Consider the following 53,745-nt stretch of genomic DNA (forward strand, 5'->3'; position numbering starts at 1 on the left):
AGCAGGGATTGAGAAATTCCCGGAGACATGGGAAGAATTCTGGGACTGCTGTGACCGGCTGCAGGCAAACGGAATCACACCGCTTGGACTTCACACTGAAGGAACCGGCTGGGCGCCGATGCTGATTGCAACAGCAGAGGCAGCACACACGGAAGAAGGCTATGCATTTATGAAAGAGCTTCTCCCAGAAAGCTATTCCAATGATACCGGTCTTGAAATTGCAGAAACCTTGCAGAAATTGTTTCGGTATACAACAGAAGATGCAATTCATGCTGACTACGATGTGGCATACAATAATTTTGTCACAGGAAAGGTGGCAATGATTCCGAACGGATACTGGATGATCGACCAGTTGCCGGAAGAATGGAAAGAAAAGGTAAGATTTTCCGCATTTCCGGGAAATAAACTGATCGCCTCACCGGAAACCTTTGGCTGGGCGGTGGTTTCCACTTACAGCGAGGAGGTCAAAGAAGGAGCGGTTGAATTTTTGAAATTTCGCACGAAATTCAATCTGGAAGAGAAGAAAGAGCTGATGGACAAGAACGGACGCACTGAAATCAGCCAGCTCCTTCAGGATTATGTAAATGCCTACAATAACAATCCGCAGATCGTTCCGAACTATCAGGTGAAATGGAACTCCATCCTTCAGGAAGAGACGATCGGGGAGTGCCTGCCACAGCTTGCCGCCGGGAAAATGACGCTTGCGCAGATGGTGGAGACTGCCGATGAAAGTATCCGGGAGTATGAGAAAGAGAGATGATGGGAGGAGAAGGCTGTTGGTGTCATTTTATCAATAACAAATTTTTTACATTTCGAAAAGTATATTTTTTGTTAAAGGAGGTTTGCGATTTGTTACAGCCTTTGATTGGATTCTTGCTATTATTTAAGCATAGAAAAGAAATCCAGACGAGGAGGAACGGAAATTATGAAAAACAAAAAAAGATGGCTGGCACTGGGGCTGGTAGGAATCATGACACTTGGATGCTTTGCAGGATGTGGAAGCAAGAGCGATGGCAAGAGTGCAGACGGTAAAGGGGACAGCAGCAAAGGATCTGTATATTATCTGAACTTCAAACCGGAGCAGGATGAACAGTGGCAGCAGCTGGCAAAGGATTACACAAAAGAGACAGGTGTAGATGTAACGGTTGTTACAGCAGCTTCCGGAAACTATGAAACCACTCTGATGAGTGAAATGGGAAAGAGCGGAGCACCAACATTATTCCAGGTAAACGGACCTGTAGGACTTGCAAACTGGAAAGATTACTGCTACGACTTATCAGATTCTGATATTTACAAAGAACTCACAAGTGATGATTATGCACTGAAAGACGGAGATTCTGTAGCAGGTATCGGATATGTTATTGAAACATACGGAATTATCACAAATAAGACATTATTAAAAGAAGCAGGATATACACCGGATGACATCAAATCTTTTGCAGATCTGAAAAAAGTAGCAGAAGACATTACAAATAGAACTTCTGAACTTGGATTTTCTGCATTTACTTCAGCAGGTATGGACGGATCTTCTGACTGGAGATTCAAGACACACCTTGCAAACCTTCCGATCTACTTTGAATATCAGGATGAAGGAATTAACACAACAGATGCAATCAAAGGCACATATCTTGATAACTACCGCGATATGTGGGATCTGTACATCAACAACAGCACATGCGATCCAAAGGATCTTGCTGCAAAGACAGGTGACGATGCAAGAAATGAATTCCTGAATAAAAAAGCTGTATTCTATCAAAATGGTACATGGGAATATACACAGCTGATCGATGGCGGCCTGACAGATGATGACATGACCATGCTTCCGATTTACTTTGGTGTAGGCGATGAAGCAAACCAGGGACTCTGCACAGGTACAGAAAATTACTGGTGCGTAAATAAAGACGCAGACGAAGCTGATATTCAGGCTACATTAGATTTTATGGACTGGTGTGTAACTTCAGATGAAGGAACAAAATGTATGGCAGACGATATGGGATTCAACATTCCGTTTAAGAAAGCTCAGGAATCTCAGAATCTCTTTATCAAAGAAGACAAACAGATGACCGAAGACGGAAAGACTCCGGTAGCATGGAACTTCTCAACAATGCCTTCAGAAGAGTGGAAAAATGGTGTTGGATCTGCACTGACAGCTTATGCAGCAGATCAGACAGATGCTAACTGGGATGCAGTAGTAAGTGCATTCGTAGATGGATGGGCATCTGAATACAAGCTTGCAAATGAATAAATAAGTTGCATAAAAAGAACTGACCTAGGGGCAGGCGGCTTGCCTGCCCCTTTTAAGTGAGAGGAGAGCCTGTACGAAGCGGGTTTTCTGGATATGGGAAACTACGTTTTTCCATATAAAAATAAAAAGTGAAATGAGAGCCACCTGGTAGGAAGATCCTTCCGGGCAAAAGGAAAAGAGGAGGATTTCTATGGAAAAGGCACTGAAAAAACATGCACCAATATTTGTTCTCCCAACATTTCTTGCATTTGTGATCGGATTTATCATTCCGTTTGCACAGGGATTTTATCTTTCTTTCTGTAAATTTACAACAGTAGGAAATGCAACATTTGTTGGAATATCAAATTATACAGCAGCGATCAAGGATACATCCTTTACGAGTTCATTTAAATTTACAGTATTATTTGCGATTGTATCGATCTTACTGATTAACGTACTGGCATTTGGCCTGGCACTGCTTCTGACACAGAAGTTAAAGGGCACCAATATTTTCAGAACTGTTTTCTTTATGCCGAACCTGATCGGTGGAATCGTACTTGGATATATCTGGCAGATTCTGATCAACTGTCTGCTTACGATCATCGGTCAGCCGCTCCTGGCACTGAATTCTTCAGCCGGTTACTGGGGACTTATCATTTTGATGTGCTGGCAGCAGATCGGATATATGATGATCATTTATATCGCAGGTCTTCAGAATGTACCGGATGATCTGATCGAAGCAGCAGAGATTGATGGAGCAGCAAAGTGGGATATCCTCTGGAAGATCAGAGTTCCGATGGTAATGTCTTCCATCACGATTTGTGTATTCCTGACACTTACCAATTCATTTAAACTGTTTGACCAGAACCTGGCTCTTACAGGTGGAGATCCGAACCATGCGACAGAAATGCTGGCACTGAATATTTACCAGACATTCTACGCACGTGCCGGAATGCAGTGGAAAGGTTATGGGCAGGCAAAAGCAGTGATCTTCTGTGCTCTGGTTATCATTATTTCACTGGTACAGCTGAAAGCAACAAGATCTAAGGAGGTGCAGCAGTAATGAAAAAGAAGAAAAGTATTGCAAATACAATATGGACAGTCATTTTAACAATTGCGGCGCTCGCCTGGGTTTATCCGATCATCATGATCCTGATGAACTCTTTGAAAAAAGAATCAGCGATCAGTACAGGAACTGCATTTAAACTTCCGACTGCAGATGCATTTGCAGGAATCGCAAACTATGTAGATGCCGTTGCTTCAAAAGGATTTTTAAGCAGTCTTGGATACAGTACATTTATTACGATTACTTCTGTAGTTGCTATTCTTGTATGTTGCTCCATGTGTGCATGGTATATAACCCGTGTAAATAGTCCGATTTCAAAGATTTTATATTATCTGTTTGTATTTTCCATGGTTGTTCCTTTCCAGATGGTTATGTTCACCTTGTCACAGACAGCAGATACCTTACATCTGAATATGCCATGGAATATCTGGGTGATCTATCTCGGATTTGGCGCAGGTCTTGCGGTATTTATGTTCTGCGGATTTGTAAAATCGATTCCTGTAGAAATCGAAGAAGCTGCCATGATCGACGGATGTAATCCGCTGCAGACTTTCTTTTTGATCGATATCCATATCCTGAAGCCTACCATGATATCCGTAGGTATTCTGGAAGCAATGTGGGTATGGAATGATTACCTGCTTCCAACTCTTGTACTTGATATTAAGAAGTATAAAACAATCCCAATGCTGATCCAGTATTTCCGCGGAAGTTACGGAAGAGTTGAAATGGGACCGATGATGGCAAGCATTATGCTTACAGTAATCCCGATCATCATTGTATATCTGGCAGGACAGAAGTACATCATCAAGGGTGTTGCTGCCGGAGCTGTAAAGGGTTAGAAAAATATAGTATAAATTTGGCGGACAGGTGTTGCTTGTCCGCTTTTTTCAGGTTTGAAATTTTGATTGAAAAAAGTAATATTTTTACAAAGTGATTGGGGACGAAATGACAGGAAATAAATAGAAAAAGCTTGCAAATTTTGAGAGTTTCCGTTAAGATATTGCGAAAATGGTAGAAAACATTGAGAAAGGAAAGAAGGTATGTTTCAGACAATTATTGGGGCGGTCAGCTCATTTATGTACAGCAAACTTCTGGTGATTATGCTGATCGGAGCAGGTTTATATTTTACAATCCGGACAAGATTTCCACAGGGGCGTTTATTTAAGAGAGCCTGTGAGTCCGTGATGGAGAAGCCGGACGATAAAGAGGCAATCTCATCATTCCAGGCATTGATGGTTTCAACGGCATCGAGAGTAGGAACAGGAAATATTGTCGGGGTGTCATCAGCAATCTGTATTGGGGGATTTGGTTCTGTATTCTGGATGTGGGTGATTGCGATCATCGGAAGTGCGTCAGCACTGATTGAAAGTACGCTGGCACAGATTTATAAGAAAAAGGGAGAGGATGGGAAATGCTATGGTGGTCCGGCTTATTATATCGAGGCGGCGCTGCATTGCAGACCACTGGCAATCGTGTTCTGTATTGCCATGATCATGACTTATGCATTTGGATTCAATATGCTGGCATCCTATAATCTGCAGTCTACATTTTCCGGATTTTCTTTTTATGATCCGAAGGTAAGCCCATGGATCATTGGCGGGATTCTGGCAGTTCTGACCGGATGGTGTCTGCTTGGCGGCGGTAGCCGTATTGTAAAGGTGACATCGATGGTTGTGCCGGTGATGGGACTTGCATATATCGGGATTGCGCTGATTGTGGTTATCATCAATATCCGCAATGTACCGGAAATGTTCCTCCGCATTTTTGAGGAAGCGTTTGATTTCAAAGCAATTTTCGGAGCATTTGCAAGCTCCGCAATGATGCAGGGAATCCGCCGGGGACTGTATTCTAACGAAGCCGGAATCGGTTCGGCGCCGAATGCATCCGCTTCTGCAAACGTCAGCCATCCGGTCAAACAGGGACTGGTTCAGATGTTGTCTGTCTTTATCGACACGCTTTTACTGTGCACGGCAACGGCGATGATGTGTATGTCATCCGGCATTGATCCGACAAAAGAAATGCAGGGCGCGCCATGGGTTCAGGCTTCCCTTCAGGAGTCACTGGGAACATTTGGACCGGTATTTATCACGGTGGCGATGGTATTTTTTGCGTTTACAACGTTGCTTGGAAATTGCTTCTATTGCGACAACCTTCTGACCTATATTCATAAAAAGGAACCAGACAGAAACTTTATGCGAGGGTTCCGTCTGGTATCGGCATTTGTTGTATTTTTAGGGGCAGGAATGGAAATGTCACTTTTGTGGGATCTTTCGGATGTGCTGATGGGCGTGATGGCTCTGATCAATATTCCGGTGATCCTGATCCTGTCCGGGACGGCATTTAAGGCATTCCGGGATTATGAAGATCAGTTGAAGCGGGAAGTAAATCCGGTGTTTAAAAGTGCGGATATCGGGCTTGCGCAGAAGACGGATTTCTGGAATTAGGAAATCTGAGAGACTGAACAGGATAATAATGGAAGTATGTGAACTGGATTTTACAAAATCTGTCTTATGAAAATTTAGTGTGAAATCCGGCTTGACAAATTCTGACGGATACGGTAGTATGACAAAAGAAGAGAAAATTACAGGCTATGAAGAGAACAAGTAGCAGATGACAAGGCTCAGACAGAAAGTAACCGGTTGATGAGAGGTGCACGAAGAGTCAGATGCGAATACATCTCGGAGCTTCACGCCGAACACGCGTAAGTGTAAGTAAGTTGTGACGGAGTGGCGGACGTTATACCTGCTGCGGTAATGTTAGTTACTGACTGAGGCATTCGGTGTGAGCCGGGTGTGAATTAAGGTGGTACCACGAGAGAATATACCTCGTCCTTAAAGGCTGATTGGCCGGAGGACGAGGTTTTTTGTCGGAAATTTTTGAAGGGTGGTTTAAGGGGGACGCCATCCGGAATCTATTTCTATTTGTCTGCGGGTTCGGCGACTGATACTTCTAAGATTTTGAAAATTTGTTAAGGGCATGATTGAAAATCCATAACTCGCTGCGCTCAGACAGATGGATTTTCAATCATAACACAAATTTCCAAAACCTAAGAAGTATGAGCATTCGCCTGCACATGCAGTCAAATAGAAATGGATTCCGGATGGCTGACATCCTTGAAAAACTTCGAAGAGTTCCGGACAGGGACGCATCCTTCTTCCGGCGGAGAAGATTGGCTGTGAATAAGATAAAAAGATTGGTAAGAGAAAGGAAATTAGGAAAATGGGTATTTATGAAGAGCTGCAGGCCAGAGGATTGATTGCGCAGGTTACGGATGAGCCGTTAATTAGGGATCTGGTGAATAATGGGAAGGCTACGTTTTATATTGGGTTTGATCCGACGGCAGACAGTCTGCATGTTGGACATTTTATGGCACTGTGCCTGATGAAGAGACTGCAGGAGGCTGGTAATAAGCCGATCGCTTTGATCGGGGGCGGTACTGCTATGATCGGGGATCCGTCCGGCAGAACGGATATGCGTCAGATGATGACACCGGAGACAATCCAGCACAACTGTGACTGCTTTAAGAAGCAGATGAGCCGTTTTATTGATTTTTCAGACGGGAAAGCACTGATGGTTAATAATGCGGACTGGCTGATGGATCTGAATTATGTGGAAGTACTTCGTGAAGTTGGAGCACACTTCTCCGTAAACCGTATGCTGACAGCAGAATGCTACAAGCAGCGTATGGAAAAGGGACTGAGCTTCCTTGAGTTTAACTACATGATCATGCAGAGCTATGACTTCTATATGTTATACCAGAAATACGGCTGTAATCTTCAGTTTGGTGGAGATGATCAGTGGAGTAACATGCTTGGTGGTACAGAGCTGATCCGTCGTAAGCTTGGTAAGGATGCAAGTGCGATGACAATTACACTGCTTCTGAATTCAGAAGGAAAGAAGATGGGTAAGACACAGTCTGGAGCTGTATGGCTTGATCCGGAAAAAACTTCTCCGTTTGAATTCTACCAGTATTGGAGAAATGTGGCAGATGCAGATGTTCTTAAATGTTTACGTATGCTGACATTCCTTCCGCTTGAGCAGATTGATGAGATGGACAAATGGGAAGGCGCACAGCTTAACACAGCAAAAGAAATCCTTGCGTTCGAACTGACAAAACTGGTTCACGGCGAAGAAGAAGCTACAAAGGCACAGGAAGGCGCACGTGCACTGTTCAGTTCAGGAAATGCAGCAGATATGCCGACAGCAGAGCTTTCTGATGAAGATTTTGCAGACGGGTCTGTCGATATCCTGACACTGCTTCACAAGAGTGGACTGGTTGCTTCCAAGTCAGAAGCACGCCGTGCCGTACAGCAGGGTGGAGTTGCCGTTGACGGAGAAAAGGTTTCCGATATTGCGACAACATTTGCAAAAGCAGACTTTGAAGGTGAAGGAAAAGTTGTAAGAAAAGGAAAGAAGAATTTCCGTAAAGTAATCGCAAAATAAGAGGACAAAAAAATGAGTTTTACAGAAATAAAAGCAGAAGAATTAAAGGATAATCCATTTGACCTGATCGGAAAACAGTGGATGCTGATCACAGCAGGAAATGAAGAAAAATGTAACACCATGACAGCAAGCTGGGGTGGTGTTGGAATTATGTGGGGCAAGCCGACTGCGACAGCTTATATCCGTGATTCCCGTTATACCAAAGAATTTGTGGACAGAGAAGATTATTTTACACTGGCATTCTTTGGAGAAGAGCATAGAGAAGCGTTAAATCTCTGTGGAAGAGTTTCCGGAAGGGACGAAGATAAGATCAAAGAAGCCGGTCTGACACCATATTATGTAGATGGAACAGTTGCGTTTGAAGAAGCAAAAATGATCTTTGTATGTAAGAAGGTTTATGTACAGCGCATGGGAGAAGAAAATTTTGTTGAGAAAGCAAATCTTGACAAATGGTATGCTGACAAAGATATGCATAACATGTATATGGGAGAAATTAAGAAGATTCTTGTGAAAGAGGATTAGGCTATGTGTAGTAGAATACAGAGGTTGACTGTAGTTCTGGCCTCTGCATCACCGCGCAGGACAGAACTGCTGGAACAGGGAAATATAAAGCATGTAGTCATGCCGTCACACAGTGAGGAAGTAATTACATCCCAGGTTCCAAGCCAGGTTGTGGAAGAACTTTCTGCGCAGAAAGCAGAAGATGTCTACCAGCAGTATGAAAAGAAAAATGCAGGGGATTTTCTGGTGATCGGTTCGGATACGGTGGTTGCAGCAGATGGAAAGATTCTCGGAAAGCCAAAGGATAAAGAGGAGGCATATCAGATGATTTCCATGCTTCAGGGAAAAGCGCATCAGGTTTACACCGGTGTTACGCTTCTGATAAAGAAGGATGGGAAAAAGATCCGGAAGACATTTCATGAATGCAGTGATGTGCATGTATATCCGATGTGCAAGGAAGAAATCCGGGAATATATTGCAACAGGAGAGCCGATGGACAAGGCAGGAGCCTACGGGATCCAGGGTGCATTTGGCATGTATATCCGTGGGATTGAAGGCGATTATAATACGATCGTGGGTCTTCCTCTTGCGAGAGTTTATCAGGAAATGAAGGAATATATTTATTAAAAAAGAAACTGGGAGAGATGACTTGTTGGAAAAGTCATCTCTCCCAGTTTTTTAGGAAGAAAAAGTTTTATTTCAGATACTGCACACTGTATGGTGGCATTTCGAGCTGGCCGTTCATCTGGATTTCATTTCCGGTGAGCAGATCAGTCATAGTTCCCCCGAGTTCGCCGTTGTGTGCGGTAAATGGTGTATCCGATGCGTTAATTGCAACCAGCATCCGTTCATCATCTGTTTTGCGCTCAAAGATGAGCTGATGATTAGTAAGGACAACATTGCGATAACTTCCATGGCAAAGAGCATTGCTTCCGGTTCTGACATGGATCATTTTTTTGATCTGTTCAGTCAGTGCATTCGGTTTTGGCGCATCGAAGCATGGGCGGAGAGCATAGTCATTGTCCGGAGCTTTTACTCCTTCCTCACCCCATTCACTTCCATAATAAATGCAAGGAACACCCGGCATACCAAGAAGAAGACCGTAAGTCAGCGGCAGGTGGTTCTTGTTGGTCAGGATACTTGCAATTCGGGTCACATCGTGGTTGTCAACAAAAGACATCAGATGTTTTCCACGGTAAATGCACCACTGTTCCGGTCCGTACTGACGGTTCAGAGAGTGCGCGATCTCAAACATGTTCATGCTGTTGAAGCTGGAATAAATGCCTTTATAGCATTCATAGTTGGTGCAGCTGTGCAACATTTCGTCATTGACGATCTGATTGTAATCCCCGAAGAGAACCTCTCCGATCAGTGCAAAGTCAGGTTTTAATTCCTGACAGAAACTGCGCAGACGTTTCATGAAATTGCGGTCCAGGCAGTATGCAACATCAAGCCGGAGACCGTCGATGTCAAATTCATCGATCCAACCCTTTACACATTCCAGAAGATAATCTACAACAGCAGGATTGGCAAGATTCAGTTTGACCAGTTCAAAATGTCCTTCCCATCCTTCATACCAGAAACCGTCATTGTAGCAGGAATTACCGTCAAAATTGATGCAGAACCAGTCTTTGTATGGAGAATCCCATTTCTTTTCCAGTACATCTTTAAATGCCCAGAAGCCACGTCCTACGTGATTAAACACACCGTCAAGAACGATTTTTACATTGTGTGCATGGAGATCTTTGCATACTTCTTCGAAATCTTCATTGGTTCCGAGACGGCAGTCGATTTTTTTATAATCCCTGGTGTCATAACCATGATTGTCTGATTCGAAAATTGGATTTAATAATATAGAAGAGATACCTAAGGATTCCAAATAACTGCTCCAGTCCTTTAATTTTAAAATCCGGGATACGGTTTTGCCGTCATTTGCGGTCGGAGCGCCACAGAATCCAATTGGATAGATCTGATAAAAAATTCCTTCATAAGCCCACATATTCTAGTACCTGCCTTTTAGTCAAAATTTGGATAAAAATCCCATATATCTATTGTATCAGATAGAGTCAAATGATGGTATACTATTTAAAGCAAAAGTGGAATTTGTAAAAATGTAATGATATGGTAATGTTTTTGAAAAAAGGAGAAAGGGAAGCTATTTTTTTTGTTGCAATTTATAGTTGCTTTTATTATAATTTATAGTGCGTGAAAAGGTATTTGTGCATAATAATGCACAAATCATGGAGAGAAAAATGTGGCAGTTTATACTAGGAAGTACAGGATTTATTCTGTATTTTATTTATGATATTAACAGTGTTCGTATGAAGAATGCCGTATTACAAAAATTTTTTGCAGTTGGGAGTATTCTCGTTGTAGTATCGCTGATTGCAGAGCTTTATGCAGCATGGGGGAGCTGCCATCGGAAGATCGGAACAATGACCGGATTACTGAACCGGAAATATTTTTATGAAGTGCTGAATGAAGAGCTTGAGAAAAACAGGGAGGCATCGCTGGCACTTGCGATCATCAATGTAGATGATTTTAAATTGTATAATCAGTTGTATGGGGTGAAAGAAGGAGATCTGTGTCTGCAGCGGATTGCAGATATTATCAGAAGCAGTGTCGGAGAAAGTGGATACACGGCCCGCTATGGAGGAAAGGAATTTGCGGTTCTTTTACCGGGATATGATCTTTTTTCCGCCAGAAATATGGTGGAATCTATTGCAAAACAGATTTATGTTATGAATAACCGCAGAACGGATATGAAGCTGAAAGCGGTAACTGTGAGTGCCGGTATCAGTGCGGCTCCTTATGCGGCAAGGAACGTGAAAGAGCTGATGGAAAATGTAGATCTGGCAGTTTATCATGTGAAACATAATGGAAAAAATGGGATCCAGGTCTTTGATATGATGTTTCGGAACAACAGTGAGGGGAACAATACAAGGAATCACACCCATATTTATCAGGAGTATGAGTCTACGATTTATGCGCTGACGGCGGCAATTGATGCGAAGGATCACTATACATTCAGCCATTCCAACAACGTAGCTTATTATGCAACGTCACTGGCGACGACCCTTGGAATGAACGAAGATATGATAGAGATTATCCGGCAGGCAGCACTTCTGCATGATGTCGGTAAAATCGGTATTCCGGAGTATATACTCAATAAAGAGGGAAAACTGACAGATGAAGAATATGAGATCATCAAAGGGCATGTAGAGGCATCGATTGATATTATCCGTCACCTTCCATCGCTGGATTATGTAATTCCGGCAGTCATCGGTCATCATGAGCGGTATGATGGAAAAGGATATCCACGCCGGATCGCAGGAGAAGATATTCCACTGACTGCGCGGATTTTGTGCGTGGCAGATTCTTTTGATGCCATGACATCCAAACGATGTTATAAAAAAGCATTTCCTATTGAAGTGGCACGGGAGAAGCTTCTTCAGGATGCAGGCAGACAGTTTGATCCTGACCTGGTATATAAGTTTGTTGAATGCCTGGATAATGGCAGTATTACACTGGTGAAGGCAGAAGAAACTGTGGACAATCTGAAAGAAATGCTGTAGAATATTCCCACAAAAAAGTGACGAAAATCAGCAAGAAACAGTTGACAAAAGCCTGTTGGTATAATATAATATGCAAGTATGACGTGAGAAGAAACAGTTTGCACCAAAGCCCCGGAGTGAACTTGTTTTCTATAGAATCTACAATGAAAATAATTAGTAAACTGAAATTCATAGGAGGTCAACCAATGAAAACTTACATGGCTAATCCAGATAAGATTGAAAGAAAATGGTATGTAGTTGACGCTGAAGGACAGACACTTGGACGTCTTGCAGCAGAAGTCGCTAAAGTTTTAAGAGGAAAAAATAAACCGGAATTTACACCGCACATTGATACAGGTGACAACGTAATTGTTATCAACGCTGAAAAGATCAAAGTTACAGGAAAGAAATTAGATCAGAAAGTATACTATCATCACTCAGATTATGTAGGAGGAATGAAAGAAACTACATTAAGAGAAATGATGGCAAAGAAACCGGAACAGGTTATCGAACTTGCTGTTAAAGGTATGCTTCCAAAAGGACCTTTGGGAAGAACAATGATCAAGAAGCTTCACGTATATGCTGGAGCAGAACATGCTCATCAGGCACAGAAACCAGAAGTTTTAACATTTTAGTCAGAGGTTTGAAAGGAGGAAATAAAAGTGGCAACAGCTAAATTCTACGGAACAGGAAGAAGAAAAAAATCTATCGCAAGAGTATACCTTGTACCAGGTACAGGTAAGATCACAATCAATAAAAGAGATATCGACGAATATTTAGGACTTGAAACTCTTAAAGTTGTAGTTCGTCAGCCATTAGTTGCAACTGAAACAGTTGATAAATTTGACGTTCTCGTTAACGTACGTGGTGGTGGATACACAGGACAGGCAGGAGCAATCCGTCACGGAATCGCAAGAGCACTTCTTGAAGCAGATTCTGATTACAGACCGGTACTTAAGAAAGCCGGATACCTTACACGTGACCCACGTATGAAAGAACGTAAGAAGTACGGTCTCAAAGCAGCTCGTAGAGCACCACAGTTCAGCAAACGTTAATTTCTGTTCACAAAGCGATAATCGTTTGGAACGAGAAAATGCATACAAAACCTCAGAAACCTTGGCTTAACAGTGATAAGGAACTAATTTACTTATCAACTGTTAGCTGACGGTTTCCGGGGTGCATACGGACGAATCCCGTCTGATTTCTAACAGGAAGTCAGACGGGATTTTCGCTTTATATTACGAATTATGGAAGACATACCATGAAAACCTTAATATCTTGTGCCTACAATATGGATAACTGCTGTGTAGAACTAAAATTCGCCGATGGCATCATGAATGCGATTGATACCATTTCAGTGGAGAACGAGGTTGCCGACAATATGTATCAACGGTACAATGACCCAATTGGATATGCAGACCTTATCTTGAACGGCGATCCCGAAATCTATTTGAAAACTGTAACAGAATACAATCCTTTGGATAGCTGACAACATGCTGCCCGCAGGAGAAAATCCTGCGGGCGTTTTTATGTTTATATTATTTTCCACCGTTGGATCCCAGTTTTGGAAAGAAAACGACTATCTTAAAGCCCTTTCCCCACTGGGAAGTAGCTTCCAGACGAAGGTTTAGATCGTCAGCCATCTTCTTAACCAGGTAAAGCCCTATACCAGTAGCTTTCTTTCGGCTGTCAGTAGAATCCCCGGTAAAGCCCTTTTGAAAAATATACGGCAGATCATATTTTTTTACACCAATGCCGTTATCCTCAACAGAAAGGACATCTGCGGTCTCCGAATGTATCATGGAAATCGTTAGCATGGGACTATCGCTGCTATATTTGATGGAATTGCTCACGATTTGTCCCAACATAAACTGAAGCCCTCTACGGTCTGTATAAACTGTTTCAGATTGCAGTTTGTTGAGAATTACAAACTGCTTTTCTTCCAGAAGTGGGGCATAGTCCTCCAGAACTTCCCCCAAGCAGTCATTCAAATTGACATCTTCAAACCGATAATCCTTTGTACTGCTCTTTAACCGGGCATAGTAAAGCATCTGCGTGACATTCTCCTGAAGTTGACTACGGACATAATCCAACTTAGCTTGCAGGGAAGGCGATATTTCGTCGATTCGGTTATCCAAAAGCATGGTCAGCAACGACAGGGGCGTTTTCGCTTCATGTGCCCAGCCTTCCACATATTCTTCATAGTCCCGTAGGGCATCTGCCATACTGCTGCTCTCATTTTTGTGTTCCTGTAAAACTGAGGCCAGAAACCGGATAGATTCTCCTTCTTCCCGGCTGATGACACTGAGCAGCCTTTCCTCGTTGCAGATGGTAGGATCACTGAGAAAATCCCGGAACAGCTCCCGGCGGGTGGTCTCCCGCTTGTTTAGTACAAACAGGATCACTGAAAACAGAAGGATGCTTGTCAGAACCACTAACCCAATCAAGGTCTGAAATGCCTGAATGTCAGAAATCCAAAGAATGATAGAACAAAAGCAATCCACACCCAGCAGCAACAGCAGCCAAGGGTAGTACCGTTCTATTATGCGCCAAAACTGCTTCATGGAGATACCTCCGCTTCCAAACGATAGCCCATCCCACGAACCGCAACGATTCGTTGCTTCATCGCCAGACCGGACATCGTCTTTTTCAACCGGGTCAGGTTAACCTGCAAGGCATTTTCGTCTATGTATTCTGTGGTTCCCCATAGTGCTAAGCAAAGCTGCTCCGTCGTGACCAGAGCATCACCACTGGCCAAAAGAGCAACCAACAGTTTTCCCTGATTTTTGGGAAGCACCACAGAGGTGTTATGAATATAAAGTGTGTAAGTCTGCTGGTCCAACAAGAAATCCAATCCCTCTATGAGGTTGGTACGGCCTTCATACCTTTTGAGAATATTGGATACCCTGGCAAGAAGCCGGTCTTTTCTGCACGGCTTCGTCAAATATTCATCTGCACCCAACTGGAACGCTTGCAGTTCATCCTTTACCTGGTCTCTGGAAGTCAGCACCAGGACGGGGATAGCGGTTTTATTCTTTAGCTCCTGGCAGATTTGAAAGCCACTAATCTCCGGCAAATTCAGGTCTAAGATCACAAGGTCAGGACGGAGGGCTGCCAAGAGCCGAGCGGCATCTTCAAACTCAGTGATTGCCTCCACAAGATACCCGTCCTTTTGGAGCATATTGCAGAGTTCTTCCCGCATATAGACTTCATCTTCCACAACAGCAATTCTTTTCACGACAGCACCTCCTTCCCAATTATTCTTCTCTCTGCGGCTGCATCAGTGTCAGCAAATACCGATCACTGGAGTGCTTGACCACTCTCATATAAATATATTCTATCACGCAAAGCAGCAAAATCATAGCAGCAGATACAAGCAGCATTTCAGACACTGTCCCACGGGTTCGGGACGAGAGTATTCCTGTAAACAACGCTCTGACTCCAAACAGACTGCTGACAGCTGCAACCAATACAGGAAGTCCCATAAACCACGCAATCTGCTTTCCGGCAGACTGGCAAAGGCTTTCGTAAGTGGCTCCCAGGCGGATCAGGGTCTGGTATCTACGCCCGGCTTTCTGCTGGCTCATCAGGAACTGAACACCCACAATGGTGTTGGCAACCACCAGGAACACAATCGCCAGATAGAGGGTAATATAGCTGGATGCTACGGTGTAGAAAAGTTGGCGTCCCATGTTCTGAAGATAGCTTTCATATTCGATACCTATTTCGTCCAGCTCCTCGTTCAGACCAGAATAGGCAGTCATAAGGCTATTTCCTTCCATAGCCTGCTCACTGAGTACCGCATTCACATACGTATCATACATTCCTTGGGTATGATAGAGGAAGGCTTCATCCGGAAGAATCAATGCAAAGGACAAAGTAATAGAACGATCCGTAATCAAATTTACAGACTGAACCTCTCCAGTAAGATAAATCGGACTGCCAACCAGTTCCGTTTCAGGCTGTTCAGTAAGTATGCCGTTCAGCATTGCGGTACGATTTACAGTAGTATAGTCGGAACCTATATAAACAGCGGCTTCATCTTCACTTAATTTAATGACAGGCCTGCCAGACAATTCCAGTAAACGATTATAGTCCGACAGACAAATCAAATACGGGTATGTGGCATAACCAAGATTGTTCAGAAGGACATCCCGATCTTCCGATTGGGGCAGGCTCCGAAGAGAGTCCATAACAGCGTCCATGCTGTAGGCATTCTCATAATCTTCTGTGGTGCGAATATGCCCAACCTTCATTTCAAAAAGCTCTGAAAATTGATTTTCCAAACCGTTTTCTTTCAGTGCTGCCTGTATATTTGGAAGAACCTGCGCCGAATCTTCAACGGTATAATCTTCAAAGGTATAGTCGATTACATGACCAGTGGATAGATTGTTTGTTCCTGCGATTCCCACGCCTGCACCAAAGCAACACAGTGCTGCCAGAATCAGCAGAGAGCTGATTGCCATGGAGCTTGACTGATGAATGACATCCTCCTGAATTTGACGGAAGGTAAATACATGAAGCTGCTTATTTCCCTTGCCTTTTTTAACAATCAGTGCAATCAGTGCCCGCATTCCGTAGAACAGCAGCATCGTACCAGCCGAACCCAACAGTAAAGTCAGCCCCATCATAATTACCTTCGTCCATGCAATTCCCTGAATCGCCATGTAGTAAGTCGCTGCCAACATCACACTTCCGCATACAGCAGCCAGCCCATAGATAGCAGAGGGCATTTGCTTTTTTGAGCGGTTCGTCGGCTGGGATAATAAAGTTCCAATCTCCTGTCGGCTAATCTTTCCGCTCAAAATCAGAAGTGCCAGCAGTTTAATACCCAAGAATCCTGCCAGTGTCCATTTCATTGCAGACCAAGATAAAGAAAAATGATGGTCGATGATCCCCATACCCACAAGCTTAGCGGTGACAAGGCTAACGATTTCCGAAAGCACTATAGCCGTAGGTAAACCAATGAGCAGTGCCAGGATACTGCTTAACAAATCCTCCGCCAAAAGCATACCGAACAGTTTGCTTCTGTGCATTCCCAGCATCAAGTAGACACCAAACTCATGACGTCTGCGTTCAAACTGATACTTGCAGGCGAAGTAAATCAAAAAGAAAAGAATACCCAGGGTCATTCCGTAAAACACAGGAATCAGAAGCAAGAGCCTGTTCACTGCATCGCTCTCCATCTTCTGCAAAAAGATCATAACATCTTGAGTAGAGATGGAAAGAATCATATAAAAAGCAATAATAGAAATCACCAAGGAACTGAAAAACAGACCGTTTTCCTTTCGGCTGCGGCGGCTGTTTCGAAAAACCAGATTAGAGAACATTGGAACTCCCCCCTCCCAGTTGTGCCATCACCTTCAGGATGCGTCCGTAGAACTCCTGCCGGCTTTCATCTCCACGGCGAAGCTCATGGAAGATTACACCGTCCTGGATGAACAGAATACGCTTGCAAAAGCTGGCGGCATTGGAATCATGGGTCACCATCAAGATCGTTGCCTGTTCGTCACGGTTCAAGCCGGACAGTTTTTCCATGATGTTCCTTGCGTTCTTGGAATCTAAAGCACCGGTAGGCTCATCGGCAAGAATCATTCTGGGGTTCAGGATTAGCGCTCTTGCTGCCGCTACACGCTGGCGCTGCCCTCCAGACATCTTGGAGGGAAATTTGTCCAGAACATCGTTGATTTCCAGATACTTCGCCAACTGGCTTAGACGCTGGCTGCTCTCCTTTTCGGGTATACCATGCAGAGAAGTTGGAAGCAGTATATTTTCACGTCCGGTCAGATTATCCAGCAGCTCAAAATTCTGAAATAGATAACCAACTTTTTTTCCACGGTAATCTGCAAGAGCCCTTCCCTTGAGTGCTTGCAGATTAACGCCCTCCACCTGAATGCTTCCACCTGTGGGTTGAATCACAGTCGCAATACAATTGAGCAGTGTGGATTTACCAGAACCGCTGCTTCCCATAATGCCAAGAAACTCTCCCGGCATCACCTGGAAGGTGATCCCATTCAGTGCCTTTGTTTGACTTGGCACATTGCCATAGATTTTTGTTAAATTTTCAATATTCAAAATGGGTTTCATGTGAATACCTCCTATCATTTGTAATAAAATGATAGCATGAGAACACAGCAAATACCACTTACAGTTGTTGTAAGGATTCAAGATATAAGTGGTGGCTCAAGGGGGACGAGCATATATTTTGTGAGAGCATTAGGCGACAATGATAAAATATACCGGATCGCCTCATTGGCAAACCAGTTCGTTTTAATTGTATCCCAATCAGCAAGCCGAATGATTTCTGCTGTGCCGTTCTCAAAATCAACCTGAATTTTGCCCTCGGCAACTAACAATTCCGTCAGTTTGTCTACTGCTCTGCGGTAGGCTCGCTCTGCACCGCTGGCAGTACTGCCCTCGAACATAACTGCCAGTTCCTCAAAAGTAGGGCGGTTCTTCCATGAGCCAACTCGCCCGCAGGTCATACAGTGTAGAGCAACTTTTTATAAGTGATTGAGACAAAAGGAAAACAAATATGTCGAACGTAACTGCATACGAAAAGATGAGAAGAGAAAGAGATGACGCTTTGAATCAGGTGGCAGAAGAAAGACAGAAAACTTTCATGGCAAAAAAGAATTTCAGAGAGGAGATTAATAAGGTAAACAAAAAAACAAACGATATATGAAAAGACTTATAAAATATTTTCTTTTTTTGTGCACTGAATAATCACAAAATTGAGATTCTTTCTTTTTTTTCATACACAGGAAAAGTCTGTGGTACAATATTGAAAGGTATCATTGCTATGCAGAGATTTCTTTGTGAGAATCTGTATCGGAGGAATTAGGATATGCAGTATATATTAGTTGTAGAAGATGATTTTGATTTGAATCAGGCGATCTGTTATTCTTTGAAAAAGTCAGGATATGGAGTTTATGGTGTGACTTTTATGGAAAAAGGGAAGCAGATTTTTTTTGAGAATCAGATAGATATGGTCCTTTTGGATGTGAATCTTCCAGATGGCGAGGGCTTCTCTTTTGGCCAGTGGGTAAAAAAGCAAAGAGAAGTTCCGGTCATTTACCTGACAGCCAGGGATATGGAGGAGGATGCTCTGGCAGGATATGAATCCGGGGCAGAAGATTACGTTACTAAACCATTTTCAATGAAGATTTTACTTAGAAAAATAGAAGTCATTTTAAAAAGAACTGCTTCGGTCAATCGTCTGATTTTTGCAGATGAGTATTTATATATAGATTTGGATCATGCACGAGTAACGGTAAAAGGTCAGGAATGCCCCGTCACACCGACAGAGTGCCGTCTGCTTCGTCAATTTCTTATGAACCGAGGACAGCTTCTGACTTATGATCTGTTATTGGAGCGGTTGTGGGATAGTGGAGGACAGTTTGTGGACAAGCACACACTGGCAGTAAATGTGAATCGTCTGAGAGGAAAGATTGAAGATAAGAATCACAGGTATATTTCAAATGTATATGGGATGGGATATCAATGGATTGGCTGATGTGTATCATGATGATAATTTTATTTGCAGCAGTACTGGTATTGTTATGGAAAAACTACTGGATAAAAAAAGAAGCGAAGTTGTTTGCTGAAAAGGTGGAAGATGCTCTGGATGCTATCGTAACAGGAAAAGAATGGAATATGGAAGAGGAATTGGAGGATAGCCTCTGGGGAAGAACAGGAACACAATTAGAGAAAGCCGAGCATGTATTTCGGAAAAAAGAAGAAGACGGTTTTCGTGAGAAAGAAAGAGTAAAGGGATTGATTTCTGATATATCCCATCAGACAAGGACGCCCATTGCCAATATTAAACTATACCTGGAACTTCTTGAGGACGAGGAGTTTTCGCAAAGCGGTCAGGAGTTTTTGGGAAAAATCAAAGGGCAGATGGAAAAAATTGATTTTTTAATGCAGAGCATGGTAAAAATGTCAAGGCTTGAAACGGGAATTCTGCAAATACATAAGGAAGACAAAAATCTATACGAAACAATCCGCCACGCAGTTGCCGGTGTGGTTCCGGAGGCGGCGTCAAAGGGGATTGATCTATATGTGAACTGCGAAGAAAATATGATGATTCGTCATGACAGCAAATGGACGGAGGAAGCAATTTATAATATTCTGGATAATGCACTCAAGTATACCGAACCAGGTGGAAAGATCCATATTCAGACAGAAAGACAGGAATTATTTTTAAAGATCAGCATTTCTGATACTGGAAAAGGGATTGCCCCGGAGAGGCAGGCAGAGATCTTTACAAGATTTTACCGTGAGCCGGAGGTGCATGATAAACCAGGGGTTGGGATCGGATTATATCTTGCAAGAACAATCATGGAACTTCAGAAGGGCTACATAGAAGTACAGTCTGAAGTGGGAAAAGGAGCGTGTTTTCGCTTGTATTTACCGGTGAATGAATCGTAACATAACCGATCGGGGATTGTCACAATCTTGTGATAATTGAAAATTGAGACAGGTTTGTGATTTTTAGGAGATATTCTATAGAATATCAAAAGAAGGAGGCAAACCAATGAAAGAATACATTGTAGAGACAAGAAGCTTAAAAAAATACTATCAAATGGGTGAAAATACGGTAAAGGCATTGGATGGCGTAGATTTTCGTGTGAAAGATCAGGAATTTGTTGCCATTATCGGAAAAAGCGGATCCGGGAAAAGTACACTTTTGCATATGTTGGGTGGACTGGATGTGCCAACAGAAGGGGAAGTGTTGGTAGAGGGGAAGTGCCTTCTGGGACTGAAAAAAGAACAGCTTGCCATATTCCGCAGAAGAAAGATCGGGTTTATTTTTCAGAATTATAATCTTGTCCCGGATCTTAATGTATATGAGAATATCATTCTTCCGGTGGAACTGGACGGGAGAAAGGTCGATGTGGAATATGTGGATGGGATACTGGAACTTTTAGGGTTGTCAGAGAAGAGGGAAGCTCTTCCTGGGACATTATCCGGTGGACAGCAGCAGAGGGCTGCGATTGCCAGGGCGCTTGCGACGAAGCCCGCCATTATTCTGGCTGATGAACCGACGGGAAATCTGGATTCGGTTACCAGCCATGATGTACTTGGACTTTTGAAAATGGCAGCAAAACAGTTCAGCCAGACCTTGATTCTTATCACGCATGACAGAGACATTGCACAGCTTGCAGATCGTATCGTACATATTGAGGACGGAAAGATTGTAGGAGATACCGGGAAGGGAAGTGATTCCTATGCTTAAGAATCCGAATCAGAAAGTGATCAAAAGAATGGCACGGAATGCTTTAAAAGTAAACAGGAGAAAGACCATTACTTTGCTCCTTGCGATTCTTCTTTCTTCCTTTTTGGTATTCACAATATTCACAGTTGGAGATTCTTATTTTAGACTTCAGAAAATTCAGAACATCCGTATGTCAGGAGCAGAATTCGATGCAATCATGTATGGAGTGACGGATGAACAGAGGCAAATGTGTGAGAACAACCCGGATATCGTTCTGACAGGTACGGTGGGAGTCTGTGGCTGGGTAGAAAAAACAGATCAGGATTCCACACCTAATGTGGGACTGATCTGGGCAGATGATGAATATTGGACACAGATGATGGAGCCGGTCAGAGAAAAGCTGGAAGGAAGATATCCGACAGCTTTGGATGAGATAATGGTAACAAAATCCGCTTTAAAAGAATGTGGTTACGAAGAGCTTGATGTAGGCGATACCCTTGCTATGTCTTATGGAACAAATGAAGGAATCTTTACAGGGACTTTTCGAATCTGTGGGATCTGGGACGGATATGGACCCAAAAAGCAGTTTTATGTTTCGAAAGAATTCTATGATCGATCGGGATGGAAGCTTTCTCAGGCAGCTTCAGGTCGTTACCTTATGGATTTTAAGCAAAAAATAATGACAAAAACAGAGCAGAATGCTTTTATCGAAAGTATGAACCTTGGAAAGCAGCAGAATCTTTTCTTTATGGAAGATCTTGGCGCATCGGTTCAGATATTGGCAGGCCTTATTGGCTTGATTGCAGTTACCTGTTTGTGTGCATATCTGCTTATTTATAATATTATGTATCTTTCCGTAGCTGGAAAAGTTCGTTATTATGGTCTGCTTCAGATGGTCGGAATGACGGAAAAGCAGATAAAAAGGATGATGAAGGAACAGATGCTTCTGATCGGATCTGCAGGGACAGTACTTGGATGTCTGTCGGGTGGGCTGGTATCCTTTTTTCTGATTCCTGTTGTAGTAAAATCACTTGGAATCAAAAGTGGTTATGTAGGAGCAGATATGGTTCGTTTTCATCCGGTAGTTCTGCTGGCAACCATCTTACTGGTTGGAGTTACTATTTTTCTGGCCAGCCGAAAACCAGCAAAAATGGCAGCAGATATCTCTCCAATAGAAGCGCTTGGTTATTGTCCGACCCACAAAACCGTAAAAGTAAGAAGAGCAGGAAAGGGGAAAGTAATAGCAAGACTTTCCATGGAGCAGTTTACAAAGGATAAGAAAAGAACTGCGGTGGTACTGTTGTCCTTGGCAGCCAGTCTGTCTGTGTACCTTTGTATTGTGACCATGCTGGACAGTCAGGCAGCAAGAACCATAGTGTCAAATTATATGGATACGGATATGGTTATTAAAAATGATACGGCATGCAAAGAAAAATCAGAAGACAGAAGAGATATTCTGGATGAAGCTTTTGTGAAGTCAATCAAAGAAAATGCCGGAGTCTCTGAAGTACATTCTATGATATTTGCCGAGATTACAGTTCCATGGGAACCGGATTTTGCTGAGATGTGGATGAAAGAATTTTATGCAAAGTGGATGAATACTCCATATAGTAAGGACAAGGACGAGTATCAGAATCATCCTGAGAATTTTGGATCCTCTCTGATCGGAATTGATGAACAGGAATTTGATTATTTAAATAACAGTCTTGAGCATCCGATAAATAAAGAGGACTTTCTTTCGGGAAAAGCATGTATTGTTTATCGAAATGGTTTGGATTTCACAGATGCTGACGTAATAGGAAAAAATGTGACATGTGCTTTGTATGAAGATCAACAAACGACAAAAACTTTTATCATAGAAGGAGTTACGGACGAGAATTATTATACGGCACTCCTTGGATACCCACCGACGATTATAGCCAGTGATCAGGTGGTGAAAACATTTGCCAATCATCCAATTATATTAAAGACCAGCATAAAATATCACAAAGAATATGATAGAGATACAGAGCAAGAAATCATGTCGTTATTAGAAGAAAATGACAATGCAAAAGACTTTTCCTGGGAATCCAAAATCGAAGATGCAGATGAGATTGAAAAAGCACAAGGTAATATGCCGCAAGTGGGAATCGGGATTGTGTTGATTCTGGCTTTTATCGGAATCATGAACTACATGAACACCTTTGTAGTAAATGTGCAGAGCCGGATGATGGAGCTTTCGGTTATGGAGAGTATCGGGATGACCCCGAAGCAGATTCTTGGAATGCTGGTCAGGGAAGGAGTTCTCTATGCAGGCGGCGCATGGCTTGTTACGCTAACAGTTGGAATGGGAGCAACGTATCTTCTTTATGAATCAATGAATTATCGTGGGATTGCGTTTTCAGTGTCATTACTTCCACTTTTATTTGCAGTGGGAATCAGTTTGCTAGTTTGTACTATGGTTCCAGTGCTTACCTGGATCGTTTTGGAAAAGAATGGAACTGTTGTTGAGAGGGTTAAGGGAGTTGAGTGATTTTGGATTTTAGATATAGAGCTGTGGTTTTTTGCCTGTTTATATTGAAAGAACCCCGATTTCCACATATAATAAAAGACAATGTGTAAAGAAATGAATCAGGGAGAATAATAAAATATGAGTATATTAAATGTAGAACATCTGACACACGGTTTTGGTGACCGTGCCATTTTTGATGATGTATCGTTCCGTCTTTTAAAAGGGGAGCACATCGGTCTTGTAGGAGCAAACGGAGAGGGTAAATCTACCTTTATGAGTATCGTTACCGGGAAACTTACGCCGGACGAGGGAAAGGTGGAATGGGCGAAGAATGTACGAGCAGGCTATCTGGACCAGCATGCAGTCCTTCAGAGCGGTATGACGATCCAGGACGCACTGAAAAGTGCGTTTGATCCGCTTTTGCAGAAGGAGCAGCGAATGAACGAGATCTGTGAGAAACTCGGTGAAGTAGACGAGGATGAGATGAATCTTCTGATGGAAGAGCTTGGAACGATCCAGGATGAGTTGACACTGCATGATTTTTACACGATTGATGCAAAGGTAGAAGAGGTCGCAAGAGCACTGGGACTTCTGGATCTGGGACTTGACCGTGATGTTACAGATCTAAGCGGAGGTCAGAGAACGAAGGTTCTTCTGGCAAAGCTTCTGCTTGAGAAGCCGGACATCCTGCTTCTGGATGAACCGACAAACTATCTGGATGAAGAGCATATTACGTGGCTGAAGCGGTATCTGCAGGATTATGAGAATGCATTCATTCTGATTTCCCATGATATTCCGTTCCTGAATGAAGTGGTAAATATCATCTATCATATGGAGAACCAGGAACTGAACCGCTACGTAGGAGACTATGAACATTTCCAGGAGGTCTATGCAGTTAAGAAAGCACAGCTTGAGGCAGCATACCGCAGACAGCAGCAGGAAATCAGTGAACTGAAGGACTTTGTGGCAAGAAATAAAGCCCGTGTTTCTACAAGAAATATGGCGATGTCCAGACAGAAGAAGCTGGATAAAATGGATGTAATTGAGCTGGCAGCGGAAAGGCCGAAACCGGAATTTAAGTTCCGTTACGGACGGACTCCGGGAAAAATGTTATTTGAAACAAAGGATCTTGTAATCGGTTATGATGAACCACTTTCCAAGCCGCTGAATTTCCAGATGGAAAGAGGACACAAGATTGCGATTGTCGGAACCAATGGTATTGGAAAGACTACATTTTTGAAGAGTGTACTTGGTCTGATCCCGGCAATTTCCGGCGAGTGTGAGCTTGGGGAAAATCTTCAGATCGGCTATTTTGAACAGGAAGTTAAAGGAGAGAACAAGACAACCTGTATTGAAGAACTGTGGCAGGAATTTCCGTCATTTACCCAGTATGAAGTGCGTTCCGCCCTTGCAAAATGCGGACTCACTACCAAGCATATTGAGAGCCAGGTAAGGGTACTGAGTGGTGGTGAACAGGCAAAGGTAAGACTTTGTAAGCTGGTCAACAGGGACACGAATCTGCTGATCCTGGATGAGCCGACCAATCATCTTGACGTGGATGCAAAGGAATCTCTGAAAAAAGCGCTTCAGGAATACAAAGGAAGTATTCTTCTGATTTGCCATGAGCCGGAATTTTATCAGGATGTGGTAAATGAAGTGTGGGATATGAGCAAGTGGACAATGAAAGTATTTTAAAAGTGTTGTGCAGAAGACCTTTCGGGACTATCCTGAAAGGCCTTTTTGTGTTACTATTTATTTGAGCGTATCATTTTAGTTATTACTTTTTATTTTATAGGAAATTCCGAAGGAACTTCCTATGAAATAAAAGGCACTACGTGCCGGAGATGCGCACTCGCACGAAGATGAAGAATGTCGCAAGCGACTGCGCTCGGCGCGAGAATGTACCGAGGTACATTCTTTTTTACAAAGCCGTTATATAAGCTTTACAGAAGTAAGATAGAGCCTGTAAAGTGCAACGTCTATAATAAAACGTGTTTCAGAAAAGAAAGGATGGGATAATATGCCGTCAACCTATGCACATTACATTTTCGGACAGCAGATCAGGGGCAGATTAAGCGGATATGAGAGAAAAGTTATTGATAAATACCCGGAGCTTTTTAATATTGGACTTCATGGACCGGATATTCTTTTTTATTACAGACCACTTGGCAAGAACAAGGTCAATCAGTTGGGAAGCCGTATGCATAGCGAGAGCGGAGCAAAGTTCTTCGTTCATGCAGCAAAGGTTTTACATACACACGACCAGTATGAGAAGCATCTGGCTTATGTATATGGAGTGCTCTGCCATTTTGCGTTGGATGTGACCTGCCATGGTTACGTGGAACAGACAGTAAAAGAGACTGGTCTTGCACATATTGCAGTGGAGGGCGAGCTGGACCGTAAGCTGATGATTATGAATGGAGAAAATCCAGTGAGCAGGAGGCTGACCGGACATATTGTTCCTTCTATGAAAAATGCGGTAATTATAAAAGATTTTTATCGCGGAATTACAGCAAAGGAAGTCAAAAAAGCACTGAATGGAATGGTATTTTATGACAGGATTCTTGTCTGTCCATCTAAAATAAAGCGGATGGCACTTTATGCAGCACTTAAAGTGGCAGGACTTTATTATGATTTTCATGGGTTTATTATCAAGTATCATGAGAATGGATTCTGCAGAGAACAGATAAGAAGACTGCTTCATCTTTATGAAAAAGCAGTTCCACTGGCAGACAAACTGATCTGTGAATACAAACCGTTTCTGGAAGGAAGCGCTACATTAGATTCTGTATATGCCTACACATTTGGTTCTCAGCTTCCGGGCAAGGAGGATACGTTAAATGAAAACAAAACTGACAAAACAGGAGAAAAACTGGATACTTTATGATGTCGGAAATTCTGCATTTACACTTCTGGCAGCAACCATTTTACCGATTTATTTCAACTATATTGCAGGAAAGCAGGGACTTTCGGATGTACAGTATCTGGCATACTGGGGATATGCAGTATCCATTGCAACCTTGCTTACGGCACTTGCAGGACCGGTATTTGGAACCGTTGCAGATACAAAAGGCTATAAAAAACCAGTTTTTACAATTGCACTTGGAATCGGGGCAATTGCTTCAGTTGCTCTGGGATTTGCGAAGTACTGGCTGGCCTTTCTGGTAGTTTTTGTCATTGCAAAGGTCGGATATTCCGTAACACTGGTATTTTATGATTCCATGCTTGTCGATGTGACATCGGAAGACCGGATGGATGAAGTCTCTTCCCAGGGGTATGCGTGGGGATATATCGGAAGCTGTGTACCGTTTGTAATCTGTCTTCTGGTTGTGTTAAATGCAGGGAAGATTGGGATTACAATGGAGATAGCAATGATGGTTTCCTTTGTGATCATCACGGTATGGTGGGTAATTATGACATTACCACTTCTGAAAACTTATCACCAGAAGTATTATGTAGAAAAGAAGCAGCATGCTTTTTCAGAAAGCTTCAAAAGAATCGGCATTACTCTGAAAAATGTAAAGAAGGAGAAGAAGGTTTTTCTGTTTCTTCTGGCGTTTTTCTTTTATATTGACGGGGTTTATACGATTATTGATATGGCAACTGCATATGGATCAGCACTTGGACTTAGCAGTACAGGACTTCTTCTTGCATTGTTGCTTACGCAGATCGTAGCTTTCCCATTTGCGATTATTTTCGGAAGACTTGCGAAGAAATATTCTGCAGAAAAGCTGATCACAGTATGCATCGTGGCATACCTTGGAGTGGCAATTTTTGCGATTTTTCTGCATTACCAGTGGCAGTTCTGGGTTCTTGCTGTCTGGGTAGGCATGTTCCAGGGAGGTGTGCAGGCGCTTTCAAGATCTTACTTTACGAAAATTATACCGGCGAACCAGTCAGGTGAATTTTTCGGCTTAATGGATATTTGCGGAAAAGGCGCGTCCTTTATGGGAACAACGATCGTGAGCCTGATCTCGCAGCTTACCGGCAATATCAATATTGGTGTGGGGATGATCGCTGTCTTGTTCGTGATCGGAATTATTTTATTCCGGAGAGCGGCAGCGCTAGAATAAAAATAAAGGATACAATAGATTTATGATGACAGAGCTTGAAAAATATTATAACAAATTCAACGAAGAGAAGCGGCTTAAGAGCCGCCACGGACAGGTAGAATTTATCACCTCAATGAAGTACATTCACAAATATCTTCCTAAGCGGGAGCATGGACAGGTAAAGATTCTGGATGTAGGAGCCGGAACCGGGCGCTACAGTGTTGCGCTTGCCGAAGAAGGGTACGATGTGACGGCGGTAGAGTTGGTAAAATACAATCTGGGAATTCTGAAAAAGAAGAACAGCTCTGTGAAAGCATATCAGGGAAATGCACTGAAGCTGTCACGTTTTCCGGATAAGGAATTTGACCTGATCATCCTGTTCGGACCGATGTATCACCTTTATACAAAGGAAGATAAGGTAAAGGCGCTGATGGAGGCAAAGCGTGTTCTGAAAGATGAGGGCACGATCCTGGTGGCTTATACAATGAATGAGTATAGTGTTCTGGTGTATGGATTCCGGGAGAACCATATTCAGGAGTGCCTGGAAAATGGCAAGCTGGATGCGAATTACCGGGTATGTCCTTCACCGGAGGATTTGTATGATTATGTGCGCCTGGAGGATATTGACAGCTACAATGAAGCAGCAGGAATGGAACGGATCCAGATTATTTCGGCGGATGGACCATCCGATTATATGCGTCAGGTGTTAAATACGATGGATGAAAAGACCTTCCAGACGTTTATTGACTATCATCTGACTACGTGTGAACGCCCGGAACTGGTTGGTGCGGGATCACATACGGTAGATATTATAAGAAAGAAAAAAGATGGAGGAATAGAAAATGAAAGTAGCAGATATGCATTGTGATACGATTTTAGCGATTCTGAGAGGAAAGGAACAGGGAAAAGAGATTTCACTTCGTAAAAATAATTTAAATGTGGATCTTGAACGGATGAAAAAGGGGGATTATCTGATTCAGAATTTTGCCCTTTTTCTGGATCTGGAAGATCCGATACTTGCAGGAAGTCCATTCCGTTATGCAATGAAAATGGCGGATGTATTTTATCAGGAAATGGAGAAAAATAAAGACTGGATCCGACCGGTCACGAAGTATGAAGAGATTGAAGAAAACCGGAAAAATGGAAAGATGTCAGCGTTGCTGACATTGGAAGAAGGAGAAATCTGTGAGGGCGATCCTGCCCTTTTAAGAGACTTTTACCGGATGGGGGCAAGGATGATGACTCTGACCTGGAACTATCCGAATCAGCTTGGATATCCGGCAAAAGCGACTGGCGGAGAATTTGCCGGAAAAGCCTTTTCAGAAGCCGGATATGGGCTTACAACGCGTGGGATTGAGTTTCTGGAAGAGATGGAGAAACTGGGAATGATCATCGATGTGGCACATTTAAACGATGCAGGAATCCGGGATGTATTAAAGTTCACAAAGAAGCCTTTTGTAGCGAGCCATTCCAACGCGCGACATTTGTGCAGTCATCCGAGAAACCTGAATGATGAACTTCTGAAAGCGATCGGGGAAAGAGGCGGTGTGATCGGGCTGAATTATTATGCATATTTCCTGCGCGACTGGAAAGATGGAGAGACGGTTGTGAGCAGAGCGGAGGATATTGTGGCACATGCAAAATATATCCGTGATATGGCGGGAATAGAGGCTTTAGGACTTGGTTCAGACTTTGATGGTATGAATGGAGAACTGGAGATCGCATCCCCGGCAGATATGGAAAAGCTGGAAGAGGTATTTAAAAAGAATGGATTTGCAGAGAGCGAGATCGAGAAGATCTTTTATAAGAATGTAATGCGGATATATAGAGAAATGCTTGGGTAATTCCGGCAAAGCACATTTATAACATAGAAAACCCGGCTGTGGAGTGATCCACAAGCCGGGCTTTTTACTCTAGCATCTTTTGCAGTGATTACGCAACTGTTACATTAACAGCCTGAAGTCCGCGGTTTCCTTCTGTGATATCGAAAGTAACGTTCTGTCCTTCTTCAAGAGATTTGTATCCTTCTCCTGCGATTCCTGAAAAATGTACGAATACATCTTCTCCGGTGCTTTCGTTTGTGATGAATCCGTAGCCTTTCTGTGCGTTGAACCACTTAACTGTACCCTTGTTCATTAGTAGTACCTCCTAAAAAATTGATGATGCCGATAAAAATAAAAATCACATATTTTTGTAAGTCATCAGACAGATGTTAATGATTTACAAAAATATGTGAAATCTAAATCTTATCTAAAACACAATTTCAGAATATCACGTGGTAGGACAAATGTCAAATCAAAATAGGAAAAATAGGAAAAAATAAATGTCTTTTTATTGACAGGAAGAAAAAGGAATGCTATTATTTTTAACATATTTAAAGAGTGAAAATATTTGTACAAAGAGGTACTTTACTGCGGAGAAGAACGCAGAGAGTACCTCTTTTTTTGACTTGCAGGAGTGTTTTTTGTAAAACGAAAATACTTTGTGAGGTGCATTCTTTGATGTGAGTGTCAAAAGTATAAATGGGATGTCAGAAAGAGGTAGTGCAAATGAAAAATCATGAACTGGATGCAGTGGATCGTACAATTTTGAATATTTTACAGAGAAATGCCAAATGCCCATTGAAAGAGATTGCAGAGAAGGTGTATCTGTCTACACCGGCGGTATCAGCGCGGATTGAAAAGATGGAAAAAGAAGGATATATTCTCGGTTATCAGGCACAGGTGAATCCGGAAGCACTTGGATATCATATCAAGGCACTGATCAATCTGGAGGTTTCGCCGGAGGGAAAAACTGTGTTTTATCCGTTTGTGAGAAAGTGTTCAAATGTGATCGAATGCAACTGTGTGACCGGAGAATATTCTATGGTGTTGGAAGTACTGTTTCCCAGCACCACAGAGCTGGATAAATTTATTGGAGAATTGCAGCGATTTGGAAGGACAAAGACACTGATCGTATTTTCAACTCCGATTGAACACAGAGGAATCAACGCAGATATAGAAGAAACACTGGAGTGAGAAATATAATTTTCCGTAAATCGAAAAAGACCCGGAAACAAAAGTTTTCGAGTCTTTTTCTTCTTTAAGGGCTATATAAACAAGCAGTTTGAAATAGTCATTTTGATTATTCAGCAGCGATAGCAACTTCTGGAGCAATTGTTTCAGTAACTTTTTCAGATGCTTTGATATCTGCAGGTGTTTTTGCAAAACCTTTAAATACGATAGAACCAACAAATCCAGCTAAAGATCCACCAATCGCAGCAAGTACGATTGCAGCTACAACCTTAAGCGGTGGGTTGAATCCGAATGGAGCTAAAAGCCCAGGAATCGGAGATGCTGTTCCAGGGGCGTTATTGATGATGCCGAGCATAGCTGCTGCAAGTCCGGCAAGTCCGCCGCCAAAGAAGTTTGATCCGTAAATCGGGATCGGATTCTGTGTAATAATATCAGCCTGTGTAAGAGGTTCAAGCATTACCGCGATAACATTACTGCGTTCGCCAAGTTTTAAACGGTCGAAAATGATACCGTTTGTGAAAGAACCACCAACACATGCAATTGCTGCAATACCCATTGCAAGTCCATCAAGTCCGAGCATAGCAGTCAGGGCCATAGAACTGAGTGGTGAGGTACAGATCATCTTCATAATACCACCGAGCAGGAATCCCATGATAATTGGAGACTGTTCAGCAGCGGCAGAAATCATACGTCCGATGTTGAGCAGTGTTGAATTAACGACCGGATCAACTGCGATGGCGATAATTCTTGCGAGCGGTGCGATTGCAAGAGCACCAACGATCAGATTCAGACCCTCTGGAAGTTTCTTTTCCAGGAACGGAGCTACAAAGCCTACAATATAACCTGCTACAAAACCAGGAAGGATTCCGTATCCTCCAACTGCGACACCTGCAACGACTGCAAGTACCGGATTACATCCCATACTGATCGGAACTAAAGTAGCTGCAGCGATTCCCCCGAAGCTGCCGGATACGGTTCCGAGTTCTGAGAAAAATGCAATTCCTAATAAATCACCTGTGATGTAATGGTGAACAGCTTCAACCAGGAACGAAGCAACAGCTGCATTAGCCATTCCAGACATTGCTTCTGATCCTTTTGGAAACTTCAGGCTGAATACAGAGAAGCAGGCTAAAGTGAGAAGCAGTAAACCAATACCTTTTACGATTGTTAACATATGATATCCTCCTTAAAATTTATATTTATTCGCATCAGTTATCGTGATAACATAATAAAATGGAAGTTACAAAAAGATACAAAAAGTATCAAAATGAAATTTATTTTTGGAAAAAACTACAAATACGGGAAGGATTTATTGTATATAATGACGGTAACTATAAGTGATAATGAATTATAGGGAAAATATATAAATAAAAAAATTACGTAAAGAGATGAAATAAGAAGCAGGAGGGGACCTGAAAATCAGGCCCTCTCGGTGCATTCCTGAATCAGTGCATTCAGGAAATTTTTAATTTTCACATTGCCGTGCCGTACACTTTTTCCACGGATGAAATCCATTTCCCTTCGGACTTGTTCAAAGTTATACAGGGAGTTGGAGTAGGTTGTAAACGTGTCATTGGCGTAATCCTCAAGACCAAGGTTGGCAAGGTTGACCATTCCCATGTTGGCTGTCCGACGGATCCTTTGTTCCATGGATTTCGGATTGTCACTGAACCGGCTGCAAAGTTCGCTTAAAGTGACATTGTCAACTTTCTGGTTATGCTGGATCAGATAATCGACAAGGGAAATGATATCCTTGCTGCCACGTTCGCCGGTGATGCCAAGCTTTTGGAGAATTCCTTTTAACCGGATAATATAAGGTTTTTCAGCTGTATCATTTATAAATCCCTGTGGCTGTACAAAATTCTGCTGGGCTTGGAAAATCGTCTGTACCTGCTGCAATGTCCGGCGGGCGGTCAGGGATTCACTGACCTTCCGGAGGATGGATTCTACTTCGATACTGTTGATCGGCTTATGAATATAAAATTCAATGCCCGCAGAATAGGCGTCTGCGATCATATCTTTGGATGCAACCTGGGAAAGCATAATAAAAGTAAGATCCGGTGCATAAGAGCGGGCACGTTTTACGAAAGTGATTCCGTCTATTTCCGGCATCAGAAGATCAACAATTACGATGTCTGGATTTATAAGAGGAAGATCCGTAAGTGCATCCACACCGTTTTCTGCAGTTCCTGCAATCTCTCCAAGTCCCCGGTCCCGTATAATACGTTTTAATATATGCAGTACATTTTTATCATCATCAATGAGATAGAATTTCATTTATAAACCGCTCCATTTCTCTTTTGGTATAGTAAGTGTGAAAACTGTTTTTCCGGGAACGGAAGTTACCCGGATGGTTCCGCCTAGGCGGAATTCGATAAAATCCTTTACCAGGCTAAGGCCAAGTCCCCGATTGACTTCGCCGGTTTCGTAATTGATCTTTGTGGAAAAACCAGGTTCAAAAATTTGTTCCATATCCTCCGGATCGATTCCGGGTCCATGATCTTCAACTTCAATAACATAAGAAGAATCCGTGGAGGATTGACGGACAGAAAGCTCGACCAGATTTCCGTTTGTTGCTTCAATTGCATTGTTGAAAAGATTGCGGAAGATTGAGAGCAGAAGATAATGGTTCTGTGTATAAAGATTTTCTTCCAGCTGTATATTAAAAGAAAGTCGTTTCCCTTTTGGAAGGGATGCATCCAGGCTGCTTTTCAGAATGGTGAGGATATCATCCAGGCTCATTCCGTCATTTTCAGAATTTACTTTCATTGAAGAGGAAAGTCCTCTTACGATCAAATTGTAGTCTTTTTTGATCTCGTGGACATCCCGTGCGATCTGAAGTGCAGTGCGGGTGAGGGATTCGTCTATATTCCGTTCACTCATATCGTGGTAAAGGCGGTATGCGGTGCTCATGGTGTCCTCTATCATATGTGTGCCTTTCTGCATCAGAACAACTTCGCCGTTAAGCTCAGAGATCAAAAGAAGAAGATTCTGGTATCTCCGTGCATGTTCAGCACTCAGAAGACTGAACTTGTAATGGCTGAGACAGAACAGGAGAAGACCTGCAAGTGCAGTACGCAGAAGCGCAACCAGAAGGACACCTGCCTGGGACTGAAAAGAAAAAGCGTCCATACCCATACGGGACAGCAGTTCTGTTATATTTGCCAGATAGTCAAAAAGAAACATCCAGGGTAGGGAATACGTCGAAAGTTCATAGTCATTTTTACGGCAGTAGAGGAAAAAAAGGATTCCGTAGACCAGATAGAAAAACATTTCCGGAAAATAGCTCTGTGGATTCCAACTGCCAAAGCGAAGCCAGTGCATCAGTGTACGGGAAAAGAAAACACAGAGGGCACTTATCACCGTGACTGGAAGAATCGGATATTTCCCAAAAAGGATCAGAGACATGAAAATGCCAAAAATTCCGATGGAAACACGAAAATCGCTTTCAAAAAGTGAGATGCTGATCTGGGCGCCAATGATAACAGCAGCACTGACCAGCAAAATGTGGGTATAACGTGAAAAACTTTTGGTCCACATAAGAAAGCCTCCTTTATTCAGATCATCTCTCTTACAGTCTACAGTCCGGTTAATAATTCAACCAGAAATACGCCGGCACATGAAAACAGGGAAACACAGATCAGACTTTTTCTGTTCCATGCAAGGATCAGTGCGATTGCAAAACCAATGGCGGCAGACCAGATATTGGCGGTGGCTGTCAGAATGGCCGGAAAGGTCATAACAGCCAGAGTTACATAAGGTACATAATATAAAAAAGATTTTATAAAAGTATTTTTGATCTCTTTCCTGATCAGCGTCAGTGGCAGCATACGGATCAGATAGGTGACGGCTGCCATGACAAAGATATACATATATAGATTATGCTTCAACGGAAGAATCCTCCTTATCTTCTGGATTTGTTTCTTCTTTTACAGGGAAGAAATACGCTGCGATTCCGGCAATCAGAATCGTAAGGATAATGATTCGGAAGCCAGAAGAAATCTGGCATAGCACAGGAGCCTTTGTGAAAAGGAAGCTTGCTGCCATGGAAATCACGACAATGGTTCCGATGATCCTGTTATCACGTGCCGGAGGAATAATGATTGCGATAAACATTCCATATAATGCAACGCTCAGTGCGCTGACGATCCGGTCAGGCAGGATATTTCCTGATACTACTCCGAGGAAAGTACCAAATGTCCAGCCAGGTGCGGCAAGTGCCATCACACCGTAAGAATACCATGGAGTAATCCTTCCGGGGCGGGATACGGATACGCCGAAGACTTCATCCGTTACACCGTATGCGATAAGAAAACGGTGGAAAAAAGGATAGTGGTTATCAATTTTCTGTGAAAGGGCACAGGACATCAGCGAATATCTGAGATTGATGATGAGCTGGGTGAATGCCATTTCAAAATAGGATGCGGATGCCGTAATCAGTGAAAGACCAGCAAATTGCCCGGCGCTGGTCAGGTTTGTAAGGGAAATCAGAACAGCTTCCCAAGTGGAAAGTCCTGCATTTTTTGCCATGATACCAAAGGTAAATGATACCGCAATATAACCGAGACAGATGGGAATGCCATCCTGTATCCCGGCTGCAAAATCCATTTTTCTGTTTCTACTCATGAAGTAAAACCTCTCTTTTGTAAATAATCCCCAAATTTGAATTGTTATTTTACTAACATTTTACCATGGAACGGTGGTCTTGAAAATGATGTTTTAAAAGAACTTGAAAAAAAATTTACAGAAAGACTGGAAATATAGTGGTATTATGAGTTATAATAAATAGTGATAAATAAATGTGCAAACATAAGTACAAGTTATAAAAGGAGATTGAAGCATGGAAATGTTATCTATTGAAAAAGAACTGCAGAGCAATTCTTATCCTGGAAGAGGGATTATCATCGGAAAGTCTGCCGACGGAAGCAAAGCGGTCACAGCTTATTTTATCATGGGAAGAAGTGAGAACAGCCGTAATCGTGTCTTTGTAGAAGAAGGAGAAGGAATCCGCACACAGGCATTTGACGAGTCAAAGCTGACAGACCCAAGCTTAATTATCTACGCACCGGTGCGTGTACTCGGCAATAAGACGATCGTTACAAACGGAGATCAGACTGATACAATTTATGAAGGTATGGACAGACAGATGACGTTTGAACAGTCCCTTAGAAGCCGTGAATTTGAACCGGATGGACCAAACTACACACCACGTATTTCCGGTATCATGCACATTGAGAACGGAAAATATAACTATGCAATGTCCATTTTGAAGAGCAATAACGGAAATCCGGATGCATGCAACCGTTACACCTTTGCATATGAGAATCCGGTAGCCGGAGAAGGACATTTTATCCACACATACAAGTGTGATGGAAATCCGCTTCCGAGTTTTGAAGGAGAACCAAAGCTTGTTGCAATTCCGGATGATATGGACACATTTGCAGACACACTCTGGAACAGTCTGAATGCAGATAATAAAGTATCTCTGTTTGTAAGATATATTGATATTGAGACAGGAACATACGAAAGCAAGATCATCAATAAGAATAAATAGTATACAAAGGTGAAGAAGGAGCAGGAATCATGAATGAATTAGAACTCAAATATGGATGTAACCCAAATCAGAAGCCGTCACGTATCTATATGAAAGACGGAAGTGATCTCCCGATCAAAGTTCTGATGGGCCGTCCGGGATATATCAACTTTCTGGATGCATTTAACGGATGGCAGCTGGTATCGGAATTAAAAAAAGCAACCGGACTTCCGGCAGCAACTTCCTTTAAACATGTGTCACCGGCAGGTGCTGCAGTCGGACTGCCGCTGGATGAAACTCTTGCAAAAATTTACTGGGTAGATGACCTTGGAGAACTTTCTCCGCTTGCAAGCGCTTATGCACGTGCAAGAGGTGCAGACCGTATGTCTTCATTCGGTGATTTTATTGCGCTTTCTGATGTCTGTGATGTTGATACGGCAAGACTGATCAAGAGAGAAGTATCGGATGGAGTGATCGCACCTGGATATGAACCGGAAGCACTGGAGATTCTTGCACAGAAAAAGAAAGGTAATTACAATGTGATCCAGATCGATCCGAATTATGTTCCGGCACCGACTGAACACAAGGATGTATTTGGTATTACTTTTGAGCAGGGAAGAAATGAACTGAAGATTGATGATGATTTCTTCTCAAATGTAGTGACTGAGAACAAAGAAATTCCGGATCACGCAAAGAGAGATCTTGCAATTTCCATGATTACTTTAAAATATACACAGTCAAATTCTGTATGCTATGTAAAAGACGGACAGGCAATCGGAATCGGAGCCGGACAGCAGTCCCGTATCCACTGTACCCGTCTTGCAGGACAGAAGGCAGATAACTGGTGGCTGAGACAGTGCCCGAAAGTACTTGCTCTTCCATTTAAAGAAGGAATCAAGCGTGCAGACCGGGATAATGCAATTGATCTGTATATTGGTGAAGAATATATGGACGTACTGGCTGACGGAACCTGGGAAAATATTTTCACTGAAAAACCGGAAGTATTTACCAGAGAAGAAAAGAGAGCATGGCTTGATAAGCTGACGGGTGTGGCACTTGGATCAGACGCATTCTTTCCGTTTGGAGATAACATCGAACGTGCACATAAGAGCGGTGTTACATATATTGCAGAACCGGGTGGATCAATCCGTGATGACAATGTAATCGATACCTGCAACAAATACAACATGGCGATGGCATTTACCGGAATCCGTTTATTCCATCACTAAGATAATAAAAAAGCAAAGTTCCTGCAGAGGTAGAAGATCTACCTTTGCGGGAATTTTTTATTTCCTAGGAAATTCCGAAAGAACTTCCTAGGAAACAAAAGGCACTGCGTGCCGGAGATGCGCACTCGCACGAATCTATTGAAAAATAAAAAGATATGCGACAAATGTGGAAAAATGTCGTTAAAAAATAAACAGAACCGGTAATTTGAAGATTTATTATTCGGAAGGAAACTACATAATATATATATAACAGCCAGCAGGAGGAGGCGAATCTATGGGTATTCTTGAAATTCTTTTAATTTCAATCGGGCTTTCGTTTGACGTATTTGTCGTACATATCTGTGTCGGAGCAGGATTTTCAAGAAAGCACGGAAAAGACATACTCTTATCCAGTCTGCTTTTTGGAGGGGCACAACTCCTTGCATTGATCCTGGGAAATGTTGTTGCAGATATTCTGAAGCCGGACAGGAAGATGAATGAAACGATTTCAACAGCGGCAAGCGGTTGGGAAATTTTGTCGGTGCTGATATTTATCGGACTTGGTATCTATATGATCTGTAAAGCAAGAAATAATAAACAGATTTTTGAGCGTAGAAACGATGAGATAAATTGGAAACGGCTTAGAAAACTGGCAGTACTTACCAGCGTAGATGCGCTTTTTGCCGGAATGGGAATCGGCTTTTGGAGTGTAGAGATTCTGGAACAGGGGATGGTACTGCTTCCGGTTACGATCATTCAGTGTTTTCTTGGCGTGGAGGTTGGATACAGACTGGGCTGTGAATATAACCGCAGAGCTTATTGGATTGGCGGGATGCTGTTCCTGATCGCAGGAGCAGATATGGCGGTTACACATTTTCTATTTTAGATAGCAGGAGGAAAAGAGTATGGGCGAACTGACACATAAGGCAGCAAGGGCAGCCTTTGGTGGAGCAATTGATTTTGCAATGCGAAAAATGGATAAAGACAGAGAAAAAGGTCTGCTTGATATTGTAGATCTGACTGAACGTTTCATGGGAGATAATTTTCAGAAAAGTGCCTATGAGGGTGCAAGAAAACTGATACAGGATCCAGATTCCAAATGGATGCGCTATCTGAACCGTGCACTGGACGAGATCGAACCGCATGTTGTGAAACAGACCGCATTAAACCTTGGATTTGAAGCAGCATTTCACGGAACCAAAATGATCCGCAGCATGAGAGAGGTACATCAGTGTAATATTCCATGGCTGATCCTGATGGATCCGACAAGTGCATGTAATCTTCATTGTACCGGATGCTGGGCGGCAGAATATGGGCATAAACTGAATCTTACATATGAAGAGATGGACAGCATCATTACGCAAGGAAAAGAACTTGGAATTTATTTCTATATGTATACAGGCGGGGAGCCGTTAGTAAGAAAAAAAGATATTATCAGACTTTGTGAAAAGCATTATGACTGCGAATTTCATGCATTTACAAATGGAACACTGGTAGATGATGAATTTTGCGAAGAGATGAGAAGAGTCGGCAACCTGTCCCTTTCAATTAGTCTGGAAGGATTTGAAGAGGTCAATGACATGCGCCGTGGAGAGGGTGTATTCAACAAGGTTATGGCAACCATGGATCGGTTAAAGAAATATGGACTGATCTTTGGTACGTCTATCTGTTATACCAGAAAGAACATTGAAACGGTTACATCGGATGAATTCCTGGATATGATCATTGGAAAGGGATGTCGTTTCACCTGGTATTTCCATTATATGCCGGTTGGAAATGATGCAGCACCGGATCTGCTGCCGACAAAAGAACAGAGAGAATATATGTATCACCGGGTAAGAGAGATCCGCAGTATGACAGGCGGAAAGCCAATTTATGCGATGGATTTCCAGAATGATGGAGAGTTTGTCGGAGGATGTATCGCAGGAGGAAGAAATTATTGCCATATCAATGCAAATGGAGATGTAGAACCATGTGTATTTATTCATTACTCTTCTGCAAATATCCGGGAAGTTACGCTCCTGGAAGCTCTCAAACAGCCACTCTTTATGGCATACAGAGACCGGCAGCCATTTAATGATAATCATCTGCGGCCATGTCCGATGCTTGAGAATCCGGAAATCCTTCAGGAGATGATAAAGGAGACTGGTGCAAAATCAACAGATCTGCAGTCACCGGAGAGTGCAGAGCATTTATGCAGCAAATGTGAAGCATATGCCTGTGAATGGAAAGAAACAGCAGACAGACTTTGGAAAGAGCATCCGCATCAGCAGAAAGGCTACACAAACTATAAAAAACGCACAGAAAACTAAAAGAAAATCGGTTTGAAAAAGCGTTTCGGTTGTGATAGAATGTTCGTCAAGAGAAATGGGCAGGAAAAAGAGGACGATACATGGAGAGAAAAAGAGAATTGACAAAGAACCTGCTTGCAGAGAGCTTCAAGGAGCTTCTAATCAAAGGATCTTTTGATAAGATAACAATTAAGATGATCACAGATCAGGCGGGAGTTATCAGACCGACATTTTATAATTACTTTCAGGATAAATATGAAGTGATGGAGTGGCTTCTGGAGACAGAGGTATTCCGGCATGCCCGTGAGATGATGGAAGACGGGATGGAAAAAGAAGCGATCTATCTGCTGTTTCGGAAGATGGAAAAAGACCGGATCTATTATCTGAAAGCGTTTGAAGTTACCGGTCAGAATGGATTTGAAGAGATTCTTGAAAAAAAGATTCGCCAGCTGATTGAAGAACTGGTAAGCAGGCATAAGATCAAGATCGAAAAGCTTCAGGGTATCAAAGATAAAAAGATCTTTCTGGAGTTTCATACGATTACCGTTGTAAACGGGCTTAAATACTGGCTGACCAGCCGGGAGATTCACCTGACAGCGGATGAAGCGATGGAGTATTATCTGTTTCTGATGTCGCATCCTATTTTGGAGCTACTTGAAAAGTAAAGAACAAAATATAAATTTGAGAAGAATCTGGGATATTCCGGGTTCTTCTTTTTGTTTTACTGTCAGAAAATAAAAAATGTTATTTAAATTGCTTGACGGATTTCTATTACAGAGTTATTATGAACATATGAACAGTTGCTCATATGTTCAGTGAGAAAAATATTTTTCAGGAGGAAAAAGAGATGAAGAAAAAATTTAAAATGGTAGACCTTGATTGCGCAAACTGTGCAGCAAAAATGGAAGATGCAATCAAAAAAATTGATGGTGTAAATGATGCAACGGTAAGTTTTATGATGCAGAAGCTTACGATCGATGCAGATGATGTAAGGTTTGATGAAATTATGCAGGAAGTCGTTGCTGTATGCAAGAAGGTAGAGCCGGATTGCCAGATTCAGCTGTAAAATCGGAAAGGTATGAAAGGGGAGAGTCTTCTATGATGAAAAAACAGAAAATAATGCTGTACCGTATTATCGCAGCGGCAGTTATTTATGTTCCTCTTTTTGTACTGGAACATATGGGAAAACTGGAATTTAAGTCCGAAATTCCGGTGCAGTTTTTGTTATTTATGATACCTTATCTGATCGTGGGATGGGACATCATTTACCGGGCTGTGCGCAATATCAGTCATGGTCAGGTATTTGATGAGAACTTTCTGATGTGTATAGCAACGTTTGGTGCACTTGGAGTAAAGGAATATTCGGAAGCGGTAGCGGTTATGTTGTTCTATCAGATCGGGGAGTTATTCCAGAGTTATGCAGTCAACCGTTCCCGCCAGTCAATCAGTGCAATGATGGATATCTGTCCGGAATATGCGAATATTGAAGAAGACGGAAAGCTCAAACAGGTTGATCCGGATGATGTAGAGATTGGTACAGAGATCGTCATCAAAGCAGGAGAGAGAGTTCCTCTCGATGGTGTGGTTGTATCGGGAACATCCTTTGTAGATACTTCTGCACTGACCGGGGAGTCGGTTCCGCGAGAAGTAACAGAAGGTTCTGAGATTATCAGCGGTTGTGTAAATGGAAGCGGACTTCTTAAGGTGCGCACAACGAAAGAGTTTGATGATTCTACAGTTGCGAAGATTCTGGAACTGGTTGAAAATGCCAGCAGCAAAAAGGCACATGTAGAGAACTTCATTACAAAGTTTGCAAAATACTATACGCCGATCGTGGTTTGTGCGGCAGTTGTACTTGCATTCCTTCCACCAATCATTCTTGGCGGTGGATTTGCAGAATGGATTCAGAGAGCATGTATTTTCCTTGTAATCTCCTGCCCATGTGCACTGGTGATCTCTGTTCCACTTGGTTTTTTTGGAGGAATCGGAGCAGCATCCAAACAGGGCGTTCTGGTAAAGGGAAGCAATTATCTGGAAGCACTCTCTGAGATGAAAACGATTGTATTTGATAAGACTGGTACACTGACAAAAGGTGAATTCGTTGTATCAGAAGTTATTCCGAACGGATGGGAAAAAGAAGGACTTCTTGAAGTGGCAGCCCTTGCGGAAGGCTATTCCGATCATCCAATCTCAGCAGCACTCAAGAAAGCGTACGAAGAAGCGGAGCTTGGTGAGTTGTCCATGGACAGGGTGGAACAGGCTGAAGAAATCGCCGGACACGGAATCAAGGCAAAGATCGACGGAAGAGTTGTCTATGCCGGAAATGCAAAGCTGATGGAAGAAAAAGGCGTGGAATATGAGCCATGCACAGTCCCTGGTACGGTCGTATATCTGGCGGCTGAAAAAGAATTCCTCGGGACCATCGTAATTTCTGATACGGTCAAACCGGAAGCCAAACGTGCGATCGCGCAGCTCAGACAAAGCGGTGTCAAAAAGACAGTTATGCTTACCGGTGACAGAAAAGATGTCGGTGAAGCAGTAGCAGAAAGCCTTGGAATCGATGAAGTCTACACAGATCTCCTTCCGGGGGATAAGGTAGATAAGGTTGAAGCACTTCTCGGAGAACTCGGTGAGAAAGAAAAGCTTGGTTTTGTTGGTGATGGTATCAATGATGCACCGGTACTCTCCAGAGCTGATATCGGAATCGCAATGGGAAGCATGGGATCCGATGCAGCAATCGAAGCCGCAGATGTTGTTCTGATGGATGATAATATCCTTAAGATATCCTCCATTATGAGAATTGCAGGAAAAACTCTCCAGATCGTACATCAGAATATCGTCTTTGCCCTCGGTGTCAAAGTTCTGGTCCTCATCCTGGGAGCCCTCGGTATGGCCAATATGTGGGAAGCCGTCTTTGCCGATGTAGGAGTATCCGTAATCGCAATCCTGAACTCCATGAGAACACTGAAAGTAAAATAATAGGATCACAAAGCAGAAAGAACTACCCTCAAAGTAATGGGGGAGTTCTTTTTTTGATATAGAAAACGTACTGGTTTGCCTCACTACCATATTTCCCTTGCTTTTTTTTCAATGACAGTGTAAAATGACAAAACGGATTAGAATAGTGAAACCAAGAAGGGAGATACAAGATGGAACTGTTTATAGATATACTAAAAGATACAACAATCGACACTGTGAAACTGATACCTTTCCTTTTTCTGACATACCTTGCGATGGAATATCTGGAGAATAAAGCCGGTCAGAAGACGGTGCGGATGCTTCTTGGAGCAGGGAAAAAAGGGCCTGTGATCGGTGGAATCCTGGGCGTTGTTCCGCAGTGCGGATTTTCGGCAGCGGCAGCAAACCTGTATTCCGGCGGAGTCATCACAGTCGGAACGATGATCGCTGTTTTTCTGTCTACATCAGATGAAATGCTTCCGATCCTGATCTCAGAGCAGGCGGATGTCCGTAAGATCATGGCAATTTTAATCGGAAAAATTATCGTTGGTATTGTTGCAGGGATTCTGGTTGATATCGGAGTGCGGGTGCTAGGCAAAGGATATCAGAGAGGGCTGCACATTCATGATATCTGTGAGCATGACCACTGTCACTGTGAAGAAGGAAGCATTGTAAAATCAGCACTCATCCATTCGGTACAGATTCTGGTATTTATATATGTAATTTCTTTTGCGTTAAATGCAGTTGTGGAGTTGATTGGAATGGAACAGGTCATGAACGTGGTGACGCATTATCCAATTGCCGGAATTTTTCTGGCTGGTCTTGTCGGTCTGATTCCGAACTGCGCAGCTTCTATTACAATTACGAAATTTTATCTTGAGGGAGTCTTAAATGTCGGCAGTATGTTTGCCGGACTTTTGTCATGTGCCGGAATCGGACTGATCGTGCTTTTTAAGACGAACCATAGTTGGAAGAAGAATGTGATGATCGTCGCAACACTTTACGGAATCAGTGTAGTGTGCGGAATTATAGTGGAAATCTTGTTTGGAATGTAGTACAATATTCTTATATGCCGCAGAAGCCTAAAAGGAACGAAAGAAGTGGATTTGAGATGGCTAAAAAAGGATTTATTGCAGAATTCAAAGAGTTTATTGCAAGGGGAAATGTAATGGATCTTGCAGTCGGCGTTATTATTGGTGGTGCATTCCAGTCGATTGTGAATTCTCTTGTAAATGATATGATCATGCCGGTGATCAGTCTTCTGACTGGTGGGGTCAATTTTTCCAACTGGGTGATCCGGATCGGATCTGGTGAAAATGACACGATCAAATATGGCAATTTTATTACAGCGGTGATCAACTTTCTTCTGATGGCACTTGTTATTTTTTGTTTTGTAAAAGTGATGAACAATCTTGCTTCAAGAACAGAAAAGCTGCTTAAGAAGGAGGAAGAAGCACCGGCAGCACCGGCTACGAAGATCTGCCCGTACTGCATGTCAGAAATCCCGATCGCGGCAACCAGATGTGCATACTGTACATCTGAGCTTCCGGCTGAGGATACGGACAAAGAAGAATAAAGAAAAGACAGGAATAATACGACAGAGAGGAACATAAAAACAATGGAGAAAATTATTTTAACAGGTGACAGACCAACCGGACGGCTTCATGTCGGACATTATGTTGGATCCTTAAAGCGAAGAGTAGAACTGCAGAATTCCGGAGAATATGACAAGATTTTTATCATGATCGCAGATGCACAGGCACTGACTGATAATGCAGATAACCCGGAAAAGGTACGTCAGAATATTATTGAGGTTGCACTGGATTATCTGTCATGCGGACTGGATCCGGAGAAATCCACGATTTTCATCCAGTCACAGGTACCGGAACTGACAGAACTTTCTTTTTATTATATGAATCTGGTTACGGTATCCCGTCTTCAGAGAAACCCAACGGTTAAATCGGAGATCCAGATGCGTAATTTTGAAGCAAGTATTCCGGTAGGATTCTTTACTTATCCGATCAGCCAGGCAGCAGATATCACAGCATTTAAGGCAACGACTGTACCGGTAGGTGAGGATCAGCTTCCGATGATCGAACAGTGCCGTGAGATCGTACACAAATTCAACAGTGTATATGGAGAAGCATTGGTTATGCCGAAAGCGCTGATTCCGGAGAACGAAAGCTGTTGCCGTCTTCCTGGAACGGATGGAAAAGCAAAGATGAGTAAATCCCTTGGTAACTGTATTTATCTGTCTGATTCCGAGGAAGAAGTAAGACAGAAGATCATGGGAATGTATACAGATCCGAATCATTTGAAGGTATCTGATCCGGGACAGGTAGAAGGAAATTCCGTTTTCACTTATCTGGATGCATTCTGTACAGATGAACATTTTGAAAAATATCTGCCGGATTATAAGAATCTGGATGAATTGAAGGATCATTACAGACGTGGTGGACTTGGTGACGTTAAGGTTAAGAAATTCCTGAATGCGGTTATGCAGGAAGAGCTTGCACCGATCCGTGCAAGAAGAAAAGAACTGGAGAAGAAGATTCCGGAGATCTACGAGATCCTTCATAAAGGAAGTATTGAAGCTGAAAAAGTGGCAGCACAGACTTTAAAAGAAGTAAAAGATGCGATGAAGATCAACTATTTTGAAGATCAGCAGCTGATCCGGGAACAGGCAGCAAGATTTGCAGAATAAAGAAAGGCTTTAAGCCGGAGGAGAGATAATAATTATGGGTAAATATTTCGGAACAGATGGATTCCGTGGAGAAGCTAATGTAGTACTGACAGTAGAGCATGCGTTTAAGGTAGGACGTTATCTTGGCTGGTATTACGGACAGGAACACAAGGCAAGAATCGTGATCGGTAAAGATACCAGAAGAAGCAGCTATATGTTTGAATATGCACTGGCGGCAGGACTTACTGCGTCAGGAGCAGATGCATATCTTCTTCATGTGACGACAACTCCAAGTGTGTCTTACGTGGTAAGAACCGAAGATTTTGACTGCGGAATCATGATTTCCGCAAGCCATAACCCGTACTATGATAATGGAATCAAAGTGATCAACAGTAAAGGTCAGAAGCTGGAAGCAGAAGTAGAAGCCAAAGTGGAAGCTTATATTGATGGGGAATCCGGAGAAATTCCGCTTGCTAAAAAAGAGGCGATCGGAAGAACCGTAGATTATGCAGCAGGAAGAAACCGTTATATCGGACATTTGATCAGTCTGGCAACCCGTTCTTTTAAAGAGGTGAAAGTCGGACTGGATTGTTCCAACGGAAGTTCTTCAAGTATTGCCAAAAGCGTATTTGATGCACTTGGAGCAAAAACTTATGTGATCAATAATGAGCCGGATGGAACCAATATCAACACAAACTGCGGCTCTACACATATTAACGTGCTCCAGGAATATGTAAAAGAAAATGGTCTGGATGTCGGATTTGCATACGATGGAGATGCGGATCGCTGCATCGCTGTTGATGAGAATGGAAATGTTGTTGACGGGGATCTGATCCTTTATGTGTGTGGCAAATATATGAAAGAACATGGTCAGTTAAAAGACGATACCATCGTTACTACTATCATGTCGAATCTTGGACTTTATAAAGCATGCGATAAGATTGGCATGAAGTATGAAAAGACACAGGTCGGCGACAAATATGTCTATGAGAACATGGTCAAGAATGGATTCATGCTGGGCGGTGAACAGTCCGGACATATTATTTTCAGTAAGCATGCAACGACAGGAGATGGTATTCTGACTTCTCTGATGCTGATGGAAGTTATCATGGAGACCAAACAGTCCCTCGGACAGCTGACAGAAGAAGTGAAGATCTATCCACAGCTTCTGAAAAATGTGCGTGTGGCAGATAAGAAGACAGCAAGGGAGAATCCGGAAGTGGTCAAAGCAGTCGATGCAGTTGCAGAAGCACTTGGAGATGACGGAAGAATCCTTGTCCGTGAAAGTGGAACGGAACCGGTAATCCGTGTCATGGTTGAAGCGGCGACGGACGAGCTTTGCGAAAAGTATGTGACTCAGGTAATCGATGTGATTGAAAAAGAAGGACTCATCGTAGAATAAAAAATCTGAAATAGAATCGTGCAGAAAAGGATAGCTTGCAGATGAAAGTCTGTGGGCCATCCTTTTTTAGTTTGCGAACCATAGTCTGGATGTTTGAAAAATATTATGTGAATAATAAAGAAAAATGTTCTGCCGGTATAGATTTTCTATATTTTGACATGCTATTAAAAAAACATGGAGGAAAAAGAAATGAAGGAAATGTTTTGTTTTCAATGCCAGCAGACCGCTCATAACACGGGCTGCGAAGGACATACAGGTGTATGTGGGAAAAAGTCGGATACAGCAAATCTTCAAGATGAACTGACTGGTGAACTGATCCGGCTGGCAAGGGCAGTTACAGAAAATGAAAGAAGCAGATCTTCGGATGAACTGATGTTAAAAGGTCTGTTTACCACGATTACAAATGTAAATTTCAACAGTGATACAGTGAAAAAACTGTCAGATGAGATCAGAGAAGAAGCAGAAAACAGAAAACCAGGAAAAGATGCTTATAATGTACAGAAGATCTGGGAGGCATCGGAAGATATCCGTTCGTTAAAGTCATTGATCTTGTTTGGCTTACGAGGGACTGCGGCATATGCTTATCATGCATGGGCACTGGGATATGTGGATGCGGAGATTATGAATTTCTTTTATAAGGGAATGAGGATTCTGGGAGAAGAAAAAGGGATGGAAGAACTGCTTCCGGTAGTCATAGAAACCGGTAAAATCAACCTGCGCTGCATGGAACTTCTGGATAAAGCAAACACGGAAAGCTATGGAAATCCAATTCCGACAGAAGTTCCGCTTACGATAGAAAAGGGACCGTTTATTGTAGTCAGTGGTCATGATCTGCATGATATGAAGCTGCTTCTGGAGCAGACCAAAGATAAAGGCATCAATATTTATACGCACAGTGAAATGCTTCCGGCACACGGATATCCAAAATTAAAGGAATATCCGCATTTGAAAGGCAATTTCGGAACGGCCTGGCAGAGTCAGCAATTTGAGTTCCATAATATTCCTGCGCCAATTTTATTTACGACAAATTGTCTGATGCCGGTCAGACAGAGCTATGCAGACCGGGTGTTTACAACTTCGGTGGTGTCTTATCCGGAGATGGTTCATATTGGTGCGGACAAAGATTTTACGCCGGTTATTGCAAAAGCATTGGAATGCGGTGGATATCCGGAAGATCATCCGATGACAGGGATTAATGGAGGAACAACCGTGATGACCGGATTTGCACACAACGCAGTTCTGGAAAATGCAGGAAAGATCGTGGATTTGGTAAAGCAGGGGAAAATCAGGCATTTCTTTCTGATCGGAGGCTGTGATGGCGCAGCACCAGGCCGGAGCTACTATACGGAATTTGCGAAAAAGACACCGATGGATACGATCATCCTGACGCTGGCATGTGGAAAATACAGATTGAATGATCTGAGGCTCGGAGAAATTGAGGGGATTCCAAGAATCTTGGATATGGGACAGTGTAATGATGCGTACAGTGCGATTAAAGTTGCAATTGCTCTTGCAGAAGCGTTTGAGTGTGAGGTAAATGAACTTCCACTGTCTATGATCCTGTCATGGTATGAACAGAAAGCGGTTGCGATTCTGCTGACACTTCTGGCGCTCGGAATCAAAAATATTTACCTGGGTCCGACGCTTCCGGCGTTTGTGTCACCGAATGTTCTGAATTATCTGGTACAAGAGTATCAGATTACCCCGATCAGTACAGTAGATGAGGATCTGAAGAAAATTTTAGGTTGAAGAGGTTTGAACGTGAGAGAAAGAAATCGGAAATAAGAAATGAAAAGCATTACTTCTGAAACGGAAAGCACAAAAAAGTGTGAGTAAGAAGAGGTAGTGCTTTTTTACATACTGTTTCCTTTACAAAAAGTGTCGTCTGTGCTAACATAGATATAACAATGGCGATGCCGGTACAATAGAAAAAAGGAGTGCGTTTTATGCTGATTGAAATTGATTTTAACAGTGATGAGGCGATTTATATACAGCTCAGGAATCAGATCATTATGGGAATTGCCACTTCGACGATTCATGAAGGAGATACTTTGCCGTCTGTGAGACAGCTGGCAGATAATATCGGAATCAATATGCATACAGTGAATAAGGCATACAATGTCCTGCGGCAGGAAGGTTTTCTTCAGCTTGACAGACGAAGAGGTGCGGTGATCTGTATTGATGAAGATAAGCTGGAAGCTTTGCAGGATCTGAAAGAGCAGCTTCGGGTACTTCTTGCAAAAGGAAGTTGCAAAAACATTACGAAAGAAGAAGTTCATGAACTGGTAGACGAGATCTATGCAGATTATGAACAGAGATAGATTGAAAAAAGGAGACTAAAATTATATGGCAGAAAAGCAATATACAAGGCAGGCGCAGGAAGCGCTGAATATGGCACGGAAGATTGCAGCCGAACTGAAGCATCCATATGTTGGGACAGAACATCTTCTTTTCGGGCTTAAGAGGGTTTTTACCGGAGTTGCAGGGCAGGTGCTTGATAAGAATAAAGTCGATGAAGAACAGATGGAAAAAGCAATGGATATCCTTGTATCTGCTCCTGAGGAAGCTAAGAAGGAAAGAAAGCATCTGGAGTACAGTCCGAGACTTCGATATATTCTGGAAGAAAGCCAGAATGAGGCAGTGCAGCTTGCATCTGAAAAAGTCGGAACCGAACATCTTCTGCTTACAATGCTCAAAGATGGAGATTGTGTGGCTACCCGTATGTTGATGACCCTGAATGTAAATATTCAAAAACTTTTTCAGGATCTTCTGCTTGCGGCGGGAATTGATCCGAAAGAGTATATGGAAAATCAGAAGGATGGGGAAACTGTTGGCGGAATTATAGACCAGTACAGTACGGATCTGACACAGGAAGCAAGAGAAGGAAAGCTGGATCCGGTTATTGGACGTGAAAAAGAAATTGCACGTATCATGGAGATCCTGAGCAGACGGACCAAGAATAATCCGTGCCTTGTGGGAGAGCCGGGAGTCGGTAAGACAGCAATCGTGGAAGGACTTGCAAGACAGATCGCGGAAGGAATTGTTCCGGAAAGCATGAAAGATAAGCGGATCATGGTGCTGGATCTTCCGGGGATGATTGCAGGCTCCAAGTATCGTGGTGAATTTGAAGAGCGCATGAAAAAACTGATCCGTGAGGTAAAAACGGCGGGCAATATTATCCTTTTCTTAGATGAACTTCATACCATTATCGGTGCCGGTGGTGCAGAGGGTGCGATTGATGCATCCAATATTCTGAAACCATCTCTGGCAAGAGGGGAGATGCAGCTGATCGGTGCAACAACTCTTACGGAATACCGCAAGTATATTGAGAAGGATGCGGCTCTGGAAAGAAGATTCCAGCCGGTTACGGTTGAAGAACCGACAGAAGACGAGTGTATCCGGATCCTGGAAGGTCTGAAAGAAAAATATGAGGCTCATCATGATGTAGAGATCGAAGAGGAGGCGTTGAAAGCGGCAGTACATATGTCATGCCGTTATATCAATGACCGTTTCCTTCCGGATAAGGCAATTGATGTGTTGGATGAAAGCTGTTCAAAAGTAAAACTTCGTGGATTTAAAGTGCCGGAGAATATTGTTGGGACAGAAATCCGCTGTGGAAAGCTGGAGCAGGAAAAAGAAGCGGCGCTGAAAGCAGGAGATATTGAAAAAGCATCGGAGCTCCATAGAGAACAGAAGGAAGCAGAAAAGAAATTAGAGCAGGCGAAAAAGCGTTTCAATAAAAAGAATGAAAAGAAAAAAGTTCCGGTAACTGAAGAAGATGTTGCGGATGTAATTTCCATGTGGACACGAATCCCGGTAACAAGACTGAATGAATCTGAGAGCGAACGCCTGAAAAAGCTGGATAAAACACTGGAGAAGCGTGTGATTGGTCAGGAAGAGGCAATCCAGGCACTTTCCAAAGCGGTAAAACGAGGAAGAGTGGGATTGAAAGATCCGGCACGTCCGATTGGTTCATTCTTATTCCTTGGTCCTACAGGTGTCGGAAAGACAGAGCTTTCCAAAGCTCTTGCAGAAGCACTCTTTGGCAATGAAGAGGATATGATCCGGGTAGATATGTCCGAATATATGGAGAAGCACAGTGTATCCAAGATGATCGGATCGCCTCCGGGGTATGTGGGACATGAGGATGGCGGACAGCTCAGCGAAAAAGTACGCAGAAATCCATATTCTGTCATTTTGTTTGATGAGATTGAGAAAGCACATCCGGATGTGTTTAATATTTTACTTCAGGTACTGGATGACGGACATATTACGGATTCGCAGGGAAGAAAAGTAGATTTCCGCAATACGGTTATCATTATGACGTCCAATGCAGGTGCCAAGGCAATCATTGAACCGAAGAAGCTTGGATTTACCCAGCAGGAAGACCAGAAGGCGGATTACAAGCGTATGAAAGCAAATGTGATGGACGAAGTAAAGCAGTTATTCCGCCCAGAGTTCCTGAACCGTATTGATGAGATCATCGTATTCCATCCGCTGAATGAGGACAATATGAAGAAGATCGTAGGGCTGATGTGTAAAGAAGTTGTGCAGAGAGCAAAAGAGCAGCTTGAAATTATACTGGTTGTGCGTGATTCTGTGAAGAAGCATATCGTTGAGACCGGAAGTGACAAGAAGTATGGTGCAAGACCGCTGAGAAGGGCAGTACAGAGCCAGTTGGAAGACAAACTTGCGGAAGCACTTTTGAATGGTGAGATCAAACGTGGAGACCATGTGGAAGCCGGTATTTCTAAAAAGGAAATAAAATTTACAGTCAGAGAGATAAACAGCTAGCAAAAGAAGAAGTTTTATTATATAATAAGAAAAACGGTTCGGATGTGGAAAATTCACAGTCCACAAGTCGAAAGAGAAAGACCATTAGGAGGATTTGAACAATGACAGTAGTCAAAGAACTTATCAGAAGTGAATTAGACGGAACACTCAGTTTCGGTGATTACACTCTGGATACAAAGACAAAAAAGGATGGATTTGAATTTCAGGGAGATATATATAAAGTAAAGACATTTAAAGAGATTACAAAGCTTGAAAAGAATGGAATGTTCGTATATGAATCTGTTCCGGGAACTGCAGTAGAGCATTTTGAAGTATCAGAAGATGTGATCTCATTCAAGGTATCAGGGACAGGAGATGCACAGATCACACTGGAACTTGAACCGGATACAGATTATATCGTATATATGAATGATATGAATGTTGGTGATATGAAGACAAACTTAAGCGCAAAGCTTAGTGTAAGTGCGGAACTTGGAAAAGAAAGCGTTGAGATCAAGGTTGTAAGAAAGTAGGACAATGATTACAGCAAGAGTTGTTTGAAGTACATAGGTATTTAAGAAAAGTAAAAGAGTCTGCTTCGGCAGGCTCTTTCTTTACCGAAAGTATATAAACTGGGAACAGGCAAGAGAAGCAGTTGGTAATTTTTTAAGATAGATAAGGAGATGGAATATGGCGAAGGCAAAAAAGTCGGTTTTTTTCTGCCAGAATTGTGGGCATGAAGAATCAAAATGGCTGGGGCAGTGTCCAATGTGCAAGGAATGGAACTCTTTCGTGGAAGAGTGTGTGACAACATCGAATACGGCAGCAGTTAAAGCGGCAAAAGAGATTCGTATTGTACCATTGTCAGAAGTAAAGACAGAGAATGAAGAGCGGGTGACAACCGAGATTAAAGAACTGGATCGTGTACTGGGAGGCGGAATCGTACCGGGTTCCCTGATTCTGGTAGGCGGTGATCCGGGAATCGGTAAGTCAACGCTGCTCCTGCAGGTGTGTCAGAAACTGGCAAAAAAAGAACGAAAGGTTTTGTACATATCAGGGGAAGAATCGCTTCGCCAGATTAAATTGCGTGCACAGAGGATGGGAAAATTTAATGATCATCTGCTTTTGCTTTGTGAGACTAATCTGGAACTGATCCGCAATGTGATTGAAAAGGAAAAACCAGATACCGTGATCATTGATTCGATTCAGACAATGTACAGTGAAGAAGTCGGTTCCGCACCGGGAAGTGTGTCGCAGGTCAGAGAGGCAACAAATACGCTGATGCAGCTTGCAAAAGGGCTTGGGATTTCGATTTTTATTGTCGGACATGTTACAAAAGAAGGAACTGTCGCCGGTCCAAGAGTATTGGAACATATGGTAGATACGGTTCTGTATTTTGAAGGAGACAGGCATGCATCTTACCGGATTCTTCGAGGAGTGAAAAATCGTTTTGGTTCGACGAATGAGATTGGTGTATTTGAAATGCGAAGAGATGGTCTTCGGGAGGTGGAAAATCCGTCAGAATTTATGCTGAATGGGCGCCCGGAAAATGCATCTGGATCTGTTGTGGCATGTTCTATGGAAGGAACACGTCCGATCTTGCTGGAAATCCAGGCGCTGGTATGCGAAAGCAATTTTGGAATGCCAAGAAGAACAGCAGCAGGAACAGATTACAACAGGGTGAACCTTCTGATGGCGGTTTTGGAAAAAAGGATTGGATATCATCTTGGAAATTATGATGCCTATGTAAATATTGCCGGAGGTATCAAGATCAATGAACCCGCGATAGACCTTGGAATCGTGATGGCGATCGTATCAAGCTATAAGAACAGACCATTTGATGAACGGACGATTGTGTTTGGAGAAGTTGGATTAAGTGGAGAAGTCCGTGCGGTAAATATGCCGGAACAGCGGGTGGCAGAGGCGAAGAAGCTTGGATTTGAGACGTGTATTGTGCCGGAAGTATCTCTGGATAGCGTGAAGAGTATTGGTGGGATCAAAATCATTGGAGTGAAAAGCATTAACGAGGCAATCGGACTGATTGAGTAGGAGAACATGTAAAGAGGAAACAGGATAGATGTGATAATTTCTGTTCCCTCTTTTACATAGCAATTACGAAATTATAAAAGTTAAAGATCTTTAAAGATTCCGATTCTGGCGAGTAAGGAAATAGTTTACTTAAGCGGAAGCGGAGGACTGAACTGAAGCATCAAAATGTCAGAATATTCTGAATTGCGCAAAATATAAAAACAACATTGACAATTCCGGAAAGGCGTGGTAAGATAACATTCGTTCGCTGGTCGAGACAGAGACTAAGGAGTGGCATGCAGAG

The 53,745-nt window shown here is 42.7% G+C and carries 49 protein-coding genes and 1 pseudogene (1 of these 50 only partly in view); 38 read left to right on the top strand and 12 right to left on the bottom strand.

Annotated elements, in window-relative coordinates; all coding sequences use genetic code 11:
• The 8 genes from PGQ33_RS11060 to PGQ33_RS11095 all read left to right on the top strand — a co-directional run.
• Positions 1-760 carry the 3' portion of an ABC transporter substrate-binding protein gene (locus tag PGQ33_RS11060; protein WP_270205738.1) on the top strand. The gene continues 530 nt to the left of window position 1, outside the view, so the window shows 760 of its 1,290 coding nt (coding positions 531-1,290); its start codon lies off the left edge, out of view; it ends in the stop codon at positions 758-760.
• Positions 761-925: 165 nt separating this feature from the next.
• On the top strand, positions 926-2,245 hold the full coding sequence (locus PGQ33_RS11065; RefSeq protein ID WP_008373197.1) for an ABC transporter substrate-binding protein: 1,320 nt from the start codon (positions 926-928) through the stop codon (positions 2,243-2,245).
• A gap of 190 nt (positions 2,246-2,435) precedes the next feature.
• On the top strand, positions 2,436-3,287 hold the full coding sequence (locus PGQ33_RS11070) for a carbohydrate ABC transporter permease (protein WP_117557088.1): 852 nt from the start codon (positions 2,436-2,438) through the stop codon (positions 3,285-3,287).
• Positions 3,287-4,129: a carbohydrate ABC transporter permease gene (locus tag PGQ33_RS11075; protein ID WP_117834654.1), complete on the top strand. Its 843-nt coding sequence runs from the start codon at positions 3,287-3,289 to the stop codon at positions 4,127-4,129. Before PGQ33_RS11070 ends, PGQ33_RS11075 begins: the two co-directional genes overlap by 1 nt.
• Positions 4,130-4,330: 201 nt before the next feature.
• The gene (locus PGQ33_RS11080; RefSeq protein ID WP_270205739.1) at positions 4,331-5,734 is read left to right on the top strand and encodes an alanine/glycine:cation symporter family protein; all 1,404 of its coding nucleotides are present in this window, start codon (positions 4,331-4,333) and stop codon (positions 5,732-5,734) included.
• Between the two features lie 775 nt (positions 5,735-6,509).
• Positions 6,510-7,733 (top strand): tyrosine--tRNA ligase, encoded by a 1,224-nt coding sequence (gene tyrS, locus PGQ33_RS11085; protein ID WP_117557082.1) that lies wholly within the window; start codon positions 6,510-6,512, stop codon positions 7,731-7,733.
• A 12-nt stretch (positions 7,734-7,745) separates the two neighbouring features.
• Positions 7,746-8,255 carry a flavin reductase family protein gene (locus tag PGQ33_RS11090; protein ID WP_055156082.1) on the top strand — a complete coding sequence of 170 codons (510 nt, stop codon included), beginning with the start codon at positions 7,746-7,748 and terminating at the stop codon, positions 8,253-8,255.
• Between the two features lie 3 nt (positions 8,256-8,258).
• Positions 8,259-8,861, top strand: coding sequence for a Maf family protein (locus PGQ33_RS11095; protein WP_117834652.1), 603 nt, complete (start codon positions 8,259-8,261; stop codon positions 8,859-8,861).
• Positions 8,862-8,928: 67 nt separating this feature from the next.
• Here the strand turns inward: PGQ33_RS11095 and PGQ33_RS11100 are convergent, their stop codons facing one another.
• Positions 8,929-10,233: an alpha-amylase family glycosyl hydrolase gene (locus PGQ33_RS11100; RefSeq protein ID WP_117557078.1), complete on the bottom strand. Its 1,305-nt coding sequence runs from the start codon at positions 10,231-10,233 to the stop codon at positions 8,929-8,931.
• A 436-nt stretch (positions 10,234-10,669) separates the two neighbouring features.
• Here PGQ33_RS11100 and PGQ33_RS11105 point away from each other — a divergent pair.
• The 4 genes and pseudogenes from PGQ33_RS11105 to PGQ33_RS11120 form a co-directional block, all read left to right on the top strand.
• Positions 10,670-11,809, top strand: a pseudogene (locus PGQ33_RS11105) (diguanylate cyclase); the annotation flags it as partial.
• A 185-nt stretch (positions 11,810-11,994) separates the two neighbouring features.
• Positions 11,995-12,423 (top strand): 50S ribosomal protein L13, encoded by a 429-nt coding sequence (gene rplM / locus PGQ33_RS11110; protein WP_022220779.1) that lies wholly within the window; start codon positions 11,995-11,997, stop codon positions 12,421-12,423.
• A gap of 27 nt (positions 12,424-12,450) precedes the next feature.
• Positions 12,451-12,843: a 30S ribosomal protein S9 gene (gene rpsI / locus PGQ33_RS11115; RefSeq protein WP_008373223.1), complete on the top strand. Its 393-nt coding sequence runs from the start codon at positions 12,451-12,453 to the stop codon at positions 12,841-12,843.
• Between the two features lie 206 nt (positions 12,844-13,049).
• Positions 13,050-13,277, top strand: coding sequence for a DUF6061 family protein (locus PGQ33_RS11120; protein WP_270205740.1), 228 nt, complete (start codon positions 13,050-13,052; stop codon positions 13,275-13,277).
• A 49-nt stretch (positions 13,278-13,326) separates the two neighbouring features.
• On the opposite strand, the gene PGQ33_RS11125 is transcribed toward PGQ33_RS11120, so the two are convergent.
• The 5 genes from PGQ33_RS11125 to PGQ33_RS11145 all read right to left on the bottom strand — a co-directional run bounded on the left by PGQ33_RS11125 (position 13,327) and on the right by PGQ33_RS11145 (position 18,273).
• Entirely contained in the window at positions 13,327-14,352 is a 1,026-nt protein-coding gene (locus PGQ33_RS11125) for a sensor histidine kinase (protein ID WP_117824761.1), read from the bottom strand.
• On the bottom strand, positions 14,349-15,026 hold the full coding sequence (locus PGQ33_RS11130; RefSeq protein WP_117824760.1) for a response regulator transcription factor: 678 nt from the start codon (positions 15,024-15,026) through the stop codon (positions 14,349-14,351). Before PGQ33_RS11130 ends, PGQ33_RS11125 begins: the two co-directional genes overlap by 4 nt.
• Before the next feature lie 19 nt (positions 15,027-15,045).
• Positions 15,046-17,118 (bottom strand): ABC transporter permease, encoded by a 2,073-nt coding sequence (locus PGQ33_RS11135; protein WP_270205741.1) that lies wholly within the window; start codon positions 17,116-17,118, stop codon positions 15,046-15,048.
• Positions 17,108-17,875, bottom strand: a complete 768-nt coding sequence (locus tag PGQ33_RS11140; RefSeq protein ID WP_118219508.1) for an ABC transporter ATP-binding protein — start codon at positions 17,873-17,875, stop codon at positions 17,108-17,110. Before PGQ33_RS11140 ends, PGQ33_RS11135 begins: the two co-directional genes overlap by 11 nt.
• Before the next feature lie 77 nt (positions 17,876-17,952).
• Positions 17,953-18,273, bottom strand: coding sequence for a hypothetical protein (locus tag PGQ33_RS11145; protein WP_330663262.1), 321 nt, complete (start codon positions 18,271-18,273; stop codon positions 17,953-17,955).
• A 362-nt stretch (positions 18,274-18,635) separates the two neighbouring features.
• Here PGQ33_RS11145 and PGQ33_RS11150 point away from each other — a divergent pair, with 362 nt between their 5' ends.
• The 9 genes from PGQ33_RS11150 to PGQ33_RS11190 all read left to right on the top strand — a co-directional run bounded on the left by PGQ33_RS11150 (position 18,636) and on the right by PGQ33_RS11190 (position 29,395).
• On the top strand, positions 18,636-19,304 hold the full coding sequence (locus tag PGQ33_RS11150) for a response regulator transcription factor (protein ID WP_270205742.1): 669 nt from the start codon (positions 18,636-18,638) through the stop codon (positions 19,302-19,304).
• On the top strand, positions 19,292-20,221 hold the full coding sequence (locus PGQ33_RS11155; RefSeq protein ID WP_270205743.1) for a sensor histidine kinase: 930 nt from the start codon (positions 19,292-19,294) through the stop codon (positions 20,219-20,221). The genes PGQ33_RS11150 and PGQ33_RS11155 overlap by 13 nt, the downstream gene beginning before the upstream one ends.
• Before the next feature lie 106 nt (positions 20,222-20,327).
• Positions 20,328-21,029 (top strand): ABC transporter ATP-binding protein, encoded by a 702-nt coding sequence (locus PGQ33_RS11160; RefSeq protein WP_117824757.1) that lies wholly within the window; start codon positions 20,328-20,330, stop codon positions 21,027-21,029.
• Entirely contained in the window at positions 21,022-23,520 is a 2,499-nt protein-coding gene (locus PGQ33_RS11165) for an ABC transporter permease (protein WP_270205744.1), read from the top strand. Before PGQ33_RS11160 ends, PGQ33_RS11165 begins: the two co-directional genes overlap by 8 nt.
• A 117-nt stretch (positions 23,521-23,637) precedes the next feature.
• A complete protein-coding gene (locus PGQ33_RS11170; protein ID WP_270205745.1) occupies positions 23,638-25,194 on the top strand; it encodes an ABC-F family ATP-binding cassette domain-containing protein in 1,557 nt (518 codons plus the stop codon).
• Positions 25,195-25,519: 325 nt separating this feature from the next.
• Positions 25,520-26,386: a zinc dependent phospholipase C family protein gene (locus tag PGQ33_RS11175; protein ID WP_195251062.1), complete on the top strand. Its 867-nt coding sequence runs from the start codon at positions 25,520-25,522 to the stop codon at positions 26,384-26,386.
• The gene (locus PGQ33_RS11180; RefSeq protein WP_195251060.1) at positions 26,340-27,572 is read left to right on the top strand and encodes an MFS transporter; all 1,233 of its coding nucleotides are present in this window, start codon (positions 26,340-26,342) and stop codon (positions 27,570-27,572) included. The genes PGQ33_RS11175 and PGQ33_RS11180 overlap by 47 nt, the downstream gene beginning before the upstream one ends.
• Before the next feature lie 22 nt (positions 27,573-27,594).
• Positions 27,595-28,419, top strand: coding sequence for a class I SAM-dependent methyltransferase (locus tag PGQ33_RS11185; RefSeq protein ID WP_008373267.1), 825 nt, complete (start codon positions 27,595-27,597; stop codon positions 28,417-28,419).
• On the top strand, positions 28,394-29,395 hold the full coding sequence (locus tag PGQ33_RS11190) for a dipeptidase (protein WP_270205746.1): 1,002 nt from the start codon (positions 28,394-28,396) through the stop codon (positions 29,393-29,395). The genes PGQ33_RS11185 and PGQ33_RS11190 overlap by 26 nt, the downstream gene beginning before the upstream one ends.
• Before the next feature lie 88 nt (positions 29,396-29,483).
• On the opposite strand, the gene PGQ33_RS11195 is transcribed toward PGQ33_RS11190, so the two are convergent.
• Positions 29,484-29,687 carry a cold-shock protein gene (locus PGQ33_RS11195; protein ID WP_008373270.1) on the bottom strand — a complete coding sequence of 68 codons (204 nt, stop codon included), beginning with the start codon at positions 29,685-29,687 and terminating at the stop codon, positions 29,484-29,486.
• A gap of 428 nt (positions 29,688-30,115) precedes the next feature.
• Here PGQ33_RS11195 and PGQ33_RS11200 point away from each other — a divergent pair, with 428 nt between their 5' ends.
• On the top strand, positions 30,116-30,568 hold the full coding sequence (locus PGQ33_RS11200; RefSeq protein ID WP_270205754.1) for an Lrp/AsnC family transcriptional regulator: 453 nt from the start codon (positions 30,116-30,118) through the stop codon (positions 30,566-30,568).
• A gap of 106 nt (positions 30,569-30,674) precedes the next feature.
• Here PGQ33_RS11200 and PGQ33_RS11205 read toward each other — a convergent pair whose 3' ends face one another.
• The 5 genes from PGQ33_RS11205 to PGQ33_RS11225 all read right to left on the bottom strand — a co-directional run bounded on the left by PGQ33_RS11205 (position 30,675) and on the right by PGQ33_RS11225 (position 35,191).
• Positions 30,675-31,739 (bottom strand): PTS sugar transporter subunit IIC, encoded by a 1,065-nt coding sequence (locus PGQ33_RS11205; RefSeq protein WP_270205747.1) that lies wholly within the window; start codon positions 31,737-31,739, stop codon positions 30,675-30,677.
• A 245-nt stretch (positions 31,740-31,984) separates the two neighbouring features.
• Positions 31,985-32,842 (bottom strand): response regulator, encoded by an 858-nt coding sequence (locus PGQ33_RS11210; RefSeq protein ID WP_117557052.1) that lies wholly within the window; start codon positions 32,840-32,842, stop codon positions 31,985-31,987.
• Positions 32,843-34,105 carry a sensor histidine kinase gene (locus PGQ33_RS11215; protein WP_243263480.1) on the bottom strand — a complete coding sequence of 421 codons (1,263 nt, stop codon included), beginning with the start codon at positions 34,103-34,105 and terminating at the stop codon, positions 32,843-32,845.
• 38 nt (positions 34,106-34,143) lie between these two features.
• On the bottom strand, positions 34,144-34,455 hold the full coding sequence (locus PGQ33_RS11220) for an AzlD domain-containing protein (RefSeq protein WP_022220771.1): 312 nt from the start codon (positions 34,453-34,455) through the stop codon (positions 34,144-34,146).
• Positions 34,445-35,191 (bottom strand): AzlC family ABC transporter permease, encoded by a 747-nt coding sequence (locus PGQ33_RS11225; RefSeq protein WP_195250836.1) that lies wholly within the window; start codon positions 35,189-35,191, stop codon positions 34,445-34,447. Before PGQ33_RS11225 ends, PGQ33_RS11220 begins: the two co-directional genes overlap by 11 nt.
• Positions 35,192-35,405: 214 nt before the next feature.
• On the opposite strand from PGQ33_RS11225, the gene PGQ33_RS11230 reads away from it, so the two are divergent.
• From PGQ33_RS11230 to radA, 16 genes are all read left to right on the top strand, one after another.
• On the top strand, positions 35,406-36,119 hold the full coding sequence (locus tag PGQ33_RS11230; RefSeq protein WP_008373293.1) for an IMP cyclohydrolase: 714 nt from the start codon (positions 35,406-35,408) through the stop codon (positions 36,117-36,119).
• A gap of 29 nt (positions 36,120-36,148) precedes the next feature.
• Positions 36,149-37,327, top strand: coding sequence for a phosphoribosylaminoimidazolecarboxamide formyltransferase (locus PGQ33_RS11235; protein WP_173688748.1), 1,179 nt, complete (start codon positions 36,149-36,151; stop codon positions 37,325-37,327).
• 274 nt (positions 37,328-37,601) lie between these two features.
• The gene (locus PGQ33_RS11240; protein WP_117834638.1) at positions 37,602-38,192 is read left to right on the top strand and encodes a manganese efflux pump MntP; all 591 of its coding nucleotides are present in this window, start codon (positions 37,602-37,604) and stop codon (positions 38,190-38,192) included.
• Between the two features lie 19 nt (positions 38,193-38,211).
• Entirely contained in the window at positions 38,212-39,618 is a 1,407-nt protein-coding gene (locus PGQ33_RS11245) for a radical SAM protein (RefSeq protein ID WP_117557047.1), read from the top strand.
• Positions 39,619-39,698: 80 nt separating this feature from the next.
• Positions 39,699-40,262 carry a TetR family transcriptional regulator gene (locus PGQ33_RS11250; RefSeq protein WP_117557046.1) on the top strand — a complete coding sequence of 188 codons (564 nt, stop codon included), beginning with the start codon at positions 39,699-39,701 and terminating at the stop codon, positions 40,260-40,262.
• A 182-nt stretch (positions 40,263-40,444) separates the two neighbouring features.
• On the top strand, positions 40,445-40,663 hold the full coding sequence (locus PGQ33_RS11255) for a cation transporter (protein WP_117557045.1): 219 nt from the start codon (positions 40,445-40,447) through the stop codon (positions 40,661-40,663).
• 32 nt (positions 40,664-40,695) lie between these two features.
• Positions 40,696-42,576 carry a heavy metal translocating P-type ATPase gene (locus tag PGQ33_RS11260; protein ID WP_270205748.1) on the top strand — a complete coding sequence of 627 codons (1,881 nt, stop codon included), beginning with the start codon at positions 40,696-40,698 and terminating at the stop codon, positions 42,574-42,576.
• Between the two features lie 170 nt (positions 42,577-42,746).
• Positions 42,747-43,610, top strand: a complete 864-nt coding sequence (locus tag PGQ33_RS11265; RefSeq protein WP_118219488.1) for an arsenic efflux protein — start codon at positions 42,747-42,749, stop codon at positions 43,608-43,610.
• A gap of 56 nt (positions 43,611-43,666) precedes the next feature.
• Positions 43,667-44,131, top strand: a complete 465-nt coding sequence (gene mscL, locus PGQ33_RS11270) for a large conductance mechanosensitive channel protein MscL (RefSeq protein ID WP_022220518.1) — start codon at positions 43,667-43,669, stop codon at positions 44,129-44,131.
• Positions 44,132-44,173: 42 nt separating this feature from the next.
• Positions 44,174-45,259 (top strand): tryptophan--tRNA ligase, encoded by a 1,086-nt coding sequence (trpS, locus tag PGQ33_RS11275; protein WP_118219486.1) that lies wholly within the window; start codon positions 44,174-44,176, stop codon positions 45,257-45,259.
• 34 nt (positions 45,260-45,293) lie between these two features.
• The gene (gene glmM, locus PGQ33_RS11280) at positions 45,294-46,640 is read left to right on the top strand and encodes a phosphoglucosamine mutase (protein WP_055156102.1); all 1,347 of its coding nucleotides are present in this window, start codon (positions 45,294-45,296) and stop codon (positions 46,638-46,640) included.
• A 198-nt stretch (positions 46,641-46,838) separates the two neighbouring features.
• On the top strand, positions 46,839-48,389 hold the full coding sequence (gene hcp / locus PGQ33_RS11285) for a hydroxylamine reductase (protein WP_334303951.1): 1,551 nt from the start codon (positions 46,839-46,841) through the stop codon (positions 48,387-48,389).
• A 197-nt stretch (positions 48,390-48,586) separates the two neighbouring features.
• Positions 48,587-48,961, top strand: a complete 375-nt coding sequence (locus PGQ33_RS11290; protein WP_008368566.1) for a GntR family transcriptional regulator — start codon at positions 48,587-48,589, stop codon at positions 48,959-48,961.
• Between the two features lie 25 nt (positions 48,962-48,986).
• Positions 48,987-51,434 (top strand): ATP-dependent Clp protease ATP-binding subunit, encoded by a 2,448-nt coding sequence (locus tag PGQ33_RS11295; protein WP_270205750.1) that lies wholly within the window; start codon positions 48,987-48,989, stop codon positions 51,432-51,434.
• 101 nt (positions 51,435-51,535) lie between these two features.
• Positions 51,536-51,946 (top strand): hypothetical protein, encoded by a 411-nt coding sequence (locus tag PGQ33_RS11300; protein ID WP_008368562.1) that lies wholly within the window; start codon positions 51,536-51,538, stop codon positions 51,944-51,946.
• Positions 51,947-52,103: 157 nt separating this feature from the next.
• Entirely contained in the window at positions 52,104-53,462 is a 1,359-nt protein-coding gene (gene radA, locus PGQ33_RS11305; RefSeq protein WP_227121129.1) for a DNA repair protein RadA, read from the top strand.
• Positions 53,463-53,745: the final 283 nt, after the last annotated feature.

This window comes from Coprococcus sp. AM100_B19A, from assembly GCF_027662015.1.
Lineage (GTDB): Bacteria > Bacillota > Clostridia > Lachnospirales > Lachnospiraceae > Allocoprococcus > Allocoprococcus comes.

What these genes read in the sequence shown, in the direction of transcription:
- PGQ33_RS11215 (WP_243263480.1), bottom strand. Translation starts at nt 34,105, where the DNA reads ATGTGGACCAAAAGTTTTTCACGTTATACCCACATTTTGCTGGTCAGT.
- PGQ33_RS11160 (WP_117824757.1), top strand. Translation starts at nt 20,328, where the DNA reads ATGAAAGAATACATTGTAGAGACAAGAAGCTTAAAAAAATACTATCAA.
- PGQ33_RS11065 (WP_008373197.1), top strand. Translation starts at nt 926, where the DNA reads ATGAAAAACAAAAAAAGATGGCTGGCACTGGGGCTGGTAGGAATCATG.
- PGQ33_RS11295 (WP_270205750.1), top strand. Translation starts at nt 48,987, where the DNA reads ATGGCAGAAAAGCAATATACAAGGCAGGCGCAGGAAGCGCTGAATATG.
- glmM (WP_055156102.1), top strand. Translation starts at nt 45,294, where the DNA reads ATGGGTAAATATTTCGGAACAGATGGATTCCGTGGAGAAGCTAATGTA.
- rplM (WP_022220779.1), top strand. Translation starts at nt 11,995, where the DNA reads ATGAAAACTTACATGGCTAATCCAGATAAGATTGAAAGAAAATGGTAT.
- PGQ33_RS11070 (WP_117557088.1), top strand. Translation starts at nt 2,436, where the DNA reads ATGGAAAAGGCACTGAAAAAACATGCACCAATATTTGTTCTCCCAACA.
- PGQ33_RS11170 (WP_270205745.1), top strand. Translation starts at nt 23,638, where the DNA reads ATGAGTATATTAAATGTAGAACATCTGACACACGGTTTTGGTGACCGT.
- PGQ33_RS11175 (WP_195251062.1), top strand. Translation starts at nt 25,520, where the DNA reads ATGCCGTCAACCTATGCACATTACATTTTCGGACAGCAGATCAGGGGC.
- mscL (WP_022220518.1), top strand. Translation starts at nt 43,667, where the DNA reads ATGGCTAAAAAAGGATTTATTGCAGAATTCAAAGAGTTTATTGCAAGG.
- PGQ33_RS11135 (WP_270205741.1), bottom strand. Translation starts at nt 17,118, where the DNA reads ATGTTCTCTAATCTGGTTTTTCGAAACAGCCGCCGCAGCCGAAAGGAA.
- PGQ33_RS11225 (WP_195250836.1), bottom strand. Translation starts at nt 35,191, where the DNA reads ATGAGTAGAAACAGAAAAATGGATTTTGCAGCCGGGATACAGGATGGC.
- PGQ33_RS11120 (WP_270205740.1), top strand. Translation starts at nt 13,050, where the DNA reads ATGAAAACCTTAATATCTTGTGCCTACAATATGGATAACTGCTGTGTA.
- tyrS (WP_117557082.1), top strand. Translation starts at nt 6,510, where the DNA reads ATGGGTATTTATGAAGAGCTGCAGGCCAGAGGATTGATTGCGCAGGTT.
- PGQ33_RS11095 (WP_117834652.1), top strand. Translation starts at nt 8,259, where the DNA reads ATGTGTAGTAGAATACAGAGGTTGACTGTAGTTCTGGCCTCTGCATCA.
- PGQ33_RS11125 (WP_117824761.1), bottom strand. Translation starts at nt 14,352, where the DNA reads ATGAAGCAGTTTTGGCGCATAATAGAACGGTACTACCCTTGGCTGCTG.
- PGQ33_RS11290 (WP_008368566.1), top strand. Translation starts at nt 48,587, where the DNA reads ATGCTGATTGAAATTGATTTTAACAGTGATGAGGCGATTTATATACAG.
- PGQ33_RS11190 (WP_270205746.1), top strand. Translation starts at nt 28,394, where the DNA reads ATGAAAGTAGCAGATATGCATTGTGATACGATTTTAGCGATTCTGAGA.
- PGQ33_RS11240 (WP_117834638.1), top strand. Translation starts at nt 37,602, where the DNA reads ATGGGTATTCTTGAAATTCTTTTAATTTCAATCGGGCTTTCGTTTGAC.
- PGQ33_RS11210 (WP_117557052.1), bottom strand. Translation starts at nt 32,842, where the DNA reads ATGAAATTCTATCTCATTGATGATGATAAAAATGTACTGCATATATTA.
- PGQ33_RS11155 (WP_270205743.1), top strand. Translation starts at nt 19,292, where the DNA reads ATGGATTGGCTGATGTGTATCATGATGATAATTTTATTTGCAGCAGTA.
- PGQ33_RS11180 (WP_195251060.1), top strand. Translation starts at nt 26,340, where the DNA reads ATGAAAACAAAACTGACAAAACAGGAGAAAAACTGGATACTTTATGAT.
- radA (WP_227121129.1), top strand. Translation starts at nt 52,104, where the DNA reads ATGGCGAAGGCAAAAAAGTCGGTTTTTTTCTGCCAGAATTGTGGGCAT.
- PGQ33_RS11205 (WP_270205747.1), bottom strand. Translation starts at nt 31,739, where the DNA reads ATGTTAACAATCGTAAAAGGTATTGGTTTACTGCTTCTCACTTTAGCC.
- PGQ33_RS11080 (WP_270205739.1), top strand. Translation starts at nt 4,331, where the DNA reads ATGTTTCAGACAATTATTGGGGCGGTCAGCTCATTTATGTACAGCAAA.
- PGQ33_RS11235 (WP_173688748.1), top strand. Translation starts at nt 36,149, where the DNA reads ATGAATGAATTAGAACTCAAATATGGATGTAACCCAAATCAGAAGCCG.
- PGQ33_RS11075 (WP_117834654.1), top strand. Translation starts at nt 3,287, where the DNA reads ATGAAAAAGAAGAAAAGTATTGCAAATACAATATGGACAGTCATTTTA.
- PGQ33_RS11230 (WP_008373293.1), top strand. Translation starts at nt 35,406, where the DNA reads ATGGAAATGTTATCTATTGAAAAAGAACTGCAGAGCAATTCTTATCCT.
- PGQ33_RS11140 (WP_118219508.1), bottom strand. Translation starts at nt 17,875, where the DNA reads ATGAAACCCATTTTGAATATTGAAAATTTAACAAAAATCTATGGCAAT.
- trpS (WP_118219486.1), top strand. Translation starts at nt 44,174, where the DNA reads ATGGAGAAAATTATTTTAACAGGTGACAGACCAACCGGACGGCTTCAT.
- PGQ33_RS11245 (WP_117557047.1), top strand. Translation starts at nt 38,212, where the DNA reads ATGGGCGAACTGACACATAAGGCAGCAAGGGCAGCCTTTGGTGGAGCA.
- PGQ33_RS11185 (WP_008373267.1), top strand. Translation starts at nt 27,595, where the DNA reads ATGATGACAGAGCTTGAAAAATATTATAACAAATTCAACGAAGAGAAG.
- PGQ33_RS11165 (WP_270205744.1), top strand. Translation starts at nt 21,022, where the DNA reads ATGCTTAAGAATCCGAATCAGAAAGTGATCAAAAGAATGGCACGGAAT.
- PGQ33_RS11090 (WP_055156082.1), top strand. Translation starts at nt 7,746, where the DNA reads ATGAGTTTTACAGAAATAAAAGCAGAAGAATTAAAGGATAATCCATTT.
- PGQ33_RS11260 (WP_270205748.1), top strand. Translation starts at nt 40,696, where the DNA reads ATGATGAAAAAACAGAAAATAATGCTGTACCGTATTATCGCAGCGGCA.
- hcp (WP_334303951.1), top strand. Translation starts at nt 46,839, where the DNA reads ATGTTTTGTTTTCAATGCCAGCAGACCGCTCATAACACGGGCTGCGAA.
- PGQ33_RS11150 (WP_270205742.1), top strand. Translation starts at nt 18,636, where the DNA reads ATGCAGTATATATTAGTTGTAGAAGATGATTTTGATTTGAATCAGGCG.
- PGQ33_RS11250 (WP_117557046.1), top strand. Translation starts at nt 39,699, where the DNA reads ATGGAGAGAAAAAGAGAATTGACAAAGAACCTGCTTGCAGAGAGCTTC.
- PGQ33_RS11145 (WP_330663262.1), bottom strand. Translation starts at nt 18,273, where the DNA reads ATGACCTGCGGGCGAGTTGGCTCATGGAAGAACCGCCCTACTTTTGAG.
- PGQ33_RS11255 (WP_117557045.1), top strand. Translation starts at nt 40,445, where the DNA reads ATGAAGAAAAAATTTAAAATGGTAGACCTTGATTGCGCAAACTGTGCA.
- PGQ33_RS11300 (WP_008368562.1), top strand. Translation starts at nt 51,536, where the DNA reads ATGACAGTAGTCAAAGAACTTATCAGAAGTGAATTAGACGGAACACTC.
- PGQ33_RS11195 (WP_008373270.1), bottom strand. Translation starts at nt 29,687, where the DNA reads ATGAACAAGGGTACAGTTAAGTGGTTCAACGCACAGAAAGGCTACGGA.
- PGQ33_RS11265 (WP_118219488.1), top strand. Translation starts at nt 42,747, where the DNA reads ATGGAACTGTTTATAGATATACTAAAAGATACAACAATCGACACTGTG.
- PGQ33_RS11100 (WP_117557078.1), bottom strand. Translation starts at nt 10,233, where the DNA reads ATGTGGGCTTATGAAGGAATTTTTTATCAGATCTATCCAATTGGATTC.